Genomic DNA, 54979 nt, shown 5'->3' on the forward strand with positions numbered 1-54979 from the left:
ACGTCCATCGCCGCAACCGTCCTGCCGTCGTCGTTGAGGCGCATGTAGAACGCCTTGATGTGCTCGGGATAGTTGGTCACCACAACCGGCCGGCCGACGTGCTGCTCGGTGAGCCAGCGCTCGTGTTCGGTCTGCAGGTCCAAGCCCCATTCCACCGGGAATTCGAACTTGTGCCCGGACTTCTGCAGCAGCGACACGGCTTCGGTGTATTCGATGCGCTCGAACGGCGCGTTGATGAAGCCCTCGAGACGCGTGACCGCGTCCTTCTGCACGCGCTCGGCGATGAAGGCCATGTCGTCGGCGCGCTCGTCGAGCACCGCGCGGAACAGGTACTTGAGGAACTCCTCGGAGATGCGCGCGTTCTCGGCGAGGTCGGCGAAGGCGATCTCCGGCTCGATCATCCAGAACTCGGCCAGGTGGCGCGTGGTATGGCTGTTCTCGGCGCGGAAGGTCGGACCGAAGGTGTAGACCTTGCTCATCGCCAGGCAGAACGCCTCGACGTTGAGCTGGCCCGACACGGTGAGGAACGCTTCCTTGCCGAAGAAATCACGGCTGAAATCGACCTTGCCCTCGCGCATCGGCAGGTTGGCGAGGTCCAGGGTCGAGATGCGGAACATCTGGCCGGCGCCTTCGGCATCCGACGTGGTCACGATCGGTGTATTGATCCAGAAGTAGCCGTTCTCGTGGAAATAGCGGTGCGCGGCCTGCGCCAGGCAGTGGCGGATGCGGGTGACCGCGCCGAACAGATTGGTGCGCGGGCGCAGATGCGCGACCTCGCGCAGGAATTCCAGCGAATGGGCCTTGGGCTGAATCGGATAGGTCTCCGGGTCTTCCACCCAGCCCACGACTTCGATCGATTCGGCCTGGATCTCGTAGCTCTGGCCCTGGCCCTGCGACTTGACCAGGGTTCCGGTGGCGATGACCGAGCATCCTGCGGTCAGGCGCTTAATCTCCGACTCGTAGTTGGCCAGTGCGCTCGGGGCCACGACCTGGATCGGCGAAAAGCAGGAGCCGTCGCTGACGTTGACGAAGCTCAGTCCGGCCTTGGAGTCGCGCCGGGTTCGCACCCAGCCGCGAACGGTGACTTCACCGCCTTCCGGAATATGCCCCGCGAGGGCCTGTTGGACGCTGGTCGTGGTCATACCTTGAATCCCGGAAATCCGGTCCGATACACGTGGCTGCACAGTCTACCGGAGCCGGGCGGCGCATCGCCGCCGCCAGCGGGCGTTCGGGTCCACCGGAGTACAATCGTTTCATGGCCATCGCACTCGCTCCCGCCGCGCTCGAACGCGCCCGCCGCTTCCTTGCAGACAGTCCCGATGCACTGGGTCTGCGCTTCGGCGTGACCCGGACCGGATGTTCGGGGTGGGGCTATGTCGTCGACATCGCGCGCGAGGAAAAGCCGGGCGATGCGATCAGCGAGCAGGACGGCGTGCGCATCTACGTGGACGCCCAGAGCCAGGCGATCGTGGATGGCACCGAGATCGACTTCGCGCAGAAGGGGCTGAACCAGGAATTCGTGTTCCGCAACCCCAACGCGGCGGCCGCGTGTGGCTGCGGCGAAAGCTTCACCACCGATCCGACCAAGTAGGTTCGTTCTGCCGGCGGCGGCAGGCGCCGTTCATTCCGGCCGGGTTGGGGCGCGCAGGGCAGGGCGCCGCGCTTGCACGCTAGGACCTGCGGGCGAACTCGCTCCGCACCACGAACCCCACTGCCAGCAACCCCAGTAGCGCCATGCCGAACCAGGTCAGCGCGTAGCTGAGGTGGCTGTTGCGGAACTGCAGCATAGTCATGCCGGGCACGGGCCAGTTGCCGGTGTCGATCCGGTCCTGCGCATCGATGAAGAACGGAGCGACCGGGCCGACCACCGCGCGCGCGGCCGACAGCTCGTCGGGCGCACGTACGTACCACCGGTCTTCGTCGGGCACGTTGTCGCGAAGGAACAGGCCCGCGCGGTCGGGCATGCGGAGCAGGCCGGTGACGCTGACGATTTCGCTTTCGTCATGCCGGGCGCGGCTGTCGCGGGCGCGATGCGCATTGTCGACGTAGCCACGATTGATCCAGACGGTCCCGTCGCCCGTGACCAGCGGGGTCATGATCCAGTAGCCGGGGCCGTGCTCGGTCGTTGCATAGACCGCCACTTCCTGGGTGTGCAGCAGACGGCCGCGCGCGGTGACGCGCCGGTACTCGTCCTCGCCGGCGTTGATCGTTCCCCAGGTCGACGACGCCGGCAGAGGCTCCGGCGCCGCGTGCACGCGTGATTCCACGCGTGCGATGAGGTCGCGCTTCCATTGCAGCCGGTCCACCTGCCACAGCCCCAGGGCGATGAAGCCCGCGGTTGCTGCGAGCAGGAAGACCAGCAACACCCAGCGGACGAGCGGGCGTGCAGCTGCGTTGGAATCCTCTTTCACGATGGCGCTCGCGTCAGGGCGCGATGCGCATCTGCTCGGGCGACATCGGCATCATGTTGGTGTCGAGGTGGTACATGACCCACAAGGATCCCACCAGCGCGATGACGATGATGATGCCGGTGAACAGCAGCGACATCAGGATCCAGCCGCCTTCCGATTTCCGGTTCATGTGCAGGAAATAGACCATGTGCACGACGATCTGCACGGCGCCGAACGCCATGATCAACGCGACCGTCAGGATGCGGCTCTCGAGCACTTCGCCCATGACCAGCCAGAACGGGATCACGGTGAGGATGACCGACAGCACGAAGCCGATCACGTAGTCGCGCATGCTGCCGTGGCTGTGTGCGTCGTGCGCCGACTCGTGGCCGGCGTGGTGGTTGGTTTCGGTGCTCATCCCACGACTCCCATCAGGTACACATACGAGAACACGCCGATCCAGATCACATCGAGGAAGTGCCAGAACATCGACAGGCACATCAGGCGGCGATTGTTGGCGGCATTGAGCCCGTGCTTCTTCAGCTGGAACACCAGCGTCACCAGCCAGATCAGGCCGAACGTGACGTGCAGGCCATGGGTGCCGACCAGGGTGAAGAACGAGGACAGGAACGCGCTGCGCTGCGGCGTCGCGCCCAGGTGCGCCAGATGCTGGAACTCGTAGATCTCGATGCCGAGGAACGCCAGGCCGAACACGCCGGTGACCAGCAGCCAGGTGATCGTCCCGCGAACGTTGTTGCGGTACGAGTTGAGCATCGCGAACCCGTAGGTGATCGACGAGAACAGCAGCATGAACGTCGCGACCAGGATGAGCTTCAGGTCGAACAGGTCCGCCGGCGACGGGCCGGCCGCGTAGTTGCGGCCGATCACGGCGTGGGTGGCGAACAGGATCGCGAAGATCAGGCAGTCGCTCATCAGGTAGATCCAGAAACCGAGATTGGTCCCGGTTTCCGGATGGTGCGCATGCTCGGCATGCGCGTGCGGGTCCTCGACCACGTGGTAGACGCGCTCGGTGGGGCCGGTGGTGGATTGCATCGTGTGTGCCATGTTCAGAGCGCCTGCTGTGCCAGTTCGCGCGTTCGTTCGTCCTCGGTCGCCTGCACTTCCTCGGCCGGGATGTAGAACTCACGGTCGTAATTGAAGGTGTGCCAGATCGCCGCGACGATCAGGCCCACGAGCGATGCGCCTGCCAGCCACCAGATGTGCCAGACCAGGGCGAAGCCCAGGACCACACTGATACCGGACAGGACGACACCCGCGCCCGTGTTCTTGGGCATGTGGATGGGAACGAAGCCGGTGGTCGGACGCTTGTAGCCGTGCCGCTTCATGTCCCAGTACGTATCGATCTCGTGGACGACCGGGGTGAAGGCGAAGTTGTAGCTCGGAGGCGGCGAGGACGTTGCCCATTCCAGGGTGCGCCCATTCCACGGATCGCCGGTGACATCGCGGAGCTTCTTGCGGTCACGGATGGCTACGGCGATCGACAGGATGAACGCGGCGATGCCCACGGCGATGATCGCAGCGCCGATCGCGGCGATGATGAAGAACACCTGGAGGGAGTTGTCTTCGAACTGGCTAAGGCGCCGGGTCACACCCATCAGACCCATGATGTAGGGCGGGGTGAACGCCACCCAGAAGCCCACGAGCCAGCACCAGAACGACACCTTGCCCCAGAACTCGTTGAGCTTGAAGCCGAAGGCCTTCGGGAACCAGTACACCATGCCGGCGAACAGGCCGAAGACCACGCCGCCGATGATGGTGTTGTGGAAGTGGGCGACCAGGAACAGGCTGTTGTGGAGCACGAAGTCGGCCGGCGGCACGGCGAGCAGCACGCCGGTCATGCCACCGATGACGAAGGTGAACATGAAGCCGATCGTCCACAGCATGGGCACGTCGAACCGGATCCGGCCCTTGTACATGGTGAAGAGCCAATTGAAGATCTTGGCGCCCGTCGGGATCGAGATGATCATCGTCGTGATGCCGAAGAACGCGTTGACGCTTGCGCCCGAGCCCATCGTGAAGAAGTGGTGCAGCCAGACCAGGTACGACAGGATCGTGATCACCGCCGTGGCGTAGACCATCGAGGTGTAGCCGAACAGGCGCTTGCCGCAATAGGTCGCGACGATCTCGGAGAAGATGCCGAAGGCCGGAAGCACCAGGATGTAGACCTCCGGGTGACCCCAGATCCAGATCAGGTTCACGTACATCATCGGATTGCCGCCGAGATCGTTCGTGAAGAAGTTCGTGCCGACGTAGCGGTCCATCGTCAGCAGCGCCAGCGTTGCTGTCAGGATCGGGAAGGTGGCGACGATCAGGATGTTGGTGCAGAGCGAGGTCCAGGTGAAGATCGGCATGCGCATGAACTTCATGCCCGGTGCCCGCATCTTGACGATGGTCACGATCAGGTTGATGCCCGACAGCGTCGTGCCCACGCCCGCCACCTGTAGCCCCCACAGGTAATAGTCCATGCCGGTGCCGGGACTGTAGTCCGCGCCCGAGAGGGGCGGATAGGCCAGCCAGCCGGTCCGTGCGAACTCGCCGACGAACAGCGAAATCATGATGAGCACCGCGCCAGCGGTGGTCATCCAGAAGCTGAAGTTGTTGAGGAACGGGAACGAGACGTCACGCGCGCCGATCTGGAGCGGCACGACGTAGTTCATCAGGCCGGTCACCAGTGGCATGGCGACGAAGAAGATCATGATCACGCCGTGGGCGGTGAAGATCTGATCGTAGTGGTGCGGCGGCAGGAAGCCTTCGCTGCCGCCCGACGCGACCGCCTGGTGTGCACGCATCAACACGGCGTCGGAGAAGCCACGCAGCAGCATCACGATTGCGAGGACGCAATACATGATGCCGATCTTCTTGTGGTCGATGCTCGTGAACCACTCCTTCCACAGGTAGCCCCAGAGGCGGTACTTGGTCAGAAGAAAGAGCACCGCGATGCCGCCGATCACGACACCGACGAAGGTGGCCGCAAGGATGGGATCGTGGAGGAAGGCGAGTGAGTCGAGCGAGAGTCGCCCGATCCACGGTGAGTGAAGTTGGTCCTGGGGTGCGGACATGGGTTCCTGCCTGGTACTGGATTCGGTGGTGCGTTCCGGGGTGGATCAGCGGCCCGACGGGCCGCGGTCGTCATCCGGCTTTCCGGGAGCGCCCTCGTTGCGCGGCGCCTCGTCCGGAGAGATCGGCCGCATGCTCTCGTCGATCTCGTTCGGATCGGAAGGCTGCGGTGTGGTGTCTTCCGGCGAAACGGCGCGCGGCTGGTGCCCCTGCGGCTCGTCGCCGCGTGCCTCGCGGCCCGCCTCGGGGAAGGTCGCGCCGGGCGCGGCGATCAGATCGCCGGCGTGCCGGTTGTCGTAGCGCAGGCGCGCGTAGTTCTGCTTGCTCTCCACACCGGCGCCGCCGCTGCGGTCGATGTGCGCCATCTCGTGGATGCACATCGCGCCCGGGTTCACGCACATGTTGAGGATCGCCTCGTAGAGCGCCGGATCGACGCTGCCGAAGTACCGGACCGGCTCGCGCTCGGACGGCTTCTCGAGCTCGAGATACTCCTGGCGGCCCAGCGACACGTCGTCGGAACGCACGCGCTCGACCCATGCCTCGAACTCGCCTTCACTCATGCCGTGGAAATCGAAGCGCATGAACGAGAAGCCATCACCGCTGTAGTTGGCGGAAAAGCCCTTGTAGACGCCTTCCTCGTTGATGACCGCGTTGAGCTTGGTCTCCATGCCGGCCATGGCATAGATCTGGCCCGCCAGCGCCGGGATGAAGAACGAATTCATCATCGAGGAGGAGGTGATCTTGAACTGGATCGGCACGTTCACCGGCGCCGCGAGCTCGTTGACCGTCGCGATGCCCTGCTCGGGATAGAGGAACAGCCACTTCCAGTCGAGCGCCACCACTTCGACCACCAGCGGCTCGGCGCCCGCGGGGATTGGCGTATTGGCGTCGATGCGGTCCAGCGGACGATAGGGATCGAGCTTGTGGGTCGCGATCCATGTCACGGTGCCCAGGACCAGGATGATCGCCAGCGGCGCCGACCAGATGATCAGCTCGAGGCGGGTGGAGTGGTGCCACTCGGGGGCGTACTCGGCGTCCGTGTTCGACTCCCGGTATTTCCAGGCGAAGAAGAACGTCAGCATGATCACCGGGACGATGATCAGCAGCATCAGGACCGTCGACAGCACGATCAGGTTGCGCTGCTGTATGGCGATGTCACCCGACGGCGCCATGACGACCCAGTCGCAGCCCGACAGCAGTGTGGCCGCGAAAAGCAGCGCAAAGATTCGAAGAATGGATTTCATTGGGGGATCGATGACGACGGGAAGGAAAAACGACTTGACGGAAACGCTACGGAAGAACGATTAGCGTTGCGATGTGGCGGGACGCCGGGACCCTGCTGCTGCGCACCTTGCCTGGTGGGCCCGTTTCAGGCTCACAATGCGGCGCATTATCCCCCATAACGACCGGAGAGAGAGCGCGCACATGAGCGAAACCGCACAGCAAGCCACGACCGGCCTCGACGAAGCGCCGGAGACCAACGATGAACGCGAGATCTCGCCTGGAAAGATCGCGTTTCCGGTGGTCATGGGACGAACATCCGAGTTCTTCGACTTTTTCGTCTACGGCATCGCTGCGGTACTGGTGTTCCCGTATCTCTTCTTTCCCGACAGTGATCCGGTCCAGGCGACGCTGAAGTCGTTCGCGGTGTTCTCGCTGGCCTTCATCGCCCGTCCGATCGGCTCGGTCATCTTCATGGCGGTCGATCGCAACTTCAGCCGCGCGGCCAAGCTGATCGGCGCGCTGTTCCTGCTGTGCGGCTCGACGATGGCCATCGCCTTCCTGCCGAGTTACGCGCAGGTCGGAGCGCTGGCCCCGATCCTGCTGGCGGTCTTCCGCTTCGGCCAGGGGCTCGGCTGGGGCGGTGCCTGGGACGGGCTGCCCTCGCTGCTGTCGCTGAGCGCCCCGCGCGAGCGTCGCGGCTGGTACGCCATGGTCCCGCAGCTGGGCGCGGCCCTGGGGTTCATGCTCGCCTGCGGCATGTTCCTGGTCTTCACCCAGTTGCTCAACGAGGAAGACTTCATGGCCTGGGGCTGGCGCTTCCCGTTCTTCGTTGCCCTGGCGCTGAACGTGGTCGCGCTGTTCGCGCGCCTGCGGCTGGTGGTGACGCCCGAATTCGTGCAGCTGTTCAAGGAGCAGGAGCTGCAGCCGCGTCGGGTCGTGGAAACCATCCGCACCCATCCCCGGCAGGTCTTCATCGGCGCGCTGATCCCGCTGGCCAGCTACGCGATGTTCCACCTCGTCACGATCTTCCCGCTGAGCTGGGCCACTCTCTATACCGACCACGACGCCACCGAGTTCCTCGGCAGCCTGTTCCTGGGTGCGATCGTCGGCGGTCTGGGCATCATGCTGTCGGGCATCCTGGCCGAGCGGATCGGTCGCCGCGGCCAGCTGGCCGTCGCTGCCGTGCTGATCGCGGTCTTCAGCTTCTTCGCAGCGCCGCTGCTGGGCAGTGACACCACCAGCGGCCGCACCACCTACGTGGTCGTCGGCTTCGCCCTTCTGGGGCTGTCGCTGGGGCAGGCGAGCAACGCGATCGCCTCGCGTTTCGAGAGCATCTACCGCTACACGGGGGCCGCGGTGACCTCGGACATCGCCTGGCTCGTGGGTGCGGGCTTCGCCCCGCTGGTCGCACTGTGGCTGTGCAGCGAGTTCGGCCTGGCGTACGTGGGTTACTACCTGCTGTCGGGCGCGGTGGTGACCCTGGCAGCGCTGGCCTTCAGCCGCACCCTGGAAACCGTGCGCTGATCGCCCGCCGCGACCAATGCGCATGGCCCCGGATGGGGCATGCGGATTGCGGGCGCGGTCGGCTGGCACGGTGATCGATCCTCGACGCCACCCTCGGGCGGCGTTGTGGTGTGCGGGGGAGGGTGCGGATGGGGGGGGCTCCGCGAGTCCTATTCCATCATGTCGCGCAGTTCTGTGAGACTGCGACCGAATGTCGCACCGGCGTGCGCGCTGTGGGGCGGTCCGTGGCCTGCTTGCCGTGGGCCGCCGCTTCTGTGAGAATGCCCGGCTCCCTGCGGCGATCGTCGCCGGGAGACCTTGCCCCACCGTGCGGCCGCGCCGCGGACGGGGGGCTATCACAGACCCGCGCATCTGCGCGGTCGATACCCGAAAGGAAACCACCATGCGTCATTATGAAATCGTGTTCCTGGTCCATCCGGACCAGAGCGAGCAGGTGCCCGCGATGATCGAGCGCTACAAGTCGCTGATCGAAGGCGCCGAAGGCACCATCCACCGTCTCGAGGACTGGGGTCGCCGCCAGCTGGCCTACCCGATCAACAATCTGGTCAAGGCCCACTACGTGATGTTCAACATCGAAGTCGGCCAGGCCGGTCTCGATGACCTCGTCGAAGCGTTCCGCTTCAACGACGCGGTGCTGCGTCACCTGGTCGTGCGTCGCGACGAGGCTGACACCGAGCAGTCCCTGATCATGAAGAACAAGGACGAGAAGACGGACAAGCCCGAGCGTGGCGAGCGCCGTCGCCGTGACGACGATGGCGAGTCGACCGTTGGCAGCGATGCCGAAGCCGACAAGTCCGACAACAACGCCGAAGCCGCCTGAGGATCACGCACATGTCCAAGTTCTTCCGCCGCCGCAAGTTCTGCAAGTTCACCGCCGAGGGTGTCAAGGAGATCGATTACAAGGATCTCAACACCCTGCGCCAGAACCTCACCGAGAACGGCAAGATCGTTCCGAGCCGCATCACCGGCACCAAGTCGCGTTACCAGCGTCAGCTGGCCACGGCCGTCAAGCGCGCGCGTTTCCTGGCGCTGATTCCGTACACCGACAACCACAATGTGTGAACCCCTTCGCTGAAAGCCCGCAGCTCCGCGCGCGGACTTTCCAAGTGAAGCAAGGGCAGCATACGAAGAGGTCAACGTCCGTTTCGGACAGCACTCGTTGCGGCGCCGCCGGCGCCGCTAACGAATACGGAGCAACACCATGCAACTGATTCTCCTGCAGAAGGTCACCAACCTCGGCAACCTCGGCGACAAGGTCAACGTGAAGCCGGGCTACGGCCGCAACTACCTCGTGCCGCAGGGCAAGGCCGTGCCGGCCACCGCCAAGAGCATCGCCGAGTTCGAAGCGCGCCGCGCCGAGTACGAAGCCAAGGCCCAGTCGCAGCTCGACGAGGCCCAGCAGCGCCTGGCCAAGCTCGAAGGCGCCAGCGTCACGATCTACGCCAACGCTTCGACCGAAGGCAAGCTGTACGGCTCGGTCGGCCCGCGCGAAATCGCCGACGCGCTGACCAAGGCGGTCACGCCGGTCAACAAGTCGGAAGTCGTGCTGGGCGAAGGCGCGTTCCGCAACACCGGCGAGTTCGAGGTCGTCGTGCATCTGCACGCCGATGCCGAAACCACCGTCAAGCTGGTCATCGAAGGTGAAGTCGCCTGATCCATCGGATCGGTTCGACACGACGGGCGCCGCAAGGCGCCCGTTTTCGTTGGGCCCGCGGGTGCGTCGCGCGTGGCGAGATTCCGCGGGGCGATGCTGCATGCCTGTGTCGCATCAGGCTTATCCACAGGTTGTGGGGTCGCGTATCCACAGGCGCGCGGCCTAGCATGCAGATGCCGTAATCCCGTTTTCCGAGTTCCACACCACCATGGCCGCACGTACCGAATTCCGCAATCACGACCGTCACGACCGTCACGACCGGGGCGATGCGCGCCTCGAGCAGCTGCGCGTGCCGCCGCAGTCGATCGAGGCCGAGCAGGCGGTGCTGGGCGGGCTGATGCTCGTTCCCGACGCCTACGACCGCATCGCCGACCTGATCGTGCCGGAGGACTTCTACCGTCGCGATCACCAGAAGATCTACACCGCGATCCAGGAGCTCGCCGAGAAGAGCAAGCCCTTCGACGCGGTGACGCTGGGTGAGTGGTTCGACTCCAACGGCCTGTCGGATCTGGTCGCGGGCGGGGCGTATCTGGGTGAACTTGCCAGCACCACGCCTTCGGCGGCGAACATCCGCGCATATGCGGAAATCGTGCGCGACAAGGCCATCCTCCGGCAGCTGATCGATGTCGGCACCGAGATCGTCAACGACGGTTTCCAGCCCGAAGGTCGCGACAGCAGCGAGATCCTCGCCAAGGCCGAGCAGCAGGTGTTCAAGATCGCCGAGGCCGGCGCCCAGGGGCGCACCGACTTCACCGCGATCAACAAAGCGATGGCCGAGGCCTTCGACGTCCTGCAGACGCGCTACACCAACGGTGGTGGCGTCACCGGCCTGCCGACGGGCTACACCGAGTTCGACGAGATGACCGCGGGCCTGCAGCCCACGGATCTGATCATCCTCGCGGCCCGACCGGCGATGGGCAAGACCACCTTCGCGCTCAACATCGCCGAGTACGCGGCGATCAAGACCAAGAAGGCGGTGGGCGTGTTCTCGATGGAAATGTCGGCCAGCCAGCTCGCGCTGCGCCTGATTTCCTCCAATGGCCGCATCAATGCCACGCGCCTGCGCACCGGCGCGCTCGAGGACGAGGACTGGAGCCGCGTCAGCAGCGCGATCCGCATGCTCAAGGAAACCAAGATCTTCATCGACGACACGCCGGGCCTCGGCCCCGACGTGCTGCGCGCCAAGTGCCGGCGTCTCAAGCGCGAGCACGATCTGGGTCTGATCGTCATCGACTATCTGCAGCTGATGTCGGTACCGGGCAACAGCGAGAACCGTGCGACCGAGATCTCGGAGATCTCGCGCTCGCTCAAGGGCCTGGCCAAGGAGCTCAACGTGCCGGTGATGGCGCTCTCCCAGCTCAACCGTTCGCTGGAAACGCGCGCCGACAAGCGACCGGTGATGGCCGACCTGCGCGAATCGGGCGCCATCGAGCAGGATGCCGACATCATCGTCTTCATCTATCGCGACGACTACTACAACAAGGAAACCTCGCCGGACAAGGGCCTGGCCGAGATCATCATCGGCAAGCAGCGCAGCGGCCCGACCGGCTCGGTGAAGCTGAAGTTCTTCGGCGAATACACCCGCTTCGACAACCTGTCCCACGACTCGGTCGGCAGCTTCGAGTAGAACCCTGCGTTCACCGCCGCGGCTGCCGGCCGGCGCGTCGCGAGGGCACAATAGCCGGCTTCCCCACGCTGTCGCATGCCGCATGGCCCGCCCGATCACCGCCACCATCCACGCCGACGCGCTCCGTCACAACCTGGCCGCGCTGCGCGACCGCGCGCCCGGCCGCCGCCTGATGGCGATGGTCAAGGCCGATGGTTACGGTCACGGACTCGAAACGGCCGCGCGTGCGCTCGGCGCGGCCGATGCCTTCGGCGTCGCCGCGATCGAGGACGCCGCGCGGATCCGCGCGGTGGGGCTCGAGCAGCCGATCCTGGTGCTGTCGGGGTTCGACAACCCGGATGACCTGGAACAGCTGCGCGCACTGCGCGCCGAGGCCATCGTGCATCACGCGGCTCAGCTCGACCTGCTCGAGCAGACCGACGGCGCGCCGATCCGCGTCTGGCTGAAGATCGACAGTGGCATGCACCGGCTCGGGTTCGCGCCCGAGCAGGTCCGCGACGCCTACGCCCGGCTGCGTGCCGCCCGCGGCGTCGACGGCGAGATCGTGCTGATGACGCATTTCGCCAGCTCCGACGAGTTCGATGCGCATTCCCCCAACGGCCGGCAGACACCGGCACAGCTGCGCGCGTTCGCGGCCGCGACCGAAGGTCTCGATGGCCCTCGTTCGCTGGCCAACTCGGCAGCCGTGCTCGGGTGGCCGCAGGCCTGCGGCGACTGGATCCGGCCCGGCGGCGCGCTGTACGGGATGTCGGTCGTTTCCGGGCGCAGCGGCGCGACGTTCGGCCTGCGTCCGGCGATGACCTTCGAGACGCGGCTGCTCGCGGTCAACCGTGTCGTCAAGGGCGAGCGCATCGGTTACTCCGCCGCCTGGGAAGCGCCGGAAGACATGGCGATCGGCGTGGCGGCGGTGGGGTATGGCGACGGGTATCCGCGCCTGGCGCCGGCAGGTACGCCGGTACTGGTCAATGGCCGCACGGCTTCGGTGATCGGCCGCGTGTCGATGGACCTGATGACAATCGACCTGCGCGGCCAGGCGGATGCGCGCGCCGGCGATCCGGTGGTGCTGTGGGGCGATGCGCTGCCGGTGGAAACCGTGGCAGAAGCGGCCGGCACCATCTCCTATGCGCTGACCTGCGGCATCACCCGGCGCGTGCGCTTCGTCAACGCCTGAAGGCCGCGCTCAGGGCTGGACGTGGTGGAGGCGGACGCGGCCCAGGTGCATGTCCATTGCATCGGCGCCGATCACCACCGGCACGGGTGACGCGGTGGCGAATCGCAGGCTGCCATCGGGCATCGAGACAGAAGCCTGCAGGGCGTACTGGCCGTCCTCGCGCAGCCGCATGCGCGGCACGTCGATGGCGAATTCGTAGGGGCTTGCGCCGACCGTCGTCACCTCTTCGGCGAGCACTGCCTGCGGGGTGCCGGCAAGCCGGTTGTCGAGCAACTGCACGCGCAGGCTCGAGCCCTCGGGCATCAGGATCTTCTCGAAATAGACGGCTTCCCCCTGGATGCGCACGCGGGCGTCGGATTCGGGCATCGGTGCATCTCCGGAGGCGGGCGGTGGCGTGGACTGGCAGGCGGCCAGTGTCATGCACATCGACAGGGGCAGGGCGGCGAGGCGGAGCAGGGCGCGGGACATGGGCGTTCTCGTCGTCGGTGGCATCGCGGCCGAGCATGCGCCGGGCGAGCCCAACGGCGGGTCAACGCGCAATCGGCTGCGCCACGACGAAGATGCCGAAGTGGTCCGAAGGCCAGGTGCCGTCCGCGCCCGGCGTGTCGAGCACGGTGCGTGCATCGAGTACCTCGAAGCGCCCGGCCTCGGCGAAGACGTGGTCGATGCGCGCGCGGAAGTCGAAGAAGTGCGGATTGAGCGTGGTCATTGCGCGCGCGTCAGCGCCCGGATGCACGCTGCCGAAGCTATCGACATAGCCTTCCATGGCGGCCATTTCCGGCGCAGTGACCGGCGCGTTGAAGTCGCCCAGCACCAGCGAGGGGGCCGGGCTCGGCCGCCGCGCAATGAAGGTGCGGAGGTCCTGCAGCTGGCGGCGGCGGATCGCGCCGCCCGACTGCGTGTGGTGCAGATGGGTGAAGTAGACGTCGATCGGCGCACCTTCGAAGCGCAGGCGCGCGTGGCCGAGGCTGCGCGAATCCTCGCGCGGTGCCAACGGCGTCCAGTCCTGCTCGAGCACCGGCAGGCGCGTGAGCAGCGCGTTGCCGTAGCGGCGCGAACGCCCGGGTGGGTCGTTGGAGACGAACTGCACCGAATAGCCGAGCGCCTCTCCGATGCTCAGTGCCTGGTTGGGAAGCCCTTCGGCCTGCAGGACTTCCTGCAGCGCGATCACATCCGCATCGAGCGCGCGCAACTGCTCGATGATCAGCGGCAGGCGCGCCGGCCAGTCCGCCTCGTCGTGGTAGATGTTGAGGGTGACCACCCGGAGCCCGCGCGGCGCGGGATCCGGCGGCGGGCTGGAGGCGCAGGCAGCGAGCAGCAGGGCCAGGCACGCCCCGATCAGTCGCCTCATTGCGCCCCGACCGCTTCCGCTGGCGGCAGCTCGGTGCGCATCACCGGATACAGGTTGTAGCGGTCGTCCCACGCGCTGTGGCGCCGGTAGAAGAACTCCAGGCGAGCGGCGGGGTTGCCGGCGAATGCCACATCGTCCCGCAGCTTCGCTTCGAACTGCGCGCGCAGTTCGGGATCGGCCGCGAGCATCTCTCGCGCAACCTGCTCGGCGACGTAGTCCTCCATGTATTCCTTGCGCTCGAAATGGTTGTTGAAACGCCCCCAGGCAGCCAGCGCATCGGGCGCCTGCGGTTCGAGCAGGGCGGCGACCAGCCGCGCTTTGGGCTGGGCGATCGGAACGAACAGGCCGCCGGCGCCGATCTCCTGCTGTTCCGCTGCCCAGGCGCCTTCGAGTTCCAGCCGTTGGCGGCCTTCGACCGGCGCGGCCGCGGGCGTCGCGCGAGTGGCACGGAAGACCTCGACCACAAGCGACTGCGGCGCGGCCAGTCGCTGCCATGAGATCCCGTGCTGGCGCAGCTTCTCGCCGACCCACGCGGCATGCGCCGCCGGCACCAGGTAGCCGCCTCGCGGCAGCGCCACCTCGACCGAAGGCCGCAGCTCGTCACGCATCGGCACGCGCCACAGCTGCGGGCTCGATTCGTCATAGCGGGTCATCAGCGCGCCGGAGATATCGGACGGCGTGCGCGTGTAGGCGTAGCCGCGGAAGTCGACGGTGCGCGCGGTATCGGTCGCCTTCCAGGCCAGCGGCAGCACCGAACCGCCCAGCGCCGATGCGCGCGCGTCGGCCGCCTGCGCGGTGCGCATCCAGTCGCGACCGTGGCGCGCGATCTGGTCCGTCACCGAGACGATGGTGTTGCGGGTGATGCGGACGCGTACCGGGTATTCCTTCCAAGAATGCGTTTCGACCAGCATGGCCAGGCGGTTGCGCAGCGGGAAATAACCCGTCGAGAAGCGCGGCGGCGACACGCCGTCCTCGAATCCGGACTGGGGGTTGTCGTGCTCGACGAACGAGGGGTAGTAGGGGAGGGGCAGCGAGCCGGCGGCGGCGAGATCGGACATCACCGCGTCGCGGAACGTGCGCCCCACCTCGCGCAGCGCGGCATCGCCGGCATGCACAGGCTCGACCTGGATCGAGATGTCGTGCTCGAACTGCGCGCCGTTGGTCGCATGCAGGTCGATGTAGGCGATCGGATCCCAGGCCTCGACCAGCGCCAGCATCGCCTGCATCTCGGGCGCATCGGCCTTGGCGTAGTCGCGGTTGAGGTTGAGGTTCTGCGCGGTGGTTCGCCAGCCCATTTCCCTTGGACCGCGCTGATTGGGGCGGTTCCAGGCGCCGAAGCGTTCGTGGCCGTCGACGCTGAAGACCGGGACGAACACCAGGACCGCCCGGGCCAGAGCCTCCGGTGCGGCGCTGCCGTCGAGGAGTTCGCGCAGCGCCAGGAATCCCGCGTCCTTGCCGTCGATCTCTCCGGCGTGGATGCCGCCCTGGATCAGCACCACCGGCACGCCGGCCGCACGCGCCGCGGCCGGATCCAGCGCCCCGCTGCGGCTGGCCACCAGTGCCTGCATCGGCCGGCCTTCCGGCGACGTGCCGAATTCGATGCACCGCACGGCGTCCGCGTGCAGGCGCGCAAAGGTGTCGCACAGCGCAGCGACCTCGTCCATGCGTCCGGTCTCGACGAAGCCGCTGCGCTCGGCGATGGTGAGGCGCAGGTCGTCGTTGGCGAGGGCGGGCAGGCAGGTCGGCAACAGGGCAAGCGCAAGCGCCAGGCGATAACGGGGCATGGAGAGTTCCGGAGCGACGGTCACGCCATGATGCCGCGCGGCGCATCCGGTCCCAAGCCCGACAGCAGAAACGATGCAGCGCCAGCCGCACCCGGCACCTGCTTTTCCGTCGCATCACTGGCAGAGGCGGTGGCCGGATCGGGTACGCTGTGCGGTTTCCAGTCACCGAACGCGCAGATGTCGACCGTCCAGACCGCAAGCGGGCCCATGCCCCGCCAGATCGCCTACATCATCGGCAACGAAGCCTGCGAGCGTTTCAGCTTCTACGGCATGCGCAACATCCTGGTGCCGTTCCTGATCAGCTCGGTGCTGCTGGGCTATCTGCCACAGGGTGCCGACCGGGACGCGGCAGCGAAGGACATCTTCCACACCTTCGTCATCGGCGTGTACTTCTTTCCGCTGCTCGGCGGCTGGCTGGCCGACCGCTTCTTCGGCAAGTACCACACCATCCTGTGGTTCTCGCTGATCTACTGCGCCGGCCACGCCTGTCTGGCGATGTTCGAGAACAACGCGACCGGCTTCTACACCGGCCTGTTCCTGATCGCATTGGGCTCTGGCGGCATCAAGCCTCTGGTGGTCTCGTTCTGCGGGGACCAGTTCGACCAGACCAACAAGAGCAAGGCGAAGGTGGTCTTCGACGCCTTCTACTGGATCATCAATTTCGGCTCGTTCTTCGCGTCCCTGCTGGCGCCGCTGTTCCTGCGGCACTACGGGCCCGCGGTCGCCTTCGGCATCCCGGGCGTGCTGATGTTCATCGCGACCTTCGTGTTCTGGCTGGGGCGCAAGGAATACGTCAACGTGCCGCCGACCCGGCGCGACCCGCATGCGTTCTTCGAGGTGGTCAAGACCGCATTGCGCGCGCGCCATGCCGGTGAAGGCCGGCCGGGCCTCGCGGTGGCCATGGTGGGTGTGGTGTCGGCGGTCGTCATGCTGGCGCTGTGGCTGCTCTCGGCGACTGTGGCGCTGCCGTGGTGGCCGACCGATTTCGGCTTCGTCATCACTGCATGTCTTGCGCTCGGCGTCATCATCGCCCTGGGCGGCTGGGGCGCATCCCTGCAGCTCGAACGTGCACGCGGCCTGCATCCCGATGCCGCAGTCGATGGTGTGCGCGCGGTGCTGCGGATCCTGATCGTGTTCGCCCTGGTCACGCCGTTCTGGTCACTGTTCGACCAGAAGGCTTCGACCTGGATCATCCAGGGCCGCGAGATGGTGATCCCGCACGGCTCGGCCTGGTGGCCGAGCTGGCTGATCCAGGACGCGGCGCAGATGCAGGCGCTCAACCCGCTGCTGGTGATGCTGCTGATCCCGTTCAACAACCTGGTGCTGTATCCGGCGCTGCGGCGGATAGGATTCGAGCCGACCGCGTTGCGGCGGATGGGCTGGGGCATCGCGATCTCCGGCACCGCATGGATCGTCGCCGGCGGCCTGCAGCTGTGGATCGACAGCGGCGACGAGGTGTCCCTCGCTTGGCAGTCGGTGCCCTATCTGCTGCTGACCTTCGGCGAAGTGCTGGTGTCGGCGACCGCGCTCGAATTCGCCTACAGCCAGGCCCCGCAGGCGATGAAGGGCGTGATCATGGCGTTCTGGTATCTCACCAGTACCTTCGGCAGCCTGTGGGTCCTGCTCACCAATGCCGGGGTACGCAACGAGGCGGTCACCGCCTACATCGCCTCCACCGGCCTGAGCGAGAACGCCTTCCTGATGTTCTTCTTCGCCGCGTTCGCCTTCGCGGCCGCGCTCGCCTTCGGCCTGTACGCGCGCCGATACCCGATGCAGGACAACTATCGCGTCGCCTGACGCTGGACCTTCGCAATGAATTTTGGACCCGTCACCCTCCTGCTGATCGCCGTGACCGTCATCGTGTCCTGGCAGGCCTTCGAGAAACCCGCGCTGCTGGGCCGGTTGATCCTCTGGCCTCCGGCAGTCGACCGCTACAAGCAGTACGACCGTCTGATCACGCATGGCTTCATCCATGCCGACTGGCAGCACCTGATCTTCAACATGATCACGCTGTTCTTCTTCGGTGCCGGGATCGAACGCGCGTTCGCGCCGTATATCGGCCCCGTTGGTTTCGCACTGTTCTATCTCTCGGCGATTCTCGTCGCCATCCTGCCGACGTACCTGCGCCACCGGCACGACCCCGGCTACAGGAGCCTGGGCGCTTCGGGCGCAGTGTCGGCGGTGCTGTTCGCGTCGATCCTGATCAATCCATGGCAGCTGCTGCTTGTGTTCTTCATCCCGATGCCGGCGATCGTGTTCGGCGTGGCATACATCGGCTACAGCATCTGGATGGACAAGCGCGGCGGTGACAACGTCAACCACAGTGCGCACCTGTGGGGCGCCGGCTACGGCATGCTGTTTACCGTGATGATGGAGCCGCGCATCGTCGGCGCGTTCCTCGCAAGGCTGATGTCCCCGTCGTTCTGAGCGTGCGTCGTTCGCATCTCACCGGTTCTGCATGAGGTGCGTGATAGTTCTGGTTGCACATCCCACACGGAGTGCCCCATGGCGATTACGCGAGCCAAAGCCACCACCCTGCTCAACAAGGCCGAGATGGGCTTGTTCGATGACAGTCGCAGCAATGCGATACGTGGACACAGCGAAGCGCGATTGAACCAGCTGGTGACACGTGCCCGTACCGCCCGCGACCGGGCCCGCGATCTCGAGAAGCGTCAGCGGCTCGCCTCGCGTCAGGCGACCGGCAGCAAGTCGGGTCGCAGCGGCCTGGCCAACGCCCGCACCGGCGACAAGGTGGAGGTGCTGAGCGACATCCTCTCGCGCTTCGAGGCGAGGCAGTCGCAGGCTGCGAAGTCCGCGAATCCGGCCGCAAAGAAGGCTGTCACTGCGAAGAAGGTCGCGACGAAGACGGCCCCCGCGAAGAAGGTCGCGAAAAAGGTCGCGAAGAAGGTTGCCACCGCGAAGACGGCCGCCGCGGCGCCGGCAGCGAAGAAGAGCGCCGCCGCGAAGAAGGGCGCGAAAACGGCGGCAGCCAGCGGGGCGGCGTCCACTGGACGGGGCGCGGCACCCAAGACGCCGGCGAAGTCCTCGGCGCGCAAGTCGCCGGCCGGCACGACCGGCGCAGGCGCGGCCGGACGTGTGGATGCGTCGGCAGCAAGGGAGGCGGCATCGAAGCGCGCATCTTCGGCGGCGCCTGTGGCGAAGAAGACGGACGCACCCACGGACGGGAAGTCGAGCGCTCCTGCACGGGCCGGCAGGGCCCGGGCCGCGAGCGCGGTTACCCCCGAGAAGGCGCTCCGCAACACCCGGAAGCTGCTCGAGGCGCGACAGGCCGAGGCTCATTCGGCAAAGCCGTGGGAGACGCTGGGTGCCGATGGCGCAGTGGAGGCGGCGCCGGGATTCCAGTCGCCGCGGGCCCGGGCGAAGGCGCTCGATCTGCACGCAGCAGAAATCCGTCAGGCGCCGATCCAGGGCAGCATCAGCACGCGCGGCCGCAAAAGCCAGGGTAAACGCGACAACCGCAACAGTAACGACAACGGCTGAGGCGTCTTTCCGGCGCGCAGCGCCTAGGCGACTGCGCGTAGGGCGAGGTCTTCCCCGTCCGGGTAGGCTTCGCGCAGACGCTGGAGAATGAAATTGTCCAGCTGCTCGAACTCGCTCGAAGCGGTCTGCCCGAGCAGGGACAGTTCGTACAGGCGCTCGATGGCTTCGCGCAGATCGGTGCGACGCATGTCCATGATTCTTTGATCTTCCCGGAAGTCCCGGGAGACATGCACAGGCCGTGCCAACCCTGGAGACCAGGCCGGCGCCCCGCGGGGCCGGCCTCCGGACCGGTGGCGCGGGTTCTGACGCACTGCGTCAGGTGCAGCCCCCGGAAGGCAGGCCGGGACGTGGGCGCATCATGCTAATTTGGGTCAGGAAATTCTGATATCTGCGTGGGAGATTCACCCGATGTCGTCATCAGCCATCCACCATGACCCCGACAGGCGCTTGTTCGAAACCGTGGTCGACGGCCATGTCGCGCATCTGGAGTATCGCGAGGATGCCGGCGTGCTGACCATCTTGCATACCATCGTTCCACCCCAGATCGGCGGCCGCGGGCTTGGGGCCGGGCTGGTCGACGCGGCGCTGGCATATGCATCCTCGCTGGGGTTGCGGATCGCGTCGGAATGCGCGTACGCCACGCACCGTATCGCCGCTCTTGGGGCTGGCGAAAACGGTGGGCGGAGCCCCTAGAAACGTCCATTTGCGCATTCACCCATGCCCCGGCAATTGCGGTATCTTTCGCGAACTGTTCAAGGCGGGATCACGTTAAATCGTGGCTCCGATGCGGTTGATCCAATGTCCGTGATCCGGTCCGCCGGACGGGACGATCCGCTTCCATCGCTTCGCGTTACCCCTTGCTCGACAGTCGCGGCATCCAGACCCAAGTGTCCATGGGTGCCGTGTTCCCAATAAACGCTGCTTCAAGGAGTAACAACATGTCGGATCGTCAGACGGGTACCGTCAAGTGGTTCAACGACGCCAAGGGCTTCGGCTTCATCACCCCGGAAAGCGGACAGGACCTGTTCGTCCATTTCCGTTCGATCCAGGGCACCGGCTTCAAGTCGCTGCAGGAAGGCCAGAAGGTGAGCTTCAAGGTCGTCCAGGGCCAGAAGGGCCTGCAGGCTGACGAAGTGCAGGCCGTCTAAGCGTCCCGCCTTCCGCGTCACCGAGCCCCGGACGGAAACGTCCGGGGCTTTTTTTCATGTGTCCGAACCGGCCCTTCCCATCACGGGAATCCCACGACAGCCAAGTTAGTTTTTCGTTCTGTATCGTCCTCTGGATCTCCAATGCGCGCACCGGGCCGCTCACTGTTCTGCCTCACATTGCTTGCCCTCGCACTGTCCGCCTGTCAGCGCGACACGGCCGCGCCTGCACAGCCGGCTTCGGGGGGCGACCAGCCCTCGGCCGATGGGGTGCAGCCGCTCGTCGAGACGCCGGGCGAGTTGCAGGACGTTGTCGAGATGGACTCCAGTTTCATCGTCGGTATCAGCTATCCGCCCGAGGCGAACAAGTACCCGGGTCTCGCCGCGGTGCTGCATGCGTACGCGCAGGCGGCGCGCGAGGAGCTGATGGAGGCTGTCGGCGGCGCGACGCTGCAGCCGGGCACGATGTACGACCTGTCGCTCAGTTTCACCACGCTGCTCGACACCCCCGACATGCTCGCCATCGCAGCCGATGGCAGCAGCTACACCGGCGGCGCGCACGACAACCCCCTGATCGAACGGTTCGTCTGGCTGGTGCCCGAGCAGAAACTGCTCACGGCCGAAGAGCTCGTGCCGGGCGAGGAAGACTGGCGCGTCATCTCCGCCTACGTGCGCGAGCAACTGCATGCTGCGCTTTCCCAGCGCATCGATGCCGACGAACTGCCGCCCGACGAGCGCAGCCGGCTGATGCGCTCGGCCGGCAAGATGATCGATGAAGGCTCCGCCCCGGATGTCGCGAACTACCAGCAGTTCGAGCCGGTGCCGGGCCCCGGCGGCAAGCTCTCGGGCCTGCGCTTCGTGTTTCCGCCCTACCAGGTGGGCCCGTACTCCGATGGGGTGCAGACCGTCGAAGTCCCCGCTGCAGTCCTGCTGCCGCACGTGGCGCCCGCCTATCGCGGGCTGTTCGCCCAGAGCTGAGATCAGCGCGTGAGCGCCCCCAGAGTCGCGCCGATTTCAGCGTCGATTTTCAGGGTGGCGAGCGCATCGGCCCGGGTCGTTCCGCGGGTGAGTATCGCCAGCGGCAGGCCGGCCTTGGCGGCCATCGTGGCGAAGCGGAAACCCGAATAGACCATCAGCGACGAGCCGACCACGAGCATCGCGTCGCTCGCATCGAGCGATGCCTGGGCCTCGGATACGCGCGAGCGCGGCACGTTCTCGCCGAAAAACACCACGTCAGGTTTCAGCAGGCCACCGCAGGCCAGGCAATGCGGTGGCACGAAGGCCGTCTCGGCATCGCGGTCGATGTCGGCGTCGCCATCCGGGGCCATGGCCGCAGCGCCCGGCTGCCAGCCGGGATTGTCGGCCAGCAGTCGCGGCTGCAGGTCGGCGCGGGGCTGTCGCTGCCCGCAGCCGAGGCAGGTCACCTGGTCGAGACGGCCATGCAGGTCGATGACCCGCTGGCTGCCTGCGCGCTGGTGCAGGCCGTCGACGTTCTGGGTGAGCAGGGCGCTGAGGTGTCCGTCGCGTTCAAGCGCAGCGAGGGCGTGGTGGGCCTCGTTGGGACGCGCCGCCGAGAATTTCGGCCAGCCGATGACACTGCGCGCCCAGTAACGCCGGTAGATCGCCGGTTCGCCGGTGAAGGCCTGCCACGTCACCGGCGCCGCGCGCTTCCATGCGCCGCTGGCGTCCCGGTAGTCGGGGATGCCCGAGCCGGTGCTGATGCCGGCGCCCGTCAACACGAAGATCCGTTGAAACCCGGACAGCCAGTCGCGGAGCCGGGTGGAGGCGTTGGTGGTGTCGAGGGCGGTTGCGGACATGCGGTCATGCTAGCGTGCCGCCGCTGGCGACGAACGGAAGTTGCGCGGGAGACGGCGGCTGCCCGAGGGGGCGCCGTCGCCATGCGCCCTCGATCCGGCGGCCGGCGCTGACGTCATGAGGGCGGCAAGCCGGGTACGCCAGGTCCATGGGGGCCAACAAAAAAACGCCCGGCACAAGGGCCGGGCGTTCAGAACTGAGCGTCGAAGTCAGTTCGTCGCGACCTTCGGATCGGGCGCGAGGCCGCGCTTGATCAGCAGGGGTTCGATCTTCGGCTCGTGACCGGTGAAGTCGACGAACAGCTGCTTGGCGTCCTTGCTACCGCCGCGCGAGAGCAGGGTGCTGCGCAGCCGGTCACCGTTCGCACGGGTCAGGCCGCCGTTCTGCTCGATCCACTGCACGGTGTTCGCATCCAGGACTTCGGACCAGATGTAGGCGTAATAGCCGGCCGCATAGCCGCCGTTGATGTGGTTGAAGTACGTCGTGCGGTAACGCGGCGGTACCGGCGCGTAATCCAGGCCGGCGGCCTTGAGCGCAGCGGCCTCGGTCGCCAGGACCTGGTCGCCGGACGGCAGCTGGTCGGCCGGCAGCTGGTGCAGGTACTGGTCGAGCATTGCGGCGCCCAGGTACTCGGTGGTCGCGAAGCCCTGGTTGAACTTCGCCGCCGCCTGCACGCGCTCGATCAGCTCGGCCGGCATCGGCGCGCCGGTCTGATAGTGCTTGGCGTAGTTGGCGAGGATTTCCGGCCAGTCGGCCCACATCTCGTTGACCTGCGACGGGAACTCGACGAAGTCGCGCGGCACGCTCGTGCCGCTGAAGAGGGGGTACTTCACGTCCGAGAACATGCCGTGCAGGGAGTGGCCGAACTCATGGAACATCGTGGTCACTTCGTCCCAGGTCAGCAGCGTCGGCTGGCCACCCTGCGGCTTGGGGATGTTCTGGTGGTTGGCCGTGACCGTCAGGGTGCCATCGAGCTCCGACTGCGAGACGTACGAGTTCATCCAGGCGCCGCCGCGCTTCGATGCACGCGCGTAGGGGTCGAAGATGAAGATCGCCAGCTGGCTGCCGTCTTCATTGAAGACGTCGTAGGTCCAGGTGTCGGGGTGGTACTTCGGCAGGTCGGTGCGTTCCTTGAAGCTCAGGCCGTAGAACTTGTTCGCGGCGAAGAACACGCCGTTCTCCAGCACGTTCTTCATCTCGAAGTACGGCTTGATCTGCGCATCGTCGAAGCTGTACTTGTCCTGGCGCACCTTCTCCGAATAGTAGGCCCAGTCCCAGGGCTCGAGCTGGAAGCTCGGCTCGCCCTTGGCAGCCTGCTCGCGGTCGATCATCGCCTGCAGTTCGGCGGCTTCGAGCTTCGCGTTGGCGACCGCTGCCGGTGCCAGCTGGCCGAGCATGTCGTTGACTGCCTGGACGGTGCCTGCAGTGGAATCCTCGAGGATGAAGGCAGCCTGGTTGGGATAGCCCATCAGGTTCGCGCGCTCGGCGCGCAGCTTGAGGGTCTGGGCGATGACCCCGGTGTTGTCGTACTGGTTGCCACGACCGCCGCGGTTGACCGACGCGGTGTGGATGCGCTCGCGCAGTGCGCGGTTGTTGACCTGGGGCAGCACCGGCTGGCCGGTCGTGTTGAGCAGGGTGATGACGTACTTGCCCTCGTGGCCACGGGCCTTCGCTTCAGCGGCGGCTGCGGCGATCTGCGCATCGCTCAGGCCATCGAGTTCCTCGAGCGTGTCGACGACCACGGCCGAATCGTTGACTTCGGCGAGCACGTTCTGGCTGAAGGTGGTGCCCAGCTTCGCCGACTCGGCGTTGATGCGGCGCATCTCGTTCTTCTGGGCCTCCGTCAGGTTCGCGCCGGCGCGCACGAACATGGTGTGGTAACGCTCGACCAGGCGCTTGCCTTCGGCGTCAAGACCCAGCGAATCGACATTCTTGCGGAGCGTGTCGACACGGGCGAACAGCTTGGGATTGAGCATGACCGCGTCACGGTGCGCGGCGAACTTGGGCGCGTACTCGGCGTCGATCTTCTTGCGCGTGTCGTTCGTGTCGGTGCCGTTGAGACTGCCGAAGATCCCCCGGGCGCGCGACAGCAGTTCGCCCGCCTGCTCCAGCGCGATGATGGTGTTCTCGAACGTCGGCGCCTCGGGATTGCCGGTGATGGCCTCGACTTCGCGGAGATGCGCGGCCATGCCGGCGTCGAACGCCGGTGCGAAATGCGCGTCCTGGATCTTGTCGAAATGCGGGTAGCGCAGGTCCAGCGTGCTCTGCACGAACAGCGGATTGTCGACCGGCTGCTGGGCACTCGTTGTGGACTGGGCGTTGGCGGTGCCGGTGGCCTGTGCGAACACGGGCAGCGCGGACACGGCAAGGGCGGCGCACAGGGCGGCGGCAAGCGGGTGCTTCAGCAAGGAGACTCTCCGGTGACAGGACTCCCTAGGCTAGTCCATCCCGGCAGCGCCGACCCGTGCCGGAAGTCGGGCCCGTGGATGGACCAACAATCAATGACTTGCGCGACGAATGCGAGCGTTTCGTCAGCGGTTGATGCATTCGCGATTGCAGCGGCGGCAGACTGCCGGTCCCGATCAGGACATACCGATGACCAGTGCGTTCGATTTCCAGGCCGTTTCCCTCGACGGCACCCCGCAGCCGCTGTCCGACTATGCCGACCGCGTGCTGCTGATCGTCAACGTGGCATCCAGATGCGGCTTCACGCCGCAATATGCCGGCCTGCAGACGCTGTGGCACGACTATCGTGACCGCGGACTCGTGGTGCTGGGGTTTCCCTGCGACCAGTTCGGCCACCAGGAGCCGGGCAGCCCGGAGGATATCCGCGACTTCTGCGCACTCAACTATGCGGTCGACTTTCCGATGTTCGCCAAGGTCGATGTCAACGGCGCGAATGCGCATCCGCTGTGGACCTGGCTGCAGGCGCAGAAGCGCGGCGTGCTGGGCACGCGCGCGATCAAGTGGAATTTCACCAAGTTCCTGGTGGGCCGCGATGGCCAGGTGGTCGGACGCTACGCACCTGCCGTCAGGCCCGAGACGCTACGCCGCCCGATCGAGGCGGCGCTGGGCTGAAGGATCGCCGGGCGGCGACGTCCTCAGCGGACGATCGTCACCGGAATGGCGGTCTGGGCGATGACCTTGCTCGAGACCGAGCCCAGCAGCACGCCGGTCACGGCGCCGCGGCCGTGCGAGCCCATCACCAGCAGGTCCACCTTGCGCTTGGCCGCCACCGCAAGGATGGTCTCGGCGATGTCGCCGACCGCGCGGATTTCCTCGATGGTCACCTGCGAGCGGCCGACCGCCTTGCGCGCGGCCTTGAAGGCGTGCTCGTGATTGTCGGCGTGATAGCTCTCCACCGCTTCCTTGCCGATGCGACGTTCCACGCCCGGGAACACCGGCGCGTCCACATGCAGCACGGCGATGCTCGCGGTGGCCGTCTGCTTGGCGAGTTTGAGTGCGAACTTGAGGGCGCGCGAACTGATGTCGCTGCCGTCGACGGTAACCAGGATCTTCATGCGCCCCTCCAGTGGATGTCCCGCGAAGTGTACTGCCGCGGCGGCTTACTTCTCCACGAACGCGCGTTCGAACACGTACTGGCCGGGTGTGCCGATGCGCGGGGCGGCCTCGAAGCCGCGCGCATCCAGCAGGCGGCGGAAGTCGGCGAGCATCTGCGGACTGCCGCAGATCATCGCCCGGTCGTGCTCGGGATCCAGCGGCGGCAGACCGAGGTCCGACGCGATCCGCCCACTGTCGAGCAGGTCGGTCAGGCGCCCGCGGTGGTCGCGACCTTCGAAGGTGAATGCTTCGCGGCTCACTGCCGGGTAATACAGCAGCTGCCTGCTCATCTGTTCGCCGAGGAACTCGTGCTGCGGCAGCTCGCGGACGATGTAGTCGCGGTAGGCCAGATCCTGGGCGGTACGCACGCCGTGGGTGACGATGACCTTGTCGAAGCGCTCGTAGGTCTCGGGATCCTTGATGATGGACAGCCACGGCGCGAAGCCCGTGCCGGTCCCCAGAAGATAGAGGTTGCGCCCGGGATGCAGATCGTGGATCAGCAGCGTGCCGGTGGGCTTGCGGCCGACCAGCACCCGGTCGCCCGGCTTGATGTGCTGCAGGCGCGAGGTCAGCGGGCCGTTGTCGACCTTGATGCTGAAGAACTCGAGCTGCTCTTCCCAGTTCGCGCTGGCGATCGAGTACGCGCGCAGGATGGGCCTTGCCTCGGTCTCCAGCCCGATCATCACGAACTGGCCGTTCTCGAAGCGGAAGCCATCGTCACGGGTGGTGGTGAAGCTGAAGTAGGCGTCCGTCCAATGACGGACGTCCAGCACCGTTTCGGTGCCATAGGCGGCGGACATAGGCGGGGGCAAGACGACGCGGGAAGCCGTCCATGATACCAGCGATGAGACCCGTTCTCATCGCTGGTGCGGACGCCTCCGCCGCTCAGTTCGGCCCGCGTTCCTCGTCGGGCCTGGGCCGTTTGTCGCCGAGCAGGGCGCTGAGCACGATGGCGATGCCGAGCCCGGCGCCGGTCAGGAACAGCAGCAGCGCGATCGTCGGATAGCCGAGCAGCCGGGGCCCGTCGGGATTGTCCATCATCATTGCCGAGGCGACGATCAGTGCGGCGGTCACGATGCCGGCCGCGATGCGGTTGGCGATCTTGTGCATGCTGTCGAAGAGGTGCGATTCCTCGAGCCCGGTGAGGCGCACGCGCAGGCGGTTCTCCGACAGCAGCGACAGCACGTTGGACAGCTTGCGCGGCGCGTCGCGGACCAGCTCCTGCATGTCCATGAGTTCGCTGGCGAGGTTGGTCGGCGAGAGCGACTTGCGCAGGCGCTGGCGCATCATGTCGTTGAGGTGGGCCTCGACCACGCGTTTCATGTCGAGCTCGGGATCGAGCGCCTGCACCACCGATTCCAGGTGCAGCAGGGTCTTGCCGAGCAGGCTCATCTCCGGCGCCGTGCGCAGCCCGCAGGCGGTGGCCAGGCGCACCAGATCGAGCATCAAGCGGCCTTCGGTCTGGCCATTCGCGCCCGACTGCGCGGCGTAGCGCGCGACCAGCTGGCCGACGTCGCGGTAGTAGCGGGCCTCGTCGAAATCCTCCAGCCGGGTGCCCATCGCGATGCCTTCGGCGGCCACCTGTTCGCCGCGCCCGTCCACCGCGGCGAACAGCAGCCTGAGGAGGCGCTCGCGGGTGCGCGGCGGTACGTGCGCCACCATCCCCAGGTCGAACAGCGCCAGCCGCCCGTCGCGGGTCAGCAGCAGGTTGCCCGGATGCGGATCGGCATGGATCTCGCCGTGCACGAACACCTGGTCCAGGTAGCCGTGCAGCAGCGCGGTCGCCAGCGGAGCCATGTCGCGCTCGGTGCGCTGCAGGCCGGAAATGTCGGTGACCTTCGTGCCCTCGACGAGTTCCATCGTCAGCACCCGCGCGCGGGTGAGATCCCAGAGCGGACGTGGCACGAACAGGGCCGGATAGGCCACGAAGTGCGCGTCGAAGCGGTCGAGGTTCTCCGCTTCGATGCGGTAGTCGAGTTCGGCGAGCAGCGTGCGGCGGAATTCATGCACCCAGTCGGCGAAGTGCACGCGCCGTCCGATGTCGGTGATCCGGTCGACGCCGCCGGCCAGCCGGGCGAGGGTCTCGAGGTCGTCGCGGATCTGTTCGGCGATGCCCGGTCGCTGCACCTTGACCGCGACTTTCCGCCCATCGCGCAGTGTGGCGCGGTGAACCTGGGCCAGCGAAGCGCTGCCCAGGGGCGTCTCATCGAAGCTGTCGAAGATCTTGCTGATGCGTACGCCCAGTGCCTCCTCGACCGCGTCGTGGATCACGTGGAACGGCAGCGGGGCGACGTTGTCCTGCATGCGCTCGAGCGCGGCGAGATAGGCGGGCGGCACCATGTCGGGCCGCGTCGACAGGGCCTGGCCGATCTTGATGAAGGTCGGGCCCAGCGCCTCGAGATCGTCGACAAAGGCTTCGGGTTTGCCGTCGGGTGAATCGACCGGTGTCTCGGTGCCGACCGGGTCCAGCTCGAATCCGGACAACACGCCCGCGCTACGGTACTTCATCAGAAAACGCAGAATCTGCGCATGGCGCGCGAGTGCGCGGGTGGTATCGGACATCGGACACTCCTTTCGTTGCCGGCAGCCTACGCAGCGCAGCGTCAACGCCCCCTCACGGGTCGCGCTCGGACGCGTCATTGCTGCCGGCGAATCTTGCCGCCCTCCGGTGGGCGGACGCCACGGCAGGCGGCGCCGGCAGCGCAGGAGACATCTAGCGGTAGCCTGCCGCCTGCAGCTCGAACAGTTCCGCGTATCGGCCACCCTGCGCCATCAACTCGGCATGGGTGCCGCTGGCCTCGATCCGGCCCTGTTCCAGCACCAGGATGCGATCGGCCATGCGCACGCTGGAGAACCGGTGCGAGATCAGGATCGCGGTGCGCTGCTCGGAGAGTTCCTTGAATCGGCGGAATACCTCGTACTCGCTGCGCGCATCGAGCGCGGCGGTGGGTTCGTCGAGGATCATCACCTGCGCCTCGCGCATGTAGGCGCGGGCAATGGCGATCTTCTGCCACTGCCCGCCCGACAGGTCGACGCCGGTCTTGAACCGCCGGCCGATGAGCTGATCATACCCGTCGGGCAGGCCGGCGATCAGCTCATCGGCCATGGACCGGCGCGCGGCGTCCTCGATCCGGGCCTGGTCGTCCATCGCCTCCACCCGGCCCACGCCGATGTTCTCGCCGGCGGTCAGGTGGTAGCGCACGAAGTCCTGGAAGATCACGCCGGTGTTGGCGCGCAGCGCGTCGAGGTCGTAGTCGCGCAGGTCCCGGCCGTCGAGCAGGATGCGGCCCTCGTCCGGGTCGTAGAGCCGCGCCAGCAGCTTGACCAGGGTGGTCTTGCCGGCGCCGTTCTCGCCGACCAGCGCCAGCACTTCGCCGGCGCGCAGGGTGAAGTCGAGATGCCGCACCGCCCAGCGCTCCGCACCCGGATAGCGGAAGCCCACGTTCTCGAACACGAAGCCCTCGCGGATCGGCTGCGGGAAGGCGACCGGATTCCCGGGGGAGCGGATCTCCGGCTCGATCGCGAAGAACGAGAACAGATCGTCGAGATACAGCGCCTGGCCGGCCACCTGCGAAAACCCGACCAGCAGGCTTTCGAGCAGCTGGCGCAGGCGGCGGAAGCTGCCGGCCAGGAAGGTCAGGTCGCCAATGGTGAAATCGCCGCGCACCGTGCGCCAGGCGATGTAGGCATAGGCGACGTAGTAGCCCAGCGTGCCCAGCGCGGCGAGCAGGGTGCCCCAGATCGCGCGCCTGCGCGCCAGCGAGCGGTTGGCGCGAAAGAAGCCGTCGGCGAGCGTGCGGTAGCGGTCGATCAGGAACCGGTGCAGGCCGAAGATCTTGACCTCTTTCGCCGTCTCCAGGCTCGCGCCGGTCTGGCGCACGTATTCGAGCTGGCGGCGTTCCGGCGTCCACTGGAAGTTGAGCGAATAACCCAGCGCATTGAAGTGCGACTCGCCGACAAAGGCCGGTATCAGCGCGATCGCCAGCAGCGCGATCAGCCACGGCGCATACACCACCAGCCCGACCGCGAAGCTCACCACGGTGATCGCGTCCTGCACCTGGCCGAACAGCTGCCCCATGAGGTTCATGCGGCCCATCGTCTGGCGCCGCGCGCGGTCGAGCTTGTCCTGAAGATCCGGATCCTCGAAGTCCTCAAGGTCCAGCGTCGCGGCGTGCTCCATCAGGCGCACGCTGGTCGCGTTGGTGAACAGTTCCGACAGCAGGTTGTCGGCATAGCTGACCATCCGGCCGAGCAGGTCCGAGCCGATCGCCAGCGCGAATTCCAGGGCCAGCAGCCGGGCCAGATGATCGAGCGCGCCGCCGCGCCAGGCGGCAGCCAGATCGTCGAAAGCCACGCCGGCGCCACCCAGGCGGATCGCCTCGTCGATGATCAGCTTGCCGATATAGAGCATCACCACCGGCAGGAAGGCGCGCACCAGGCGCAGGCCGAGGCTGGTCAGGGTCAGGCCCGGACTGGTCTGCCAGATCAGTCGGAGGAACGGCCGCAGGTTGCGCATCGCGGCGAAGCGCTCGCGCAGGCTGGGGTTTCGGGTGCTGGCGCCGGCGCGCGAGGGGGCAGGTATGGACATCGGGAATAGCGTAGGCGGATCAGGAGCAAGCGCGCGACAAGGGCGTCAGCGCATCGACTCGGGCGGCTCGCCGTCACGGGACTGCAGCGCAACCGGCAGGTGCCAACCGAAGCGCAGCGCCATCATCCGCAGGCCGAAGCACAGCAGCGCACCGCCAATGGCGCAGGGCAGGGGCGGCCAGTGCAGCCAGTGGCCTGTGGCGACGAGCGCCGCGCCGGCAAGCGCCGCGACGGCATAGAGCTCGGCGCGCAGGACCAGGGGCACCTGCGCCAGCAGCACGTCGCGCGCGATGCCGCCGCCGATTCCGGTCAGCATGCCGAGCCCGGCCGCCATCGGCGGCGGGATGCCGAAATCCAGCGCCTTCTGCGTGCCGACAACCGCGAACAGGGCAAGTCCCATCGCATCGAACAAGCGGACCGGTTGCTGCAGCCGCTCGATCGCCGGCGCCCAGGCGAAGGCGATCAGGCCGGCCGCGAGCGTGATTGCCGGATAGCGCCAGTCGCTGAGCACGGCGACCGGGGTCGCCCCGATCAGCACGTCGCGGGTCATGCCGCCCGCGGTCGCCGCGGCGAATGCCACCACCAGCACGCCGAACAGGTCCAGCCGCCGGCGCACGCCGAGCATCGCGCCGCTGAGCGCGAAGACGAAGGTGCCGACGAAATCGAGTGCGAGCACGAGGGTGTCCATGGGGCCATTGTGCGCGTCGCGACGCCCGGCCGAGGGCCCGGTCCGGGCCGATGGCCTAGAATGGGCGGGTTTTCCGCCCGCCTTCGAGCCAGCCGTGACCGCCAGCCTTCCTGCCTCCCCGGTGTCGTCGACGCCCGTGTCCATCCGTCAGGAGGACTTCATCCAGTCGATCGCCGATGCCCTGCAGTACATCAGTTACTACCATCCGGTCGACTACATCCGGAATCTGACCGCGGCCTACGAGCGCGAGGAATCGCCGGCGGCCAAGGATGCGATCGCGCAGATCCTGATCAATTCGCGGATGTGCGCCGAAGGCCATCGGCCGATCTGCCAGGACACCGGCATCGTCACCGTGTTCCTCGAGATCGGCATGTCGGTGCGCTGGGACGACGCGACGATGGGCGTCGAGGACATGGTCCATGAGGGCGTGCGCCGCGCGTACCGCCATCCCGACAACAAGCTGCGCGCCTCGGTGCTGGCCGATCCGGCCGGCAAGCGCATCAATACGAAGGACAACACGCCGGGCGTGGTCAACGTCAAGATCGTGCCGGGCAACAAGGTCGACGTGATCGTCGCCGCCAAGGGCGGCGGGTCGGAAGCGAAGTCGAAGTTCGCGATGCTCAACCCCTCCGACTCCATCGTCGACTGGGTTCTCCGGACCGTGCCGACGATGGGCGCCGGCTGGTGCCCGCCGGGCATGCTCGGCATCGGCATCGGCGGCACCGCGGAGAAGGCGATGCTGCTGGCCAAGGAATCGCTGATGGAGCCGATCGACATCGTCGATCTGAAAGCCCGTGGCGCCTCGAACCGCGCCGAGGAGCTGCGGCTCGAACTCTTCGACAAGGTCAACGCGCTGGGCATCGGCGCCCAGGGCCTCGGCGGCCTGACCACCGTGCTCGACATCAAGGTCAAGGATTTCCCGACCCATGCAGCCAACCTGCCGGTGGCGATGATCCCGAACTGTGCGGCCACGCGGCATGCGCATTTCACCCTCGATGGCAGCGGCCCGGTGATGCTCGAACCGCCGTCGCTCGCCGACTGGCCGGAGCTGACCTACAGCCCGACCGGCGCGCGCCGCGTCGACCTGGACACGATCACGGCCGAAGAGGTCACGAGCTTCAAGCCGGGCGAGGTGCTGCTGCTCAGCGGAAAGCTGCTGACCGGCCGTGACGCCGCGCACAAGCGCATGGTCGAGATGCTCGATCGCGGCGAGACGCTGCCGGTCGACCTGGGGGGACGCTTCATCTATTACGTCGGACCGGTCGACCCGGTGCGCGACGAGGTCGTCGGTCCGGCCGGTCCGACCACCGCCACGCGCATGGACAAGTTCACCGAGCAGGTGCTGGCCCAGACCGGCCTGCTGGGCATGGTCGGCAAGGCCGAGCGCGGTCCTACTGCGATCGACGCGATCCGCAAGCACAGGTCGGTCTACCTGATGGCCGTCGGCGGCTCGGCGTACCTGGTGTCCAAGGCGATCAAGGCGGCGCGGGTGCTCGCATTCGAGGATCTCGGCATGGAGGCGATCTACGAGTTCGAGGTGCAGGACATGCCGGTGACCGTGGCGGTCGATTCGGCCGGCACGTCCGTGCACGAAACCGGACCGCGCGAGTGGAAGGCACGCATCGGTGGCATCCCGGTGGTCGAGGTGGCCTGAAGCGGCTCAGTTCACCGAACAACGGCGCCCGAGGGCGCCGTTGTCGTATCCAGCGGTTGCAGCGGCGCAGGCGTCAGAACCACTCCAGCAGGGAGATGCCCAGGCCGACGTAGGTCGCCTTGTGGTTGTAGTCGATCAGGCTCTCGCCGTAGCCGCTGAACACCTGCAGGTGCCCGCGGAAGTTGCGGTGGATCGGAAAGCCCCAGTCGAACTGCGCCGCGCCGCGGGAGCGGTCGCCGCCGCGCAGCGTGTGGCGGCCCATCAGCGAGAATTCGTGGCCGTTGCGGACATGGGTCAGCGTCATGTCGCCGCGGCCCATGTACTCCGAGATGTCCGGATTGTCGTCTTCGTTGCCGTCGGAAATGCGCACCCACGGACGGACCATCAGCGCCCAGTTCTCGCGGTCGAAGCCCACGTTGAACATCACCCGGTTCCAGCTGCGCGAGAGAGGATCCCCACGACCATTGGACTGGTGGTTGATGCCCACGCCGACCATCCGGCCGCGCCAGCCGCCGGGCAGGCCGTATCCGGTCCGGAACACCGCCAGCACTTCCGGTTCGTAGTTGGTCTCGCGGAACGGGCGCGATTCGTCGCCGTTGTAGGTCTGCCAGCGCGAGCTCTGGGTGTAGCCCATCCAGATGTCGCCGTTGCTGCCGAACAGGTTCTCCACCGCCTTGGTCTTGAAGCTCAGCTGGAACTTGGTTTCCACGCTGTCGAGCACCTGGGGCGTGGTGACCGTGTTGTCGGGGTTGGGCGAGGACGGCATGTTGTTGACGTTCGACGACCAGAACACCGGCAACAGATAGACGGGCTTGTAGGCGCGCAGGTTGAAGATGCCGAGCTTGGAGTCCTTGGCGAGTTCCCAGCGGCTGTCGAGCAGCGACCCCTGGCCGGCATTGGCGATCGCATCGGTCAGCGTGGCAACGCCGTCGTGTGCATAGAGGTTGTGGTTACCCGGGGCTTCGGCGAGTGCATCGGCGCGGACGGCCGGATTGCTGCGCAGTTCGCGTGCGACGGCCGCCGCGGTATCGGCCTGGTCGGCCGTGCGCGCCTGGCGACCGGTCATCGAATCGAAACAGGCCAGGCGCTGCGCGTCCTGCTCGATCGCCACGCAGGCATCGAGCGTGGCGGGTGAGCTCGGCGCGCTGCTGGGGACGGCGGGCTCCTGTGCATGCGCGAACGGCATCGCTGCGAGAAGGGCGGCAGGAAGCAGGGGGGTGGATCGCATAATCAATGAAGTCCCTTGAGCGTGAGAAGGTTGCGGTCGTCGGTACTCTGCACTTCGGCGAGCTGGCGATCGATGTCCCGGTTGACCGACACGTCGACACCAGCGCTGGTCGCTGGCTCGTCGATGGTGGATGCCGGCGCGGCGGGCGTGTCCTCCCTCGCCAGCACGACGTGGGTCGTGGTTCTGGGTCCTTGTATCCCCTTCCGCCAGAAAGCACCCTTCACACGGCGGATCGCTTCGCCGCGCGTCTTGCCCACATCGCTCTGCCGCTGGTCCACCCAGGCGAAGAACCGCAGGACGATTCCGTTCGCACCGAACTCGACCACGGTGGACGAAGGCGCGGGCTCGGCGAGCACGCCGTCGATGCTGGAAATTTCCGCCATCGCCAGCTGGTGCGCCTGACGGATCGACTGGCTCGCATCGAGGTTGAAGGTGAAATCGAAGCGTCGCTTGGGGTTGCTGGAATAGTTGAGGATGACCGCCTTGAACACCAGGGCGTTGGGCAGGCGCAATTCGTTGCCTTCCAGCGTGATCAGGGTCATCGCCCGTGCGCTCAGCAGGGCGACCTTGCCCTCGTAGGTATCGATCCTGACCATGTCCCCAGGCTGGAACGGCCGGCGCAGGCTCAGCAATATGCCCGCGATGTAGTTCTCGGCAATGTCCTTGAACGCGAAGCCGAGCGCGAGACCGAGCACGCCCGCCGATCCCAGCATCGCGCCGACGAGGGCGGTGGCGTTGAGAAGGTCCAGTGCGACGAGAATGCCGGCGATGAGGATCACCGCCCGCACCGCCCGGCGGATCAGACCATCGAGGTAGGGGTTGCGCGTGCCCAGCCGCAGCCAGTGCAGGTGACGCGAAAGCACGCCGCCCAGCCAGACCGCCAGGAACACGATGATCCCGGCCGCCACCAGCAGCGGCAGGCTGGCGGCCAGGCGCAGCAGGCGCCCCTCGGCTTCGTCGAACACTTTTTCCAGTCGTCCGCGAACGCCCGCCTCGTCGACCTCATCGACGAGGAGCACGGGCGCCGCGGCCATGGGGATCGCGGCGGGCGCGCCGGTTGCCGCAGGCGTCGCATGCGCATTGCCCGCGACGCAAAGCCATGCGCCCAGCAACAGCGTCAGCAGTGGAATCAGCAGCGCCGCGTAGACGCGGGGCACGGCACAGGACATAGGCGGGAAACCGCGTTGGGGCGAGCGGCGCACTTTAGTGCACTCACCACCACCAGGCGAATGCGAATACCCCCAGCATCAGTACCGCCAGTGCGAGTTTCAGCGCGACACCCAGGGCGAGGCCGACCCAGGTGCCGATTCCGACCTGCGTCGCCCGCCCCAGGCCAGCGGGCCGCAGGTCGCGGCGGCTGACGAGCTCGCCGATCACCGCGCCAACGAAGGGTCCGGCGAACAGGCCCGGCAGTCCGAAGAACAGCCCGACGAAGGTGCCCAGGATGGTCCCGAGCAACGCGAGTCGGCTCGCGCCCACACGCTTGGCCCCGACCGCGGTGGCCCAGAAATCCACGATGAAGGAGACCGCGGTCAGTACGCCGAGGGTGATCAGCGACCACATGCCCACGCGTTCAAAGCCGTCGGCCCAGGCGGCGAGCACCATGCCGGCGAACAGGAGCGGCAGTCCGGGCAGTGCGGGCAATACCACCCCTGCAAGGCCCAGTGCCGCGAGCAGGGCGGCCAGCACATAAAACAGGGCATTCAGATCCATGTCCGGGACCCCTTGGGCAGGGGCGAGAACGGGCCTGTATGGGGCGGGGAATTAGGGGTAAACCCGGATTGCATTTTCATAATCAGCGGGGTACTTTGCGGTCGCTGTGTTTGTCAAGGTCACCGTGACTCGTGACCCTGCGTGAAGTAGGTTCGTGTTGGCTCGTCCCGCCCGGTCCGCTGCATCGTCGCACCCGTGTTCTCCTTGCAACCAGCCGCCTCGACAGGCGTTCCATCGATCAGCAATCGAACCGTTCCAGGGAGAGAAAGCAACATGGCAGGTCGCGAAAACGGTACCGTCAAGTGGTTCAACGATGCGAAGGGTTTCGGCTTCATCAGTCGCGAAAGCGGTGAAGACGTCTTCGTGCATTTCCGCGCTATCCAGGGCACGGGCTTCAAGTCCCTGCAGGAAGGCCAGAAGGTCTCGTTCGAGGTGGTGCAGGGCCAGAAGGGGCTGCAGGCGGACGCTGTCACACCGCTCTGATCTTTCCTGGATCCGCAGCATGAAAAAACCCGGCTCGCGCCGGGTTTTTTCATGGGCGTTCGCCCGAATCAGTAGGCGAAGGCCTGGCCGTTCTGCACCCGGACGTTGGAGCCTTCGCGCAGGCCGCTGACGTCGCTCTGGGTGAGCACGGCGGTGCGGCCATCCTGCATCCGTACATGCACGTTGTAGACGTTGCCGCCCTCCGTGCGGTTCTGGATCGCATTGCCGGCGACCGCGCCGCCAATCGCACCTGCGCCGATCGCAACGTTGCGGCGGCCCTCGCTGTCGGTGTTGCGACGTGCGAGTTCCTTGGCAGCGACCGCGCCCACGACGCCGCCGATCAACGGGCCGGCGATATTGGGATTGCTGTTTCCGCGTACCGTTTCGATCCGGGTCACGGTGCCACAGTCGTAGCAGTTGGCAGGGCGCCCATAGCCGCTGTTGCCATACCCGCTGTTGCCATAACCGGATGAATATCCGGGGGAGGTGGCGCAGCCGGCGAGCGCGACGGATGCGGCGAGTACGGTGGTGGCAATCAGACCAGTTTTCATGGGGCTCTTCTCCGTGGCTGCAGGCGTTTGCGAGGTGGGCGGGCAACAGCCCGACGCTGCCCACGCTAGGCAGGCGCATGTGAATGCAGGGGCAACCCCTTTACTGGAAAGGATTACAGTGCCGGCGAGGGCAAGCGGCCGTTCAGTCGATTCGTCGATCTGCTCCAGCGACCGGTCGAGTCACGAGCCTATGAGATCGCCGGGTCGGCAGGAGAAAGGTCGATTCAGGGGCGGAGCTGAGGGCATGTCCCAGGCTTCCGGGCAGCCGCGCTGCGGACGTTGACGCGCGGTCCCCCGGTCCATCGCCCGTTAGAATGCGCACATGGACGACAACGCGCGCGCGCGCTTTTCCGGTATCGAACGGCTCTACGGTCAGGGCAGCGTCACGCGCCTGCTGCAGTGCCACGTCGCCGTCGTGGGGCTCGGCGGCGTCGGCTCGTGGGTCGCCGAGGCGCTGGCACGCAGTGGCGTGGGCGCACTGACGCTGATCGATGCGGACGACATCTGCGTCTCCAACACCAATCGGCAACTGCCGGCGCTGGAAGGCAATTACGGCCGCAACAAGGCCGAGGTCATGGCCGAGCGCGTGCGCGCGATCAACCCGGACATCGAGCTGCATGCGGTCCCGGCTTTCGTGACGCCAGGCAACCTCGCGGAGATGCTGGGCGGGGGCTTCGATCTGGTGATCGATGCCTGTGACAGTTTCCGCAGCAAGGTCGAGCTGATCGCCTGGTGTCGCCGCCGCAAGCTGCCGGTGATCACCGTCGGCGCCGCGGGCGGGCGCACCGACCCGACCCTGGTGCGGGTGCGTGACCTGTCGCGCACCGAGCACGACGCGATGCTCGCGCTGATCCGCAAGAAGCTTCGCGCGGAATTCAATTTTCCGAAGACGCCCAAACGCTACTTCGGAGTCAGCGCGATCTATTCGCTGGAGAACGTGCGGTATCCGCAGGCGGACGGGAGCGTGTGCGGAATCAGGCCCCAGCTTGGACCCGACGCGGCCTTGAATCTGGACTGTGGCGGTGGGCTCGGCGCGGCGACCCACATTACGGGCGCCTTCGCGTTCGCGGCCGTGGGCCGCGCGCTCGAGTTGCTGCTCAAACCGGCGGCGGCCGCCGTCGCCTGACGGTCAGGCGATCGAGAACAGCGCCTTGGCGTTCCGCGTCGTCTGCGCGGCGACCTCGTCAGGGCTCATGCCACGCAGTTGCGCCACCACATCACGCACTCGTATGAGCCGCGCAGGCTCGTTGCGCTGGCCCCGGTGGTCACTGTCGGGCTGGTCTGGCGCATCGGTTTCGAGCAGCAACTGCTCGATCGGGATCACCGCCGCGACGCGGTGCAGGCGCCGGGCGCGATCGTAGGTCAGTGGGCCGCCGAGACCGATCATGAATCCGATTTTCCACAGCTGTTGCGCCTGCTCGGGGCTGCCGCCAAAGCTGTGAACGACGCCGTGCAGCCCGTCGAAGCGCCGCAGCAGCGCGATCGTCTCCTCCACGGCGTGGCGCGCATGCACGATCACCGGCAGGTCGTGTGCATGCGCCAGCTGCAGCTGCCCCTCGAAGTAACGCCGCTGCGTGTCCCGGTCCAGACCCTCGACGAAATGGTCAAGTCCGCATTCGCCGACAGCCACCGGGCGCTCGCGCTCGATCCACGTACCGAGTGCTTCCAGGTGCTCTGGCTGGTGATGCTCGAGAAACGTCGGATGCAGACCGTAGGCCGCATGCAGGCCGGGAGCGCTCGCGCAGACATCGCGCTGGTCTGGCCACGCCGCCGCGTGGGTGGCCGGCACCACCTGATGCATTACGCCCGCCGTTCTCGCGCGCGCGATCACGTCCTGCCGGTCCGGGTCGAACTCGCCCGCGTCGAGGTGGCAGTGGCTGTCGATCAGCATCCCGACATTCAGGACCTGCGCGCCTCGCCATCGATCGGCGGTCGCGGTGATGGCGCGTTGCGGTCGGGCTTTGGAGCACGCTTGCGTTTGGCCAGCACCATCGTCACCACCCCGAGCAGCACCTCGTCGATCAGCGGCAGCGGATCGGGGATGAGCAGATTGATGAAGAACAGCACGCCGGCCACGATGAAGAGGCGGGGGTAGCTCAGCCGCGACAGCCAGGCGACGAGCGGGACAGACAATGGATTCGGCATGGAAGCCTCCGGGCGAACGCGTGCTGGGGCGGGGTGCTGGACGACGCTAGCACGACACCTCTTAGCGGATCGTCAGGTCCGGGTAACGCGTTCGGGGCCCTGTTCAGCGTTCGGGTGGTGCAATCGGCTCCACGAACAAAGGCCCGCGTGGTCTAAGGAGAGAGCCGATGAAAGGCAATACGATCGCAATCGCACTGGCGTCACTGCTCGTTGGCGGCGTCGCCGTTGGCGCGTACCACAACAGCCGCGAGGTGGTGGCTCCTATCGCGGGGACCGCAGATGACGATGCGCGTGGCACCGATGCCGCGGCGCAGGCGCGCGACACGCTGGACTTCGCCGATGTGGTGGACGTCCGCCCGATCACCGAAACCGGGCAGCTCTACGCAACGGTCCTGGGCAGCGAGCCGATCCGCGAGACGGTGACCAGCAGCGCGCCGCGCGAGGTCTGCGAGGACGTGGTGGTGCAGGAACGCCTCCCCGAGCGCGATGGCAATGTCGGCGGCACGGTGGCCGGTGCACTGATCGGTGGTCTGGTCGGCAACCAGGTCGGCGGCGGTAACGGCCGCAAGCTCGCCACGGCGGCCGGTGCGACCGCCGGTGGCTTCATCGGCAATCGCGTCGATCGCAACCACGTCGGCGGCCGGGTGGTCGAGCGCGTGGATCGCCAGTGCCGCACGGTCCAGGATTCCTCGCAGTCCTCGCGTGTGGTCGCCTACAACGTGAGCTATCGCAATCCCGACGGCACCACCGGTTCCATGCGTACCGACGCCAAGCCGGGCAACCGCATCCTGCTCGGCGACGAACAGCGCACGGTCGGTTACGACGTCACCTACGTCTATGACGGCACCGAGCGCACCGTGCGGATGGACGAACGTCCGGAGGATCGCCTGCCGGTCATCAATGGCCGCGTCATGACGGCCACGCTCGACAGCGAGACCGAGACCGTTCGCCAGTAGGCCGCGTCGTCTGCCAGTCAGGCGGACATGCATCCAGAAGGGTCGGCGAACGCCGGCCCTTTTCTTTGTCCCGCCTCTCGGCGGACACCGGGCACGCGATCGGGAGCGCCGATACAATCGGTCGCTACCCTCTGTAGACGATCCGCCATGGCCCTGAACCCCTACGATCTGTTCGACGTGCGCGCGCTGCTCTCGGATGAGGAGCGCGCCGTGCAGGACGCGGTCGCCCGCTTCACCGACGAACGGGTGCTGCCGATCATCGGCGACTGCTTCGACCAGGCACGTTTCCCGGTCGAACTGATCCCCGAGATGGCTGGCCTCGGTCTGCTGGGGGCGACGCTGCCGGAGGCCTACGGCTGCGCGGGTCTGAACGCCGTGAGCTACGGGCTGATCTGCCAGGAACTCGAGCGTGGCGATTCCGGGCTGCGCAGCTTCGCCAGCGTGCAGTCCTCCCTGTGCATGTATCCGATCTTCGCCTACGGCAGCGAGGAACAGCGCCGCAGGTGGCTGCCGCAGATGGCTGCGGGCGAGGTCATCGGCTGCTTCGGGCTGACCGAGGCGCACGGCGGCTCCGACCCTGGGAACATGAAGACCCATGCGAAACGCGACGGCGACGACTGGGTGATCAACGGCTCCAAGATGTGGATCACCAACGGCAACCTGGCCCACGTCGCTATCGTCTGGGCGCAGACCGAGGATGGCATCCAGGGATTTCTGATCGAAAAGGACTTCGCCGGTTTCACCGCGCAGGAGATCAAGCAGAAGATGAGCCTGCGTGCATCGGTGACCAGCGCGCTGTTCTTCGACGGCGTGCGCGTGCCCGAGGCCAACCGCCTGCCCAACGTCAAGGGTCTGAAGGGACCGCTGGGCTGCCTCACCCAGGCCCGCTACGGCATCACCTGGGGGCCGATCGGCGCGGCCATCGCCTGTCTGGACGAGGCGCTGAACTACTCCAAGGAGCGCATCCTGTTCGGCCGCCCGGTCGCGGCCACCCAGAGCGCGCAGATCAAGATGGCCGACTGGGCCCGCCGCATCACCGGCGCGCAGCTGCTGTCGCTGCAGCTCGGCCGTCTCAAGGACGCCGGTAACATGCAGCCCACCCAGGTCTCGCTGGCCAAGTGGAACAACTGCCGCATGGCCATCGACATCGCGCGCGAGGCGCGCGACCTGCTCGGCGGTGCCGGCATCACCACCGAGCACTCGCCGATCCGCCACGCGCTCAACCTCGAGTCGGTGATCACCTACGAGGGCACCGAGACGGTGCACCAGCTGGTGGTCGGGCGGGAGCTCACCGGCATCAACGCTTTCTGACCATCTTCGCCGCTCGCACCGGTGCGGGCGGCCTGCAGGGGAGGGGGATGTCGCCATGGCCGATCCGGGTCCGAGGATCGAAACCGAGCGCCTCGTGCTGCGCCTGCCGCGCATCGAGGATTTCGAGCGGTACGCCGAACTGTTCGCCGATCCCGGGGCCAGCCGCCACATCGGCGGCCAGCTGACGCGGGGCGCCGCCTGGCGGCGCTTCCTGCAGATGCCGGGCGCCTGGGCGCTGCAGGGCTTCGCGATGTTTTCCGTGGTGGAGAAGTCGAGCGGGCAGTGGCTCGGGCAGGTCGGGCCATGGCGGCCGGAGGGCTGGCCGGGCAACGAGATCGGCTTCGCCTTCCACCCCGCCGCCTGGGGGCAGGGCTACGCGCACGAATCCGCGGTCGCCGCGATCGACTGGGCCTTCGACACGCTGGAGTGGGACGAGATCATCCACTGCATCTCGCCGGCCAACCTGGCCTCGAAGAAGGTGGCGCAGCGTCTGGGCTCGCGCCTGCTCCGCCAGGGGTACCTGCTGCCGCCGCCGGTCGACGGGGTGGAGGTCGAGCTGTGGGGGCAATCGCGCCAGCAGTGGCGCCGCAACCGGGGAGGGCGCGCATGAACACAATCCACGGCTATTCGCCGTCGGGCAACTGCCACAAGCTGCGCCTGCTGCTGGAGCAGTTGCCCCTGCCGTATCGCTGGATCGAGACCGACAGCAGCCGCGGCGCGACCCGCACCCTCGAATATCTCGCGCTCAATCCGAACGGCAAGGTGCCACTGCTGGTGCGCGATGACGGCTCGGTGCTGGTGGAGTCGAACGCGATTCTGCACTACCTCGCCGAAGGCAGCGCATTCCTGCCCGACGATCCCTGGGCACGCGCGCAGGCGCTGTCGTGGATGTTCTTCGAGCAGTACAGCCACGAGCCGTACATCGCGGTGGCGCGCTTCATCTGCGGGTGGACGCCGCTGGATTCGCCGCGTCGCGCCGAGCTGCCGCGGCTGCGCGAGCGTGGCCACCAGGCGCTGGCGGTGATGGAGCGGCACCTGTCGCGGCATCCCTGGTTCACCGGTGCCGACTACGGCATCGCCGACATCGCGCTGTTCGCCTATACCGGCGTGGCGGCGGACGGCGGCTTCGACCTGACTGCGTATCGGGCGCTGCGCGACTGGCTGATCCGTGTGCGCGCCACGCCCGGCTTCGTGCCGATGCCGCCTCCCGCGCCGGAGCATGCGGCGCTGATCGCCGCATCGCACTGAGTCGGCTTCCCTTACCGCGGGCCGAGGCGGTCCGCCCCTGCGAAGGCACTGCATGTTCACGACCGTTCCCAGCCCCATTCCGGCCCGCATGAAGGGCCTCAACCGCGCCGAGATCTGCGACGTCAACTTCCAGGAGTTCGTGCGGGCCTGGGCCGGGCGCCCCGAAGCGAAGCCCGCCGACGGCGAGGCGATCGTCGAGGGCAGCGCGCTGGACGCGCGCGGCTTCCGCGAACTGTTCGAATCGCAGCTCATCAGCCGCCATCTCGACCTGATGGCGCGCGTGCTGCGCGTGCAGAACAAGGTCTTCTACACCATCGGTTCCAGCGGCCACGAGGGCAATGCGATGGTGGCGCGGCTGACGCGCCATACCGACCCGGCCTTCCTGCACTATCGCAGCGGCGGCTTCATGGCCGAGCGCTTCCGCAAGCTGCCGGGCATGGACCCGGTGATGGATTCGGCGCTGTCCTTCGCCGCAAGCAAGGACGACCCGGCCAGCGGCGGGCGGCACAAGGTGTGGGGCAGCAAGCCGCTGTGGGTGCTGCCGCAGACCTCGACCATCGCCTCGCACCTGCCCAAGGCGCTCGGCACCGCGATCGCGATCGAGCATGCGCGGCGCATCGGCCATGCACTGCCGGTGCCGGAGGACAGCATCGTCGTGTGTTCGTTCGGCGATGCATCGAGCAACCACGCGACCGCGCAGACCGCGTTCAACGCTGCCGCCTGGACCGCCTACCAGAAGCTGCCCGCGCCGGTGCTGTTCGTCTGCGAGGACAACGGCATCGGCATCTCGGTGAAGACGCCCGATGGCTGGATCGCGCGGAACTTCGCGCATCGCCCCGACCTCGACTATTTCGCCGCCGACGGACTGGACCTGGCCACCGGCTATGCCGACGTGAAACGCGCCGTCGAGCACTGCCGGCGCACGCGCCGGCCGACCTTCCTGCACCTGCGCACCACGCGCATCATGGGCCACGCCGGCACCGACTTCGAGATCGAATGGCGTCCGCTCGAAGAGCTGTGCGCCGTCGAGGCCGCAGACCCCTTGTTGCGGTCGGCGGCGATCGCTCTCGAATCCGGGCTGTGGTCGAAGGACACCTTGCTGGAGGCGTACGAGGCGATGCGTGCACGCTGTATGGCTGCGGCGGAAGTCGCCGACCGGCGGCCGCGTCTTGCGTCCCTGGCAGACGTCATCGCGCCGCTGGCGCCGTATTCGCCTGCCGCCGTGGCAGCCGAGGCGACGCGGCCCGCATCACCGGATGCGCGGATCGCGGCATTCGGCGGCGAGCAGGCATTGCCGGAAGCGCAGCCGCGTCGCCACCTGGCGGTGCAGATCAACCAGGCGCTGCATGATCTCTTCGCGAAGTACCCGCAGGCCCTGCTGTTCGGGGAGGACGTCGCCCGCAAGGGTGGCGTCTACACGGTGACCAAGGGCCTGCAGAAAGCCTTCGGCGGTCGACGGGTGTTCAATACCCTGCTCGACGAGACCGTGATCCTCGGGCTCGCCCAGGGTTACGCCAACATGGGCATGCTCGCGTTCCCCGAGATCCAGTACCTCGCGTACTTCCACAATGCCTGTGACCAGATCCGCGGCGAGGCGGCCAGCCTGCAGTTCTTCAGCAACGGCCAATACCGCAATCCGATGGTCATGCGCATCGCCTCGCTGGGCTACCAGCGTGGCTTCGGCGGCCACTTCCACAACGACAATTCGATCACCGCGCTGCGCGACATTCCGGGGCTGGTGATCGGTTGCCCCTCGCGCGGCGACGATGCCGCGGCGATGCTGCGCACGCTCGCGGCGCTCGCCGTCGTCGACGGTCGCGTCTGCGCATACCTCGAGCCGATCGCGTTGTACATGACCAAGGATCTGCACGAGCCCGGCGACGGCGGCTGGCTCACCGCGTATCCGCCACCCGATGAGGCGATGGCGTTCGGCGAGCCACGCGTGTACGCGCCCCAGGCCTGCGATCTGGTCGTGCTGACCTTCGGCAACGGCGTGCCGATGAGCCTGCGCGCGGCGCGTGCGATCGAGGCCGCGCATGGCTGGAAGGTGCGCGTGGTCGATCTGCGCTGGCTGCTGCCGCTCAACGAGGCCGAGATCGCGCGTCACGTGCGCGAGTGCGCCCGGGTGATCGTCGTCGACGAAGGTCGGCGCAGCGCCGGGGTGGGGGAGGGAATCGTCACCGCGATCACCGAGGCCGGGCTCGGCGACCGGCCGCTGCGCCGCGTTGTCGGCGCCGATACATTCACTCCGCTGGCCGGCGCCGCGCTCCTGGGGATCCCCTGCGAAAGCGACATCGTCGACGCGGGCGCGTCGTTGATCTGAGGATCCGCGCGGACTTCCCGCAGTCCCGCGCCCGCATCAGCACTGGCGAACGCGGGGGCAGGATGTCGGCGGATGGCGGCGTGGATTGCTGCAAGGCGCCGGCTGGCGCAGGCAGCGAGCGGGCGCGTGGTCCCGGACGCGCCGAACGTCGCCGACGGCGAACCGGGTGCAAGACGTCCCCAGGCATTCCTTGCTCCGGTCTGCGGACCGTTCGCGCCAGCGCGGCAAAGGCGTCAACCGCGGGCACAGGTGTCCCATCGCGATCGAGCAGGGCAAGGGGAGGTCGCCGCCTGACGACGGCAGCGCGGGCTCAGCGGCCGAGGCCGTCCAGCAGCGGAACCACGTGGACCTCGACCTCTCCGATCGCGAGCGGCGCGTCCGCACGTTCGAGGGGCAGCACCGCCAGCAGCGTGTCGGCCGCCGTGCTGACCACGCGACCCAGGCCCTGTCCGGCGCTGGTGACCTCGTCGCCTGGCGAGCCCCCCGTGCCCCGCAGCGCCACCAGTCCGCGCTTCACCTGTCCCAGGAAGTGCGTGCGTGCAACGATCTCCTGGCCGGGATAGCAGCCCTTGGCCACACTGAAGGCGTGCAGTCGCTCCAGCGACAGCTGTTGCGGTGTCCATTGTTCGCGCTGGCTCTCGTCCAGGCGTGGCAGCCCATGGCGGATGTCGTAAGCGCGCCAGCTCTCATGGATCTCCCGCTGCAGCGTCGCTCGCGCGGCATGGGGTTGCAGTGCCAGGGTCCTGGGATGCGTGGCCGTGCCCATGTCCAGCTCGAGGATGTCGCCCGATTGCGCGCTCAGGGCCCCTTGGGCGGACGAGGGCGGCGCGAAGCGGCCCGCGACCTGCAGATCACTCCGGACTTCCATCGAAACCTTGCTACGGAAGACGTAGCGTTGCAGCGATGCCGCCACTGCCGCTGTGTCGGCGTCCAGCACCAGCAGGTCGAGCCGCTCCGGGCCGCGCCGGATCACCGCAAACAGCGCGATCACGCGTCCTTTGGGGGTCAACCAGCCGCTCCACTGCCACTGTCCATCGACCAGTGCGGCCACGTCGCTCATGAATTGGGCTTGCGCGAATGCGATGCAGTCACGCCCCGAAAGCGTCAACACAGTAATGTCGGGGAGCACGCACATGGCGTCCGATCCGGATTGCGGCTTGTCTGACATGCGTATGGCAACTAAAATTGAACGGATGACCAACCCCGACATCATAGGCGAGGAGACGCAGACGCCGTCGACGGTGCCTGCGGAAATGCCCGTTCCGGCATTGCCGCCCGCGCAGGAAATCGGGGGCCGTGACGGCCTCGAGCCTACGCGGTATGGCGACTGGGAAAAGAACGGTCGTTGTATCGATTTCTGATCCGTCACGTCGTGACTGGCGAGCGGTCCTGCAACACCAGCCACGCGGCGAGACGCCGCCAGCGAGGAGAGTAGCCAGCGATGGCAAACCGCAACCGTCCCCTGTCACCGTTCATGCTCGGCACGCTTTATCGCCTGCAGATCACGTCGGTCATGTCCCTGATGCACCGTGTCACCGGAATCGTCGCCTCCGTCGGCGCCTTCGGTCTGGCCTGGTGGCTGTTGGCCGTCGCCCGTGGCGGCGAAGCCTATGCCTCCGCATCGGATCTTCTGGCCTCGCCGCTGGGCATGTTCGCCCTGGCAGCATTTTCGCTGGCGCTGGTCTATCACCTGCTCAACGGTATCCGTCACCTGCTGTGGGATATCGGCTGGGGCTTCGAACTTCCTGAGGTCTACCGCTCCGGCTATGCCGTGGTCGTGTTGACCTTCGTCTTGACGGCGGCGATCTGGTTCGTCGCGCTGCGGGGTGGTGCATGAGCGGAACCAAGACTCCGGATGACGTCGTGCGTCCGCGCGATTTCCGGACCCCCGTGGGCCGCGCCCGCGGCCTCGGCTCGGGCAAGACCGGTACCGGTCACTTCTGGTGGCTGCGGGTGACCTCGGTGGCGCTGATCCCGCTGTTCGCCTGGTTCATCGGCACCCTGGTGTCGCTGGTGGGCGCCGATCTCGCCACCGTGCAGGCCGTGCTCGCCCGGCCGTTCAACGCGATCACCTTCGCGCTGTTCGCCATCGCGACGTTCTGGCATTCCAAGCTCGGGCTGCAGGTGGTGATCGAGGATTACATCCACCAGCGCGGCCTGGAGATCACCCTCCAGCTCCTCGTCACTTTTGCCTGCGCCGCTGGCGCGCTCGCATCGCTGTACGCGATCGCACGCATCGCGCTGCTGGGCTGAGAACCACATGACCAACGCTTACAAGATCACCGAACACAACTACGACATGATCGTCGTCGGCGCCGGCGGCGCCGGCCTGCGGGCGACCTTCGGCCTGGCCCACAAGGGCCTGCAGACCGCGTGCCTGACCAAGGTGTTCCCGACGCGCTCGCACACCGTCGCGGCCCAGGGCGGCATTTCCGCTGCGCTCGGCAACATGGGCGAGGACGACTGGCGCTTCCACTTCTACGACACGATCAAGGGTTCCGACTGGCTGGGCGACCAGGACGCCATCCAGTACATGTGCCGCGAGGCGATCCCCGCGATCATCGAGCTCGAGCACCAGGGCGTGCCGTTCTCGCGTACCGAGGAAGGCAAGATCTACCAGCGCCCGTTCGGCGGCATGACCACGCACTACGGCCAGGGCATCGCCCAGCGCACGTGCGCGGCCGCCGACCGCACCGGCCACGCGATCCTGCACACGCTCTACCAGCAGTCGCTCAAGCACGACGCGCGCTTCTTCATCGAGTACTTCGCGCTCGACCTGATCATGGACGAGGACGGCGCCTGCCGCGGCGTGCTCGCGCTGGACATGGCCGAGGGCACGTTGCACCTGTTCCGCGCCCAGGGCGTGGTGCTGGCGACAGGTGGTTACGGCCGCGCCTACTTCTCCGCGACATCCGCCCATACCTGCACCGGCGACGGCGGCGGCATGGCGCTGCGCGCGGGCCTTGGTCTGCAGGACATGGAGTTCGTGCAGTTCCATCCGACCGGCATCTACGGCGCGGGTTGCCTGATCACCGAGGGCGTACGTGGTGAGGGCGGCATCCTGCGCAACGCCAACGGCGAGCGCTTCATGGAGCGCTATGCGCCCAACGCCAAGGATCTTGCCTCGCGTGACGTGGTCTCGCGTTCGATGACGATGGAGATCCGCGAAGGCCGCGGCGTCGGCGAGCACAAGGATCACATCCACCTCGACCTGACCCACCTCGACCCGAAGGAAATCCACGAAAAGCTCCCGGGTATTTCCGAGAGCGCGAGGATCTTCGCCGGCGTGGACGTCGAGAAGCAGCCGATTCCGGTGCTGCCGACGGTGCACTACAACATGGGCGGCATCCCGACCAACTACCACGGCGAAGTCGTGCAGCTGAAGGATGGCAACCCCGATGCGGTGGTGCCGGGCCTGTATGCGATCGGCGAAGCCGCCTGCGTGTCGGTGCATGGCGCCAACCGTCTCGGCTCGAACTCGCTGCTCGATCTGGTGGTGTTCGGCCGCGCGGTCGCGAACCGCTGCGCCGAGACGATCAAGCCGAGCGCGCGGCAGAAGCCGCTGGCAAAGGACGCCTGCGACAAGGCGCTGTCCAATCTCGATTCGCTGCGCCACGCCAGCGGCGGCACGCCGACGGCGGTGATCCGCGACAAGATGCAGCGCACCATGCAGAACGACGCGGCGGTGTTCCGTACCAGCAAGACGCTGGCCGAGGGCGTCGACAAGATCCGCGAGATCCATGCGTCCTTCGCCGATGTCCGGGTAAGCGACCGTTCGATGGTCTGGAACTCGGATCTGGTGGAAACCCTGGAGCTGCAGAACCTGCTGGGCCAGGCGCTGGTGACCATCGTCTCGGCCGAGAACCGCAAGGAGTCGCGCGGCGCGCATGCGCACGAGGACTTCCCGGACCGCGACGACGTGAACTGGCACAAGCACACGCTGTGCTGGGTCGATGATGCCGGCAACACGAAGATCGATTACCGCCCGGTGCACATGTACACGCTCGACGACGAAGTCGAAGTCGTGCCGCCGAAAGCACGCGTTTACTGAGCCGGGGACCCGACATGGCAGAATTTTCGCTCCCGAAGAACTCCAAGGTGCAGCAGGGCCGGCACTTCCCGGCCACCGGCGCGACGCGCACGCGTACCTTCAAGGTCTACCGCTGGAATCCCGACGACGGCCGCAATCCGTCGACCGACACCTACGAGGTCGATCTCGACAAGTGCGGCCCGATGGTTCTCGACGCGCTGATCAAGATCAAGAACGAGATCGATCCGACGCTGGCGTTCCGGCGCTCGTGCCGCGAAGGCATCTGCGGTTCCTGCGCGATGAACATCGACGGCACGAATACGCTCGCCTGCACGCGGGCGATCGAAGACTGCAAGAAGGCGGAAGTGCCGATCTATCCGCTGCCCCACATGGAGGTGGTCAAGGATCTGGTGCCGGACCTGACGCACTTCTATGCGCAGTACGCCTCGATCCAGCCCTGGATCCGCACCCAGAGCGCGCCGCCGCCGGATCGCGAGCGGCTGCAGTCCAAGGTAGATCGCGCCAAGCTCGACGGCCTGTACGAGTGCATCCTGTGCGCCTGCTGCAGCACCAGCTGCCCGAGCTACTGGTGGAATGGCGAGCGTTACCTCGGTCCCGCCGTGCTGCTCCAGGCCTATCGCTGGATCATCGACAGTCGCGACGAGGACACCGGTGCGCGCCTGGACGATCTGGAGGATCCGTTCAAGCTCTACCGCTGCCACACCATCATGAACTGCGCGCGGACCTGCCCGAAGGGTCTCAATCCCGCCAGGGCGATCGGTGAGATCAAGCAGCTGATGCTGGCGCGCCGCGGCTGATCGAACCGGCAGGAAAGCGCGGTCTGCTCGACCGCGCGTTCGTCGTGTCGCGTAAGCAGCGGGGTTTCGCGCACCGGGAACGCAGCCCGGGAGTACGCCCGGGCTGTGGGCCACCGGGCGCTGGCAACGCGGGTTGCTGCCTCGCAGATCGGTCACATGCCTGGGCATGATCGGCACAGTCCGCCCGACGTGCCCGACACGGAGATCCGCATGATCCACGATGACGCTACCGAACTGCGCCGCCTGCGATGGCGCAGCCGACGCGGCATGCGCGAGCTTGACCGGCTGTTCGAGCGATGGCTCGACCGCTGCTGGGCGACCTCCACCGACGCCGAGCGGGATGTTTTCCGACGGCTGCTGGATTGCGAGGACGATAGGCTCTGGAAGTGGTTCCTCGGCCATGAGCGTCCAGATGACGCAGAGCTCGACACCCTCGTCCAGTCGATCCGGCAGCTTCAGCCGGACTGAAGCTGCGCCGTTGCGGCTGCAGTGGCTGCCATCGCGCCTGCTCGGCTGTCTGATCGCGTTGATCGGCGTCTGCGCCTGCATCGCGCTGTGGCTGTCGGAGTTGTCGACGTCCGCCGCTGCACTCGCAACCCCTGTGGTGCTGGCCGCGACTCTCTGGAGAATCCGCCGCCTGCGGCGCGAGTCGCCACGCGAGCTGGTCATCGATTCCGCAGGCCACTTCCATCTCGATGGCGCGCGCATCGATGCGTTGGCGCTGGAGTGGCGTGGGCCCATCGCGGTGCTGCGCTGGAAGGAGCGCGGTCGCGCGCGCTGTCTTATCTGGTGGCCGGACACCCTGCCGCCGGGTTCCCGACGTGAACTCCGTCTGGCCGCGCCCGCAACCGTCACGCGACCGGCAACGGATTCGATGGCACCATAGCGACGCCCCGGGCGGGCGGATCCGTCGGTGGAGACGCCGCGGGTGCCGCGGCCCCCAAGACGGACGTCCATGCTCAGACCCATCCCCGCTGCCATCGGCCTGCGTTATCTCCGGGCCAAACGGCGCAACGGCTTCATTTCCTTCATTTCTCTGGCCTCCATCCTCGGCATCGCCATCGGCGTGACCGTGCTGATCACCACGCTTGCGGTGATGAGCGGTTTCCAGAAGGAAATCCGCGACCGCATGCTCGGCATGGTCGCGCACGCGACGATCAGCGCCGACGGCGACACGCTGTCGAACTGGCAGCGCGCCGTGGATGTCGCGCGCGAGGATGCGCGCGTCGCCGGCGCCGCACCGTATGTCGACACCCAGGCATTGCTGCGCGGCCGTCGCAACGAGCCGGCCGCAGTGCGCGCGATCGTCCCCGAGGACGAGGCGCAGGTCTCGGACCTGGCGACCTCGATGGTCATCGGCAAGCTCGAGGACCTGCAGCCGGGCTCGTTCAATATCGTGCTCGGCCGCGAACTCGCGCTGTGGCTCGGTGTGGGGGTCGGCGACAGCGTCATCGTCACCACCGATTTCCAGGTCACGCCGATGGGCGCGGTGCCGCAGCTCAAGCGCTTCACCGTCAGCGGTATCTTCGAAGCGGGTTACCAGGATTTCGACCGGCGGCTCGCGGTGGTCAATCTCAGCGACGCCCAGCGCCTGCTGCGGATCGGCGACGGGGTGACCGGCGTGCGCCTGAAACTGCACGACATGGATCGCGCCCAGCAGGTCACGCGCGATCTCGTGCACAGGCTGGGCGGCGTGTACCGCGTCAGCGACTGGAGCATCGAGAACGCCAACATGTTCCGCGCGCTCAAGCTCGAGAAAACCATGATCGGCATCCTGCTGTCGCTGATCATCGTCATGGGCTCGTTCAACCTCGTCGCTTCCCAGGTGAGCCTGGTGACCGACAAGCAGGCGGATATCGCGATCCTGCGCACGCTGGGCCTCACCCCCGGCGGTGTCATGCAGGTGTTCATGGTGCAGGGCACGATGATCGGCGTCATCGGCACCATCCTCGGCATCACCGGCGGACTGTTGCTGACCTTCAATCTCGAACACATCCTGCGTGCGATCGAGGGCGCATTCGGCGTCGTGCTGATGCCCGAGGACGTCTATTACGTGACCGGCCTGCCGATCGACCTGCAGGTCAGCGACGTGGTGATGATCGCCAGCGTCGCGCTGCTGATGGCCTTCCTCGCCACCATCTATCCGGCGCTGCGCGCGGCGCGCACGGCCCCGGCGGAGGCGCTGCGCTATGAGTGACATGACGACTGCCGCAACCACCGGCGCCCCGGACACCGTGGTGCTGGCGGCCGAGGGTCTGGGCAAGACCTACGCCGAGGGCAAGCTGCACACGCCGGTGTTCGACGGGCTCGACTTCGCGGTGCGCGCCGGCGAGACCGTCGCGATCCTCGGCGCGTCCGGCGCCGGCAAGAGCACGCTGCTGCATCTGCTGGGCGGGCTGGACACGCCGACAGCGGGCGAGGTGTTCGTGTCCGGCCAGAAGATGAGTGCGCTTTCGAACGCCGCGCGCGGCACGCTGCGCAACCGGTCGCTGGGCTTCGTCTACCAGTTCCATCACCTGCTGCCGGAGTTCACCGCGCTTGAGAACGTCATGCTGCCGGCGCTGCTCAACGGCGCCAGCGATGCGGATGCGACCAGACGCTCGCGCGATCTGCTCGAGACGGTCGGCCTCGGTCATCGCCTCGCGCACAAGCCGGGCGAACTGTCGGGCGGCGAGCGCCAGCGCGCCGCCGTAGCGCGGGCGCTGGTCAACGGGCCGGCCTGCGTCCTGGGCGACGAACCGACCGGCAACCTCGACGAGCGCACCGCGGCGACGGTATTCGAGCTGATGCTCGAGCTCAACCGCGCCCAGCACACCAGCCTGGTGCTGGTGACCCACGACCGGCGCCTGGCGCGCAAGCTCGACCGGGTCATGGAGCTGCACGAGGGCAAGCTGCGCGAGGTCGCGAAGGAAGACGTCTGACGTTGTTCCGGAGCGCCGCTGGCCGCGACCTGCTGGTCGGCTGAGCGCAGCCGCCGCGCCTGCGTCGTCCTGGTGCAGCCGCTTATTCGCCGGGCTTGGCCGCCTGCGCCGGCCGCTGGGTCGCGGCGCGGCGCGACAGCACCGCTTCGCGATGGGCGATATAGCCGTTCGCCCCGAACACGATCGCCGCGCCGATCAGTGTCCACAGGTCGATGACCTCGCCGAACAGCCACCAGCCGAAGACCACGACGATCGGCAGCTGCACGAAGCTGATCGGCTGCAGCGCCGATACTTCGCCCAGACGCAGGGCGCGGGTCCACAGCCACTGGCCCAGCGTGCCGAGCACGCCGGTGGCGATCAGCCACAGCCACACCGTGGGGCTGGGCCAGGTCCACTGGAACAGCGCCGGCACCAGCGACAGCGGCACCCACAGCAGGTAGGTGTAGAAGACGACGGTGTCGGGCGGGTCGAGCTTGGACAGCTGCTTCATCTGGATCGCCACCAGCGCCGCCAGCAGGGCGCCGAGCACCGGGACCAGCATCGCGGTGGAGAACGACACGCCCGGCCGCAGGATCACCAGCACGCCGATGAAGCCGGCGCTCACCGCTGCCCAACGCCGGGCGCGCACGATCTCGCCCAGCCACAGGACCGCGGCGATCGTCGCGAACAGCGGCGTGGCATACGACAGCGAAATGGCCTGCGACAGCGGCAGATGTCCGATCGCCCAGAACGCGCACAGCATCGAGCCCAGTCCGACCACCGTGCGCACCGCATAGCGGCCCAGGTTGCGGGTGCGCGGCAGGCCCCGGCCGCTGTGCAGGATGATCGGCAGCAGGGCCAGAAGGCCGAAGAAATTGCGGAAGAACGCGACCTCGGTGGTCGGGATGGTGGCCGATGCGAAGCGGATCGTGATCGCCATCAGCGCGAACGCCGAGGTACTGCCCAGCATCAGCAGCGCGGCCTGACCCTGCACGGTCGCCGGACGCCAGCGGAGCAGGGCGGCCAGGTTCACCACGCTGCCCCGATGATCCTCGGTTCCGGTTCCAGGGCTACGCCGAAGCGCATGTGGACCGAGGCGGCGATGCGCCTGGCCAGTGCCAGCAGTTCGGCCCCGCTGGCGCCACCGTGGTTGACCAGCACCAGTGCATGCCCTTCGGCGACACCGGCATCGCCGTCGCGCTCGCCCTTCCAGCCGCACTGGTCGATCAACCAGGCGGCCGAGAGCTTGCGCAGGCCCTCCTCGGCGGCGAAGACCGGAATCCCCGCCTGCGCGGCAACCAGCATCGCGGCCTGGGCCGCCGGCACGATCGGATTCTTGAAGAAGCTGCCGGCGTTGCCGGTCACTGCCGGGTCGGGCAGCTTGCTGCGGCGGATGTCGATGACCGCCTCGGCAACGTCCAGCGGGCGCGGCTCGTCGATGCCGCGCGCGGCGAGCGTGTCGCGCAGTCCGGCGTAGTGCAGGACCGGCTGCGCGAAGCGGTGCAGGGCGAATTCGACGGCGGTGACGATCCAGCGTTGGGGCTGCTGCTTGAAGACGCTGTCGCGGTAACGGAAGCGGCAGGCGTCCGTATCGAGTCGTACGAAACTTCGCGTCTCGTGATCGAAGGCCTCGACCGCGACTACCCGCTCACCGACTTCGACGCCATAGGCGCCGATGTTCTGGATCGGCGCGGCGCCGACCGTGCCGGGGATCAGGGCGAGATTCTCGAGCCCGCCAAGTTCCTGCGCGAGTGTCCACAGGACGAAGCCGTGCCAGTCGGCGCCCGCGGCCGCGCGTACCACGACCTCTTCGCCGTCATCGGAGATCACGCCGCGACGCGCATCGACGATCGTCAGTGCGTCATCCGCATCACCTGCGAACAGCAGATTGCTGCCACCGCCGATCAGCAGCGGCCGCGCGTCGGCGCCGAGGAGCGCCAGCGCCCGGGGCAGGGCGGCGGCATCGGACACCTCGACCAGCCTGCGTGCGCGTGCGGGCACGCCGAAGGTGTTGCGCGGGCGTAGATCGGCCGGCTCCAGAAGACGGAAGGCGTCAGGCATCGGGCGCGGTCAGCGGCTGGGCAGGTTGCCGCGGCTCGGCGCTTCGCGACGCCGCCGGATTGCCTCGACGCAATCGCCGATCAGCGCCGGCCCGCGATAGACCAGGCCCGAATACACCTGGACCAGCGACGCGCCGGCGGCCATCTTCTTGACCGCGTCGGCACCGGAAAGGATGCCGCCCACGCCGATCAGCGGGATGTCGCTCGCCAGCCGGGTGCGCAGCATGCGCAGCACGGTCGTGGACTTGTTCATCAACGGCTCGCCGGACAGCCCGCCGGCTTCGTCGGCGCGTCGATCCCCCTGCACGCTGACACGCGAGACCGTCGTATTGGTCGCGATGACGCCGTCGACGCGCAGGTCCGAGAGCACCCGCGCCGCGGCTTCGATGTCGTCGTCGCTCAGATCCGGTGCCACCTTGACCAGCACCGGCACGCGCTTGCCGTGCTGGCCGGCCAGGC

At 67.1% G+C, this 54979-nt stretch carries 59 protein-coding genes (2 of these 59 cut by a window edge); 31 read left to right on the plus strand and 28 right to left on the minus strand.

Going from position 1 to position 54979, the window contains the following annotated elements:
- On the minus strand, positions 1-1142 hold the 5' portion of the coding sequence (asnS, locus tag EGK76_RS08650) for an asparagine--tRNA ligase (RefSeq protein WP_123832339.1). Its footprint begins 256 nt before the window's first position; the window shows 1142 of its 1398 coding nt (coding positions 1-1142); it begins with the start codon at positions 1140-1142; its stop codon lies beyond the left edge, outside the window.
- Between the two features lie 113 nt (positions 1143-1255).
- Here asnS and EGK76_RS08655 point away from each other — a divergent pair, with 113 nt between their 5' ends.
- Positions 1256-1591, plus strand: a complete 336-nt coding sequence (locus EGK76_RS08655) for an iron-sulfur cluster assembly accessory protein (RefSeq protein ID WP_096297854.1) — start codon at positions 1256-1258, stop codon at positions 1589-1591.
- Positions 1592-1670: 79 nt separating this feature from the next.
- On the opposite strand, the gene EGK76_RS08660 is transcribed toward EGK76_RS08655, so the two are convergent.
- The 5 genes from EGK76_RS08660 to cyoA are packed head-to-tail and all read right to left on the minus strand — an operon-like array spanning position 1671 to position 6712.
- A complete protein-coding gene (locus EGK76_RS08660; protein ID WP_199730888.1) occupies positions 1671-2411 on the minus strand; it encodes an SURF1 family protein in 741 nt (246 codons plus the stop codon).
- A gap of 13 nt (positions 2412-2424) precedes the next feature.
- Positions 2425-2808 (minus strand): cytochrome o ubiquinol oxidase subunit IV, encoded by a 384-nt coding sequence (gene cyoD, locus EGK76_RS08665; RefSeq protein WP_096297858.1) that lies wholly within the window; start codon positions 2806-2808, stop codon positions 2425-2427.
- Positions 2805-3443, minus strand: coding sequence for a cytochrome o ubiquinol oxidase subunit III (gene cyoC / locus EGK76_RS08670; protein ID WP_199730889.1), 639 nt, complete (start codon positions 3441-3443; stop codon positions 2805-2807). The genes cyoD and cyoC overlap by 4 nt, the downstream gene beginning before the upstream one ends.
- 14 nt (positions 3444-3457) lie before the next feature.
- The gene (gene cyoB / locus EGK76_RS08675) at positions 3458-5470 is read right to left on the minus strand and encodes a cytochrome o ubiquinol oxidase subunit I (RefSeq protein WP_123832340.1); all 2013 of its coding nucleotides are present in this window, start codon (positions 5468-5470) and stop codon (positions 3458-3460) included.
- Positions 5471-5515: 45 nt separating this feature from the next.
- Positions 5516-6712 (minus strand): ubiquinol oxidase subunit II, encoded by a 1197-nt coding sequence (cyoA, locus tag EGK76_RS08680; protein ID WP_123832341.1) that lies wholly within the window; start codon positions 6710-6712, stop codon positions 5516-5518.
- A gap of 181 nt (positions 6713-6893) precedes the next feature.
- Between cyoA and EGK76_RS08685 the strand changes: the two genes are divergently transcribed.
- The 6 genes from EGK76_RS08685 (at position 6894) to alr (ending at position 12668) form a co-directional block, all read left to right on the plus strand.
- Positions 6894-8216 carry an MFS transporter gene (locus tag EGK76_RS08685; RefSeq protein WP_096297866.1) on the plus strand — a complete coding sequence of 441 codons (1323 nt, stop codon included), beginning with the start codon at positions 6894-6896 and terminating at the stop codon, positions 8214-8216.
- Between the two features lie 382 nt (positions 8217-8598).
- Entirely contained in the window at positions 8599-9036 is a 438-nt protein-coding gene (gene rpsF, locus EGK76_RS08690; RefSeq protein ID WP_096297868.1) for a 30S ribosomal protein S6, read from the plus strand.
- A gap of 11 nt (positions 9037-9047) precedes the next feature.
- A complete protein-coding gene (gene rpsR / locus EGK76_RS08695; RefSeq protein ID WP_096208774.1) occupies positions 9048-9278 on the plus strand; it encodes a 30S ribosomal protein S18 in 231 nt (76 codons plus the stop codon).
- A gap of 139 nt (positions 9279-9417) precedes the next feature.
- On the plus strand, positions 9418-9870 hold the full coding sequence (gene rplI / locus EGK76_RS08700; RefSeq protein ID WP_096297870.1) for a 50S ribosomal protein L9: 453 nt from the start codon (positions 9418-9420) through the stop codon (positions 9868-9870).
- 208 nt (positions 9871-10078) lie between these two features.
- Positions 10079-11497, plus strand: coding sequence for a replicative DNA helicase (locus EGK76_RS08705; protein ID WP_123832342.1), 1419 nt, complete (start codon positions 10079-10081; stop codon positions 11495-11497).
- An 82-nt stretch (positions 11498-11579) separates the two neighbouring features.
- Positions 11580-12668: an alanine racemase gene (alr, locus tag EGK76_RS08710; RefSeq protein WP_123832343.1), complete on the plus strand. Its 1089-nt coding sequence runs from the start codon at positions 11580-11582 to the stop codon at positions 12666-12668.
- 9 nt (positions 12669-12677) lie between these two features.
- Here alr and EGK76_RS08715 read toward each other — a convergent pair whose 3' ends face one another.
- The 4 genes from EGK76_RS08715 to EGK76_RS15530 form a co-directional block, all read right to left on the minus strand.
- The gene (locus EGK76_RS08715) at positions 12678-13136 is read right to left on the minus strand and encodes a YbaY family lipoprotein (protein ID WP_158613475.1); all 459 of its coding nucleotides are present in this window, start codon (positions 13134-13136) and stop codon (positions 12678-12680) included.
- Between the two features lie 61 nt (positions 13137-13197).
- Complete coding sequence (locus EGK76_RS08720) at positions 13198-14019, minus strand: endonuclease/exonuclease/phosphatase family protein (RefSeq protein WP_096297878.1); 822 nt, start codon at positions 14017-14019, stop codon at positions 13198-13200.
- Positions 14016-15803 (minus strand): M14 family metallopeptidase, encoded by a 1788-nt coding sequence (locus EGK76_RS08725; RefSeq protein WP_123832345.1) that lies wholly within the window; start codon positions 15801-15803, stop codon positions 14016-14018. The genes EGK76_RS08720 and EGK76_RS08725 overlap by 4 nt, the downstream gene beginning before the upstream one ends.
- Before the next feature lie 20 nt (positions 15804-15823).
- Positions 15824-16012 carry a hypothetical protein gene (locus EGK76_RS15530; RefSeq protein WP_199730892.1) on the minus strand — a complete coding sequence of 63 codons (189 nt, stop codon included), beginning with the start codon at positions 16010-16012 and terminating at the stop codon, positions 15824-15826.
- Between EGK76_RS15530 and EGK76_RS08730 the strand changes: the two genes are divergently transcribed.
- The 3 genes from EGK76_RS08730 (at position 15981) to EGK76_RS15385 (ending at position 19304) form a co-directional block, all read left to right on the plus strand.
- The gene (locus tag EGK76_RS08730) at positions 15981-17600 is read left to right on the plus strand and encodes an oligopeptide:H+ symporter (protein WP_123832346.1); all 1620 of its coding nucleotides are present in this window, start codon (positions 15981-15983) and stop codon (positions 17598-17600) included. The two genes, EGK76_RS15530 and EGK76_RS08730, sit on opposite strands and share 32 nt — an antisense overlap.
- 15 nt (positions 17601-17615) lie before the next feature.
- Positions 17616-18230, plus strand: a complete 615-nt coding sequence (locus tag EGK76_RS08735; RefSeq protein ID WP_096297884.1) for a rhomboid family intramembrane serine protease — start codon at positions 17616-17618, stop codon at positions 18228-18230.
- Positions 18231-18308: 78 nt separating this feature from the next.
- A complete protein-coding gene (locus EGK76_RS15385; protein WP_157745327.1) occupies positions 18309-19304 on the plus strand; it encodes a hypothetical protein in 996 nt (331 codons plus the stop codon).
- Between the two features lie 23 nt (positions 19305-19327).
- Here EGK76_RS15385 and EGK76_RS15390 read toward each other — a convergent pair whose 3' ends face one another.
- Entirely contained in the window at positions 19328-19492 is a 165-nt protein-coding gene (locus EGK76_RS15390) for a hypothetical protein (RefSeq protein WP_157745329.1), read from the minus strand.
- Positions 19493-19751: 259 nt separating this feature from the next.
- Between EGK76_RS15390 and EGK76_RS08750 the strand changes: the two genes are divergently transcribed.
- The 3 genes from EGK76_RS08750 to EGK76_RS08760 all read left to right on the plus strand — a co-directional run bounded on the left by EGK76_RS08750 (position 19752) and on the right by EGK76_RS08760 (position 21427).
- Entirely contained in the window at positions 19752-19997 is a 246-nt protein-coding gene (locus EGK76_RS08750) for a GNAT family N-acetyltransferase (protein WP_233580229.1), read from the plus strand.
- Positions 19998-20242: 245 nt separating this feature from the next.
- Positions 20243-20452, plus strand: coding sequence for a cold-shock protein (locus EGK76_RS08755; protein ID WP_096297887.1), 210 nt, complete (start codon positions 20243-20245; stop codon positions 20450-20452).
- A gap of 141 nt (positions 20453-20593) precedes the next feature.
- Positions 20594-21427, plus strand: a complete 834-nt coding sequence (locus EGK76_RS08760) for a DUF3298 and DUF4163 domain-containing protein (protein WP_123832349.1) — start codon at positions 20594-20596, stop codon at positions 21425-21427.
- Positions 21428-21429: 2 nt separating this feature from the next.
- On the opposite strand, the gene EGK76_RS08765 is transcribed toward EGK76_RS08760, so the two are convergent.
- Both EGK76_RS08765 and EGK76_RS08770 read right to left on the minus strand, forming a co-directional pair.
- On the minus strand, positions 21430-22266 hold the full coding sequence (locus EGK76_RS08765; RefSeq protein WP_123832350.1) for an NAD-dependent protein deacetylase: 837 nt from the start codon (positions 22264-22266) through the stop codon (positions 21430-21432).
- Between the two features lie 207 nt (positions 22267-22473).
- Complete coding sequence (locus tag EGK76_RS08770) at positions 22474-24669, minus strand: M3 family metallopeptidase (protein ID WP_123832391.1); 2196 nt, start codon at positions 24667-24669, stop codon at positions 22474-22476.
- 190 nt (positions 24670-24859) lie between these two features.
- Between EGK76_RS08770 and EGK76_RS08775 the strand changes: the two genes are divergently transcribed.
- Complete coding sequence (locus EGK76_RS08775; protein ID WP_123832351.1) at positions 24860-25342, plus strand: glutathione peroxidase; 483 nt, start codon at positions 24860-24862, stop codon at positions 25340-25342.
- A gap of 23 nt (positions 25343-25365) precedes the next feature.
- Here EGK76_RS08775 and EGK76_RS08780 read toward each other — a convergent pair whose 3' ends face one another.
- The 5 genes from EGK76_RS08780 to EGK76_RS08800 form a co-directional block, all read right to left on the minus strand.
- A complete protein-coding gene (locus EGK76_RS08780; protein ID WP_096297893.1) occupies positions 25366-25785 on the minus strand; it encodes a universal stress protein in 420 nt (139 codons plus the stop codon).
- 45 nt (positions 25786-25830) lie between these two features.
- Positions 25831-26625 (minus strand): ferredoxin--NADP reductase, encoded by a 795-nt coding sequence (locus EGK76_RS08785; RefSeq protein WP_096297895.1) that lies wholly within the window; start codon positions 26623-26625, stop codon positions 25831-25833.
- An 85-nt stretch (positions 26626-26710) separates the two neighbouring features.
- Positions 26711-28387: an AarF/UbiB family protein gene (locus tag EGK76_RS08790; RefSeq protein WP_123832352.1), complete on the minus strand. Its 1677-nt coding sequence runs from the start codon at positions 28385-28387 to the stop codon at positions 26711-26713.
- A 151-nt stretch (positions 28388-28538) separates the two neighbouring features.
- Positions 28539-30413 (minus strand): ABC transporter ATP-binding protein, encoded by a 1875-nt coding sequence (locus tag EGK76_RS08795; RefSeq protein ID WP_123832353.1) that lies wholly within the window; start codon positions 30411-30413, stop codon positions 28539-28541.
- A gap of 45 nt (positions 30414-30458) precedes the next feature.
- On the minus strand, positions 30459-31100 hold the full coding sequence (locus tag EGK76_RS08800) for a trimeric intracellular cation channel family protein (protein WP_096297901.1): 642 nt from the start codon (positions 31098-31100) through the stop codon (positions 30459-30461).
- Between the two features lie 136 nt (positions 31101-31236).
- On the opposite strand from EGK76_RS08800, the gene EGK76_RS08805 reads away from it, so the two are divergent.
- Positions 31237-32754: a fumarate hydratase gene (locus EGK76_RS08805; RefSeq protein WP_233580230.1), complete on the plus strand. Its 1518-nt coding sequence runs from the start codon at positions 31237-31239 to the stop codon at positions 32752-32754.
- A gap of 73 nt (positions 32755-32827) precedes the next feature.
- Here the strand turns inward: EGK76_RS08805 and EGK76_RS08810 are convergent, their stop codons facing one another.
- From EGK76_RS08810 to EGK76_RS08820, 3 genes are read right to left on the minus strand one after another with little or no spacing between them, the layout of a single operon-like run.
- The gene (locus EGK76_RS08810) at positions 32828-33940 is read right to left on the minus strand and encodes a phospholipase A (protein WP_233580238.1); all 1113 of its coding nucleotides are present in this window, start codon (positions 33938-33940) and stop codon (positions 32828-32830) included.
- Positions 33941-33984: 44 nt separating this feature from the next.
- Positions 33985-35139, minus strand: a complete 1155-nt coding sequence (locus EGK76_RS08815) for a mechanosensitive ion channel family protein (RefSeq protein ID WP_158613476.1) — start codon at positions 35137-35139, stop codon at positions 33985-33987.
- A gap of 55 nt (positions 35140-35194) precedes the next feature.
- Positions 35195-35695 carry a DUF456 domain-containing protein gene (locus tag EGK76_RS08820; RefSeq protein WP_123832357.1) on the minus strand — a complete coding sequence of 167 codons (501 nt, stop codon included), beginning with the start codon at positions 35693-35695 and terminating at the stop codon, positions 35195-35197.
- A 273-nt stretch (positions 35696-35968) separates the two neighbouring features.
- Between EGK76_RS08820 and EGK76_RS08825 the strand changes: the two genes are divergently transcribed.
- On the plus strand, positions 35969-36178 hold the full coding sequence (locus tag EGK76_RS08825; RefSeq protein WP_096297911.1) for a cold-shock protein: 210 nt from the start codon (positions 35969-35971) through the stop codon (positions 36176-36178).
- 68 nt (positions 36179-36246) lie between these two features.
- On the opposite strand, the gene EGK76_RS08830 is transcribed toward EGK76_RS08825, so the two are convergent.
- Positions 36247-36729 (minus strand): peptidoglycan-associated outer membrane lipoprotein precursor, encoded by a 483-nt coding sequence (locus EGK76_RS08830; RefSeq protein ID WP_096297913.1) that lies wholly within the window; start codon positions 36727-36729, stop codon positions 36247-36249.
- A 322-nt stretch (positions 36730-37051) separates the two neighbouring features.
- On the opposite strand from EGK76_RS08830, the gene EGK76_RS08835 reads away from it, so the two are divergent.
- Positions 37052-37855 carry a tRNA threonylcarbamoyladenosine dehydratase gene (locus tag EGK76_RS08835; protein WP_096297915.1) on the plus strand — a complete coding sequence of 268 codons (804 nt, stop codon included), beginning with the start codon at positions 37052-37054 and terminating at the stop codon, positions 37853-37855.
- A gap of 3 nt (positions 37856-37858) precedes the next feature.
- Here the strand turns inward: EGK76_RS08835 and EGK76_RS08840 are convergent, their stop codons facing one another.
- Together EGK76_RS08840 and EGK76_RS08845 are read right to left on the minus strand one after the other, a co-directional pair.
- Entirely contained in the window at positions 37859-38620 is a 762-nt protein-coding gene (locus EGK76_RS08840; RefSeq protein ID WP_123832358.1) for a TatD family hydrolase, read from the minus strand.
- Between the two features lie 8 nt (positions 38621-38628).
- Positions 38629-38874 carry a DUF6116 family protein gene (locus EGK76_RS08845; protein ID WP_123832359.1) on the minus strand — a complete coding sequence of 82 codons (246 nt, stop codon included), beginning with the start codon at positions 38872-38874 and terminating at the stop codon, positions 38629-38631.
- 167 nt (positions 38875-39041) lie between these two features.
- Here EGK76_RS08845 and EGK76_RS08850 point away from each other — a divergent pair, with 167 nt between their 5' ends.
- The 5 genes from EGK76_RS08850 to EGK76_RS08870 all read left to right on the plus strand — a co-directional run bounded on the left by EGK76_RS08850 (position 39042) and on the right by EGK76_RS08870 (position 44712).
- Complete coding sequence (locus EGK76_RS08850; protein ID WP_123832360.1) at positions 39042-39830, plus strand: glycine zipper 2TM domain-containing protein; 789 nt, start codon at positions 39042-39044, stop codon at positions 39828-39830.
- Between the two features lie 147 nt (positions 39831-39977).
- Entirely contained in the window at positions 39978-41141 is a 1164-nt protein-coding gene (locus EGK76_RS08855) for an acyl-CoA dehydrogenase family protein (protein ID WP_123832361.1), read from the plus strand.
- 55 nt (positions 41142-41196) lie between these two features.
- Positions 41197-41751 (plus strand): GNAT family N-acetyltransferase, encoded by a 555-nt coding sequence (locus EGK76_RS08860; protein WP_123832362.1) that lies wholly within the window; start codon positions 41197-41199, stop codon positions 41749-41751.
- Positions 41748-42389, plus strand: coding sequence for a glutathione S-transferase family protein (locus EGK76_RS08865; RefSeq protein WP_123832363.1), 642 nt, complete (start codon positions 41748-41750; stop codon positions 42387-42389). Before EGK76_RS08860 ends, EGK76_RS08865 begins: the two co-directional genes overlap by 4 nt.
- A gap of 52 nt (positions 42390-42441) precedes the next feature.
- The gene (locus tag EGK76_RS08870) at positions 42442-44712 is read left to right on the plus strand and encodes a thiamine pyrophosphate-dependent enzyme (RefSeq protein WP_123832364.1); all 2271 of its coding nucleotides are present in this window, start codon (positions 42442-42444) and stop codon (positions 44710-44712) included.
- 310 nt (positions 44713-45022) lie between these two features.
- Here EGK76_RS08870 and EGK76_RS08875 read toward each other — a convergent pair whose 3' ends face one another.
- Positions 45023-45772 (minus strand): folate-binding protein, encoded by a 750-nt coding sequence (locus EGK76_RS08875; RefSeq protein ID WP_233580231.1) that lies wholly within the window; start codon positions 45770-45772, stop codon positions 45023-45025.
- Positions 45773-45845: 73 nt separating this feature from the next.
- Here EGK76_RS08875 and EGK76_RS15660 point away from each other — a divergent pair, with 73 nt between their 5' ends.
- From EGK76_RS15660 to lolD, 9 genes are all read left to right on the plus strand, one after another.
- Positions 45846-46073, plus strand: a complete 228-nt coding sequence (locus EGK76_RS15660; protein WP_233580232.1) for a succinate dehydrogenase assembly factor 4 — start codon at positions 45846-45848, stop codon at positions 46071-46073.
- Between the two features lie 80 nt (positions 46074-46153).
- Positions 46154-46549: a succinate dehydrogenase, cytochrome b556 subunit gene (gene sdhC / locus EGK76_RS08885; protein ID WP_096297933.1), complete on the plus strand. Its 396-nt coding sequence runs from the start codon at positions 46154-46156 to the stop codon at positions 46547-46549.
- Positions 46546-46965 carry a succinate dehydrogenase, hydrophobic membrane anchor protein gene (gene sdhD / locus EGK76_RS08890; protein WP_096297935.1) on the plus strand — a complete coding sequence of 140 codons (420 nt, stop codon included), beginning with the start codon at positions 46546-46548 and terminating at the stop codon, positions 46963-46965. The genes sdhC and sdhD overlap by 4 nt, the downstream gene beginning before the upstream one ends.
- 7 nt (positions 46966-46972) lie before the next feature.
- The gene (sdhA, locus tag EGK76_RS08895; protein ID WP_096297937.1) at positions 46973-48763 is read left to right on the plus strand and encodes a succinate dehydrogenase flavoprotein subunit; all 1791 of its coding nucleotides are present in this window, start codon (positions 46973-46975) and stop codon (positions 48761-48763) included.
- 14 nt (positions 48764-48777) lie between these two features.
- Positions 48778-49560: a succinate dehydrogenase iron-sulfur subunit gene (locus EGK76_RS08900; RefSeq protein ID WP_123832365.1), complete on the plus strand. Its 783-nt coding sequence runs from the start codon at positions 48778-48780 to the stop codon at positions 49558-49560.
- Between the two features lie 210 nt (positions 49561-49770).
- A complete protein-coding gene (locus EGK76_RS08905) occupies positions 49771-50028 on the plus strand; it encodes a succinate dehydrogenase assembly factor 2 (protein ID WP_096300449.1) in 258 nt (85 codons plus the stop codon).
- Between the two features lie 10 nt (positions 50029-50038).
- Entirely contained in the window at positions 50039-50446 is a 408-nt protein-coding gene (locus EGK76_RS08910) for a hypothetical protein (protein WP_233580234.1), read from the plus strand.
- A gap of 69 nt (positions 50447-50515) precedes the next feature.
- Entirely contained in the window at positions 50516-51757 is a 1242-nt protein-coding gene (locus EGK76_RS08915) for a lipoprotein-releasing ABC transporter permease subunit (protein WP_123832366.1), read from the plus strand.
- 1 nt (position 51758) lies between these two features.
- Entirely contained in the window at positions 51759-52481 is a 723-nt protein-coding gene (lolD, locus tag EGK76_RS08920) for a lipoprotein-releasing ABC transporter ATP-binding protein LolD (protein ID WP_123832367.1), read from the plus strand.
- Positions 52482-52563: 82 nt separating this feature from the next.
- Here the strand turns inward: lolD and EGK76_RS08925 are convergent, their stop codons facing one another.
- The 3 genes in view from EGK76_RS08925 to EGK76_RS08935 are tightly spaced (at most 59 nt apart) and all read right to left on the minus strand, a layout consistent with a single transcriptional unit that may run on beyond the window.
- Positions 52564-53430, minus strand: a complete 867-nt coding sequence (locus EGK76_RS08925; RefSeq protein WP_123832394.1) for a DMT family transporter — start codon at positions 53428-53430, stop codon at positions 52564-52566.
- A gap of 59 nt (positions 53431-53489) precedes the next feature.
- Entirely contained in the window at positions 53490-54521 is a 1032-nt protein-coding gene (gene murB / locus EGK76_RS08930; RefSeq protein WP_123832368.1) for a UDP-N-acetylmuramate dehydrogenase, read from the minus strand.
- 9 nt (positions 54522-54530) lie between these two features.
- On the minus strand, positions 54531-54979 hold the 3' portion of the coding sequence (locus EGK76_RS08935) for a quinone-dependent dihydroorotate dehydrogenase (RefSeq protein ID WP_123832369.1). Its footprint extends 604 nt past the window's final position; only the last 449 of its 1053 coding nucleotides appear in the window; its start codon lies off the right edge, out of view — the gene reads right to left on this strand; the stop codon is at positions 54531-54533.

This window comes from Luteimonas sp. 100069 (assembly GCF_003813845.1).
GTDB classification, from domain to species: domain Bacteria; phylum Pseudomonadota; class Gammaproteobacteria; order Xanthomonadales; family Xanthomonadaceae; genus Luteimonas; species Luteimonas chenhongjianii.

Bases quoted from the DNA above. Each gene is read 5' to 3' on its own strand.
- EGK76_RS08790 (WP_123832352.1), bottom strand. From the start codon at position 28,387: ATGTCCGATACCACCCGCGCACTCGCGCGCCATGCGCAGATTCTGCGT.
- EGK76_RS08725 (WP_123832345.1), bottom strand. From the start codon at position 15,803: ATGCCCCGTTATCGCCTGGCGCTTGCGCTTGCCCTGTTGCCGACCTGC.
- EGK76_RS08830 (WP_096297913.1), bottom strand. From the start codon at position 36,729: ATGAAAACTGGTCTGATTGCCACCACCGTACTCGCCGCATCCGTCGCG.
- cyoA (WP_123832341.1), bottom strand. From the start codon at position 6,712: ATGAAATCCATTCTTCGAATCTTTGCGCTGCTTTTCGCGGCCACACTG.
- EGK76_RS08875 (WP_233580231.1), bottom strand. From the start codon at position 45,772: ATGAGCGACGTGGCCGCACTGGTCGATGGACAGTGGCAGTGGAGCGGC.
- cyoC (WP_199730889.1), bottom strand. From the start codon at position 3,443: ATGCAATCCACCACCGGCCCCACCGAGCGCGTCTACCACGTGGTCGAG.
- rplI (WP_096297870.1), top strand. From the start codon at position 9,418: ATGCAACTGATTCTCCTGCAGAAGGTCACCAACCTCGGCAACCTCGGC.
- EGK76_RS08845 (WP_123832359.1), bottom strand. From the start codon at position 38,874: ATGCCGAATCCATTGTCTGTCCCGCTCGTCGCCTGGCTGTCGCGGCTG.
- EGK76_RS08800 (WP_096297901.1), bottom strand. From the start codon at position 31,100: ATGGACACCCTCGTGCTCGCACTCGATTTCGTCGGCACCTTCGTCTTC.
- EGK76_RS08900 (WP_123832365.1), top strand. From the start codon at position 48,778: ATGGCAGAATTTTCGCTCCCGAAGAACTCCAAGGTGCAGCAGGGCCGG.
- EGK76_RS15660 (WP_233580232.1), top strand. From the start codon at position 45,846: ATGGCGTCCGATCCGGATTGCGGCTTGTCTGACATGCGTATGGCAACT.
- EGK76_RS08715 (WP_158613475.1), bottom strand. From the start codon at position 13,136: ATGTCCCGCGCCCTGCTCCGCCTCGCCGCCCTGCCCCTGTCGATGTGC.
- sdhC (WP_096297933.1), top strand. From the start codon at position 46,154: ATGGCAAACCGCAACCGTCCCCTGTCACCGTTCATGCTCGGCACGCTT.
- EGK76_RS08720 (WP_096297878.1), bottom strand. From the start codon at position 14,019: ATGAGGCGACTGATCGGGGCGTGCCTGGCCCTGCTGCTCGCTGCCTGC.
- EGK76_RS08780 (WP_096297893.1), bottom strand. From the start codon at position 25,785: ATGAAGATCCTGGTTACCGTCGACGGCAGCGACATCAGTTCGCGCGCC.
- EGK76_RS08925 (WP_123832394.1), bottom strand. From the start codon at position 53,430: ATGCTGGGCAGTACCTCGGCGTTCGCGCTGATGGCGATCACGATCCGC.
- sdhA (WP_096297937.1), top strand. From the start codon at position 46,973: ATGACCAACGCTTACAAGATCACCGAACACAACTACGACATGATCGTC.
- EGK76_RS08870 (WP_123832364.1), top strand. From the start codon at position 42,442: ATGTTCACGACCGTTCCCAGCCCCATTCCGGCCCGCATGAAGGGCCTC.
- EGK76_RS08735 (WP_096297884.1), top strand. From the start codon at position 17,616: ATGAATTTTGGACCCGTCACCCTCCTGCTGATCGCCGTGACCGTCATC.
- EGK76_RS08865 (WP_123832363.1), top strand. From the start codon at position 41,748: ATGAACACAATCCACGGCTATTCGCCGTCGGGCAACTGCCACAAGCTG.
- EGK76_RS08760 (WP_123832349.1), top strand. From the start codon at position 20,594: ATGCGCGCACCGGGCCGCTCACTGTTCTGCCTCACATTGCTTGCCCTC.
- EGK76_RS08825 (WP_096297911.1), top strand. From the start codon at position 35,969: ATGGCAGGTCGCGAAAACGGTACCGTCAAGTGGTTCAACGATGCGAAG.
- EGK76_RS15390 (WP_157745329.1), bottom strand. From the start codon at position 19,492: ATGCGTCGCACCGATCTGCGCGAAGCCATCGAGCGCCTGTACGAACTG.
- lolD (WP_123832367.1), top strand. From the start codon at position 51,759: ATGACGACTGCCGCAACCACCGGCGCCCCGGACACCGTGGTGCTGGCG.
- EGK76_RS15530 (WP_199730892.1), bottom strand. From the start codon at position 16,012: ATGGGCCCGCTTGCGGTCTGGACGGTCGACATCTGCGCGTTCGGTGAC.
- EGK76_RS08685 (WP_096297866.1), top strand. From the start codon at position 6,894: ATGAGCGAAACCGCACAGCAAGCCACGACCGGCCTCGACGAAGCGCCG.
- EGK76_RS08810 (WP_233580238.1), bottom strand. From the start codon at position 33,940: ATGCCGTTCGCGCATGCACAGGAGCCCGCCGTCCCCAGCAGCGCGCCG.
- EGK76_RS08820 (WP_123832357.1), bottom strand. From the start codon at position 35,695: ATGGATCTGAATGCCCTGTTTTATGTGCTGGCCGCCCTGCTCGCGGCA.
- EGK76_RS08855 (WP_123832361.1), top strand. From the start codon at position 39,978: ATGGCCCTGAACCCCTACGATCTGTTCGACGTGCGCGCGCTGCTCTCG.
- EGK76_RS08655 (WP_096297854.1), top strand. From the start codon at position 1,256: ATGGCCATCGCACTCGCTCCCGCCGCGCTCGAACGCGCCCGCCGCTTC.
- sdhD (WP_096297935.1), top strand. From the start codon at position 46,546: ATGAGCGGAACCAAGACTCCGGATGACGTCGTGCGTCCGCGCGATTTC.
- EGK76_RS08860 (WP_123832362.1), top strand. From the start codon at position 41,197: ATGGCCGATCCGGGTCCGAGGATCGAAACCGAGCGCCTCGTGCTGCGC.
- EGK76_RS08755 (WP_096297887.1), top strand. From the start codon at position 20,243: ATGTCGGATCGTCAGACGGGTACCGTCAAGTGGTTCAACGACGCCAAG.
- cyoD (WP_096297858.1), bottom strand. From the start codon at position 2,808: ATGAGCACCGAAACCAACCACCACGCCGGCCACGAGTCGGCGCACGAC.
- EGK76_RS08915 (WP_123832366.1), top strand. From the start codon at position 50,516: ATGCTCAGACCCATCCCCGCTGCCATCGGCCTGCGTTATCTCCGGGCC.
- EGK76_RS08775 (WP_123832351.1), top strand. From the start codon at position 24,860: ATGACCAGTGCGTTCGATTTCCAGGCCGTTTCCCTCGACGGCACCCCG.
- EGK76_RS08730 (WP_123832346.1), top strand. From the start codon at position 15,981: ATGTCGACCGTCCAGACCGCAAGCGGGCCCATGCCCCGCCAGATCGCC.
- murB (WP_123832368.1), bottom strand. From the start codon at position 54,521: ATGCCTGACGCCTTCCGTCTTCTGGAGCCGGCCGATCTACGCCCGCGC.
- EGK76_RS08850 (WP_123832360.1), top strand. From the start codon at position 39,042: ATGAAAGGCAATACGATCGCAATCGCACTGGCGTCACTGCTCGTTGGC.
- EGK76_RS08705 (WP_123832342.1), top strand. From the start codon at position 10,079: ATGGCCGCACGTACCGAATTCCGCAATCACGACCGTCACGACCGTCAC.
- EGK76_RS08785 (WP_096297895.1), bottom strand. From the start codon at position 26,625: ATGTCCGCCGCCTATGGCACCGAAACGGTGCTGGACGTCCGTCATTGG.
- rpsR (WP_096208774.1), top strand. From the start codon at position 9,048: ATGTCCAAGTTCTTCCGCCGCCGCAAGTTCTGCAAGTTCACCGCCGAG.
- EGK76_RS08795 (WP_123832353.1), bottom strand. From the start codon at position 30,413: ATGTCCATACCTGCCCCCTCGCGCGCCGGCGCCAGCACCCGAAACCCC.
- EGK76_RS08905 (WP_096300449.1), top strand. From the start codon at position 49,771: ATGATCCACGATGACGCTACCGAACTGCGCCGCCTGCGATGGCGCAGC.
- alr (WP_123832343.1), top strand. From the start codon at position 11,580: ATGGCCCGCCCGATCACCGCCACCATCCACGCCGACGCGCTCCGTCAC.
- EGK76_RS08840 (WP_123832358.1), bottom strand. From the start codon at position 38,620: ATGCTGATCGACAGCCACTGCCACCTCGACGCGGGCGAGTTCGACCCG.
- EGK76_RS08765 (WP_123832350.1), bottom strand. From the start codon at position 22,266: ATGTCCGCAACCGCCCTCGACACCACCAACGCCTCCACCCGGCTCCGC.
- cyoB (WP_123832340.1), bottom strand. From the start codon at position 5,470: ATGTCCGCACCCCAGGACCAACTTCACTCACCGTGGATCGGGCGACTC.
- EGK76_RS15385 (WP_157745327.1), top strand. From the start codon at position 18,309: ATGGCGATTACGCGAGCCAAAGCCACCACCCTGCTCAACAAGGCCGAG.
- rpsF (WP_096297868.1), top strand. From the start codon at position 8,599: ATGCGTCATTATGAAATCGTGTTCCTGGTCCATCCGGACCAGAGCGAG.
- EGK76_RS08835 (WP_096297915.1), top strand. From the start codon at position 37,052: ATGGACGACAACGCGCGCGCGCGCTTTTCCGGTATCGAACGGCTCTAC.